Raw genomic sequence first — 57069 nt, 5'->3', positions numbered from 1 at the left:
TTCTATCCCAACAGCCGGAAAGCAAAAAAACAAAAAGAAGGAAGAAAGGAAAAAGAAATTTCTTTGGGGAGGTTTGCCAAAAATGCCGATTCATCCTGTTACTGACCCTTTCATTTGCTTTCTTTTCTTTTTAATCCATGCAATGATGAGCAGCATCACAGGAATTCCAACCTGAATGGATAGCATATAAAAAGCAGCCGATGTACTTAGAAAGTGAGATAATTCCTGCAAATTCGGCGCTGACCATACCCCTAATAAAATTAACAGAAAGCCTACGGGCAATATGATGGGCCGAAAATCAGAAAGCTTCAGTAACTGGGCAGTCCCAAGAACAAGTGCATAATAAAAGACCGTAATTTTAACAAATGTTCCAGCTACCCATATAGCCATTACAATCACTTCCAAATGGCCCAAAAAATCGGCAATACTAATATACCGAGCCGCTACCATAACAGGATAAGTTAAGGAAGCTGTCAATTTTCCAAATAACAAAAGGGACATAATATTCGTAAGCACCATATAAACCATTACACTCAAAACCGAAATCATCCCCCATTTCATCCCTTTATCACGATTGGTTAAATAGGGGAAGAAAAAAGAGACAAGGATAAATTCACTAAACCAGCTTTGCAGGACAACCGATCCTTTAAAGGATGGTCCTAAACCGTTTTCCAGCATCGGAAAAAAATTTTTGGTGTCTAAATCTTTAAACAGCATGATAAAAATACTTAAATAAAGGACTAACAAAACTGGGACAATCATTTCTGAGCATCTCCCAATCACTTCAAGGCCTCCATAAACTGCCATAGAGGAAACAAGAACCATTACGGCAAACACAACCACCATAGGGGTATGATGAAGGAAGGTGACCGATACAAACTCTCCATATTCACGGACAATAATGCCAGTAATATGAAAATAAAAAAACACGAAAACGACGCCAAGAATTTTTCCTGGAATTTTCCCTAAAATTTGTTCGCTGTATTCAAAGATCGTTTCATTCGGATAGAGCTTATGAAGTCGATAGGCAATAAATACAATTATAAAACCCACGAAAGAAGCCCAAATCGGCGATAACCACAAATCTTGTTTGGCTGTTTTGGCTGTTATCGCAGGGACAAGTAGTAAACCGGTTGCCAAAATGGTCGGATTCATCATAAATGCCATTTGTAAGGCCGATATCTTGCCTCGTTCAAGCATGTCCTCTTCAACTCCTATTCCGTACCCTTAAGTGGATCAGGTTTCTGTCCTTCTTGCTGTCGATTTGTATTAGAATATCCCGTCAATCGAGGGCGCTTTCTAAGGGACCACCACGGTGCTCTAATCAATACATCTTTCATCTCTTCTCCCTTCATGGGTGCCAACGAAGACAGATATGGAACACCAAAAGAACGTACAGTGTTTAAATGAACAATAATGGTAAGAATGCCAAGCATAATCCCTAGTAACCCTAATGTCCCCGCCGCCACCATCATTGGGAAGCGGAGCATTCTAATAGCGGTGGATGCGTTGTAACGGGGGATGGCAAAGGAAGCAATTCCTGTAATGGCTACCACCATGACCATTGGTGCCGATACTAGCCCCGAAGAGACCGCAGCCTGGCCAATGACCAATGCCCCAACAATACTGACTGCAGAACCGACTTGTTTGGGCAGCCGGATTCCCGCCTCCCTAATCGCTTCAAAAGTAAGCTCCATAATAATCGCTTCAATAAGCGCTGGAAACGGAACTTGCTCTCTTGACTGAGCCACGCTTAACAATAGGGTAGTTGGAAGCATCTCTTGATGATAGGTAAGAATCGCCACATAGCTAGAAGGAAGCAGCAAGGCGATTAATATAAAAATATAACGTAACCAGCGAATGAGCGTTCCGATCATGAAACGTTGATAATAATCCTCCGAAGCCTGAAACAAAGAATAAAGTGTGGTTGGTGCTATTAGCACAAAAGGTGTTCCATCAACGATGATGACCACACGACCTTCCAGCAAACTTGATGCCGCAACATCGGGCCGTTCTGTATTTAAAATTTGCGGGAACGGGGAAAAAGGATAATCCTCGATGAACTCCTCGATATAGCCGCTTTCCAATACACCGTCAATATCAATTCGGCTCAGCCTGTTATGGACTTCATCAAGCAGATGATGGTCAACGATCCCCTCGATATACATATAAACAATTTGAGTTTGGCTATAACGCCCCACGGTTAATGATTTCATTTTTAAATCAGGGCTCTTTATTTTCCTTCGTAAGAGCGTAATATTAACACTTAAGGTTTCCGTAAAACCATCCCTCGGACCGCGAACGACGGATTCAGCCACCGGTTCTTCAATGGCGCGTTTTTCCCATTTCGCCAGCCCTAAGGTGATGCCATGTGTCTGCTGATCAATGAGAATAACCGGATTCCCTGAAGAAATTTCCTGAATGGCTTGTTTGATGGTATTTACAGGATTCACCTTCGAAACGGACAGCTTTTGCTCAAGAATTGCTTGAATGTCTGTGAGTCTTGCTGTATCCTGCTGCATAAGCGGCGAAAGCACGTTTTTATCTAGTTCTTCAATATTCGCTAAACCTTCCGTATAAATAAGAAAAGCTTTGGTTTCATTGCCAATTAAAAATCGACGGAAAATAACATCAGGACAGTCAGAGAAAGTAGATTTTAAAACGGTTTCATTTTCAAATACATCACTTGAAAGTGCTTCCAGTTCCTTATTTTGCTCCTCTTCACTTTCCTGTTGATTATGTCTTATCCATTCTTCCTTTTGGGATTTAAGTGTTTTTATTTTTCGACGAAAAGCCATCATGAATTCCTCTTTAATGTATATGTGGGATAAAGTATTCGCTTATTTTAGTATGCATTCTAATGGTTTTAATATCCAAAAAAAGAATATTTTTTCACCCTGCAGGAACATTAGGGGCAATTCCTAGAACTGGATACAATAACTTATGTTTCTTTTCCAAACGCCTAAAACAGCCAAATCTAAACGTTTAATTAGCTTGGATAGTCTCCAAATCCTCTCATTATTAAAAAAATGGCGTATACGACAACTGGAGGCTAATATAGCCGTCAGAAATACCACAGATTATAACAACATGGTTTTTACACGGGATGACTGTACTCCTATTCGTTTAGCATATCCTAATGAGAAACTTGACATTGTGATTAAAAAATACAATCTTCACAGAATAACCATCCATGGGTTACGTCATACACATGCATCATTATTATTCGAAGCTGGGGCGAGTAAAAGGAGGTTCAGGAAAGGTTAGGACATGAAGATATAAAAATGACGATGAACATCTACACACACGTCACAAACACTCTAAAAGAGCAAACAGCGAAAAAGTTCCAGAGGTACCTTGAGTTTTGATTTGCGGTCAAAAAATATTTTCGCGGTCAAAATGTGGTCAAAAGCAATTTTCGAACAAAAAAAGACCCCCAACCAAAATGGTTGAGAGCCTTCGAAACGTTGATAATTAACGTTTTGAGAACTGAGGCGCACGACGAGCACCTTTAAGACCGTATTTCTTACGTTCTTTCATACGTGGATCACGAGTTAATAATCCAGCGCGCTTTAATGTTGGACGGAATTCAGGGTCAGCTTGTAATAATGCACGAGCAACACCATGACGGATTGCTCCAGCTTGACCAGTGTATCCACCGCCGCTTACGTTTACAAGAACATCGTAGCTTCCAACAGTTTCAGTAGCTACTAATGGTTGTCTTACAACAACACGTAAAGCTTCAAATGGGATATAATCTTCGATTTCACGACCATTAACAATAATTTTACCTGTGCCTGGTACTAAACGCACACGTGCGACAGAACTCTTACGGCGACCTGTACCGATATATTGAACTTGTGCCAAGTTAATTCCCTCCCTCTTTATTAACCGCGAAGTTCGTAAACTTCAGGTTGTTGTGCTTGGTGCGGATGTTCGCTGCCAGCATATACATGTAATTTTTTAAACATTTGACGGCCAAGAGAATTCTTTGGAAGCATACCTTTAACAGCAAGCTCGATCATTTTCTCAGCATAGTTAGTACGCATTTCTAGAGCTGTTCTTTGCTTTAAACCACCTGGGTGATTAGTGTGACGGTAGTAAATCTTGTCAGTTAATTTCTTACCAGTAAGTTCTACTTTAGAAGCGTTAAGAATGATTACATTATCACCAGTGTCAACATGTGGTGTAAAAGTTGGTTTGTTTTTACCACGTAAAATTGATGCTACTTCAGAAGCAAGACGTCCAAGAGTTTTGCCCTCAGCATCAATTACGTACCATTTACGCTCGATAGTGTTGGCATTTGCCATAAACGTTGTACGCATGAGTTTCCCTCCTAATTTAAATCCATAAAAGATTATTGTTTTCGCACTTTTAAAGTAATTAGAATTCGATTCTGTTCCGGGAATGAACATCTAATACCCTTGTGCGGTTAAGTTTGTATTCATATATTTTCAATCACGATGAAGACTTTCCGGGGCTTTATCGTGGGATTAAAAACACGCACATATAATATAATAAGTTCTACTGGCCGATATGTCAAGAAAATGTTACACCAGGTAAAGTTGTTTAGATTATTTTATTCATAAAATACTTCCCAAAGATATAAACCGTGGCCAGGAGCTGTTTTTCCAGAGTACTTCCGGTCCCTATGCGCTAAAATAATCGGGATATCCTCTGGGCTGCGTTCACCTGATCCGACCTCTAATAAAGTTCCCACCAAAATACGAACCATATTGTATAAAAAGCCATTTCCCACAAAGCGGATCGTCAATAATTCATTTTCGCGGGTAAAATCAATCGTTTCAATTGTTCGAACTTTATCTACCACTTCTGTTTTTGCGGCACAAAAACTAGTAAAGTCATGAGTACCTAGGAAAAATTTACTTGCTTCCTCCATCGCATTCAAATCTAAAGGGAATGGATATTGATAAGCAAATTTCCGCCGAAAGGGATCCCACTTTGAAGATAAATGAAGTACATAGCGGTATTCCTTGCCTTTCGCATCAAATCGCGCATGAAAAGACTCCTCCACCGATACAACTGAAAGAACAGACAAATCCTCAGGAAGCAGTGAATTCAACGCTTTTTCCCATTTTTCTTCAGGAATTTGAAGTGGGGAATCAAAATGAATCACTTGTCCTTTTGCATGGACACCCGCATCCGTTCGACCAGAAGCGAAGACCTTCACTTCTTTGCCTTTATGCATTTTTGTTAAAACAGATTCTAATACAGATTGCACGGTCCGCTTATTCGGCTGAACCTGATAACCCGAAAATCCAGAACCATCATAGGAAATGATACATTTATACCTTGGCATCTTCTCGCTCCATTATGAACGTAATAAAAATAACAGAATCGTTAAAAGGACTAAAAGGACCAACTGAAGGGAATCTGTTTTTTTCCAGGATAACTCCCGGTACTTTGTCCTACCCTCTCCACCACGATAGCCTCTTGCCTCCATCGCGATGGCCAATTCCTCTGCCCGTTTAAAGGAACTAACAAACAAAGGGATCAACAGTGGAATGACGGCCTTGATGCGTTCCTTAAACGGTCCGCTGGCAAATTCCACACCTCTGGCAATTTGCGCTTTCATAATTTTATCTGTTTCCTGCATGAGTGTTGGAATAAAACGCAATGAAATCGACATCATTAACGCCATCTCATGGACAGGAAAACGCACCTTTTTTAAAGGATGCAACAACGTTTCCAGTCCGTCCGTGATTTCAATGGGAGTGGTAGTCAACGTCAACAACGACGTCATGAGAATTAAGAAAAAGAATCGTAAGGCAATAAATATCCCTTGTCTGACCCCTTCCTCATAAATCTTAACCGGTCCCAGCTCATATAAAAGAGCGCCTTCTTTTGTAAATAATAGTTGGAGAACTAATGTAAATAGGACGAGCCAGATAACCGGCTTAAGTCCCCCATAAAGAAAGCGTACCGGAACACGAGACATTCCAAGCATGAAAAAAGTATAAATACCAATAAGTGCATAGGTGACCACATTGTTTGCTAGAAAAATAATACAGACAAAAAGAAAGATAACCATTAATTTGGAACGCGGATCCATCTTATGAATCATCGAATCGGCAGGTACATAGCGACCAAAAATCATTTTTTCCATCATAAGCGGACACCTCTACTTAAAACCTTTGAGACTGCAGTAGACAGCTCGTCGATGGTTAAATAAATTTTTTCAAATTTAATGTCTAATTTATCCTCAAGTTTTAGTTGAAATCGGACGACTTCGGGAACATCAAGTCCCATTTCAACAAGTTCGACGGGTGCTGAGAAGATCTCCTCCGGTGTCCCTTTCTTGACGACTTTCCCTTGCTGCATAATGACAATTTGGTCTGCATATCTGGCTGCATCCTCCATACTATGCGTTACCAGAATGGTAGACAGTCTTCTTTCTTGGTGAAGGGAGTAAAACATATCCATAACCTCTTTACGGCCTCTAGGATCTAACCCTGCAGTTGGCTCGTCCAGAACAATGACATCGGGCTCCATGGCAAGTACACCAGCGATGGCAACACGCCGCATTTGTCCCCCAGAAAGATCAAAGGGTGACTTTTCAAGAATTTCTTCCTCTAACCCAACTTGCTTTAACGCAATCCGTGCCCGTTCCTTAGCATCAGTTTCAGAAACACCGAAATTCATCGGGCCAAAAATAATGTCCTTTTCCACCGTTTCTTCAAACAATTGATGTTCAGGGAATTGAAAAACGATTCCCACCCTTTGACGTATCTTCTTTAAATTTTTATTTTTTTGTAAGGCTTTAATTTCATGTTCACCAATCGATACTGACCCTTTTGTTGGTTGCAGGAGCGCATTTAAATGCTGCAGGACGGTTGACTTCCCTGAACCGGTATGGCCAATTATAGCCATGTACACTCCCGTTGGAATATCAATTGAAACGTCTTCAATGGCCAATCGTTCAAAAGGTGTATTTGCTTGATAACGATAATCTACGTGCTTGAGCGAGATGTCCATAACTCTGTCACCAACTCTTCTTCCGATAAATAGTGCCTCGATAGTTGAATACCCTTGTCCCGAAATGCTTTACCTATTTTTACTGAAAACGGAATATCCAAGCCTAATTGAACTAATTGTTCATCCATGGAAAAAATCTCTTCAGGTGTTCCCTCTCGAAAGACTTCACCTTTGTTCATCACAATAATACGATCAGCTTTGGCTGCCTCTTCTAAATCATGAGTAATCGAGATCACCGTTAAGGACTTCTCTTCTTTTAATAATCGAACAGTCTCCAATACTTCTTCCCGTCCCCTTGGATCAAGCATGGATGTTGCCTCATCCAAAATGATAATCGACGGTCGTAAAGCAAGTACACCAGCTATCGCTACACGTTGTTTTTGGCCGCCAGATAGATGGTGGGGCTCTTGATGTAGAAACTTATCCATCTTAACCCTCTTTAACGAATCCTCGACTCTTTTCACCATTTCGTCTCTAGGAATTCCGTTATTTTCTAAACCAAAAGCCACATCATCCTGAACAGTGGTCCCAACAAATTGGTTGTCAGGATTTTGAAACACCATCCCGATTCTTTTGCGGATATCCCAAATTGATTCTTCATCAAGCTTAATGCCGCAAACATGAATTTGACCTGATTGAGGAAATTGCAGGCCATTTAGAAGTTTTGCCATCGTCGATTTACCTGACCCATTATGTCCAACGATTGCTAGCCATTCTCCCTCATAAATATCAAACGAGACATTATTCAGCGCATAGCGTTCTTGTATGTCGTATTGGAACGATATTCCATTAAGGGATACAATTGAATTTTTCATTAGGATATTCCCCCTCTCAGCTAAACTATTCTCTGCTCTAAATTCTTTACATATAAAAAAAAGCCTGCACCTCGTCCCTAGGCAGCAATGACAGGGCTGCAAATAAGGAATTTCAATAAAGAAATGGGAGGAGGTGCATGAGCTAGACGAGTCGTAATTCAATTCACACATCCTAAGGATGCGGCAGAATAAAAGTCTTATGAAATCAGTCAATGAAATGGATGACTATATAAATTCAGGGAAAAACTTTTTAGTTCTCCAACAAGTTGGAGTTACGCTCATCATAACACTCTTTTGGGCTTGGGTCTTACAAGATATAGAATTCAATTACAGAAAAAGGGCAAAGAACAAGTTTGTTACAAAACTGTCCAGCGCCCTTGTTGTCTGTTAATAGCTATTAAACTAACTCGATAATAACCATTGGTGCACCGTCACCGCGGCGTGGTCCAAGTTTCATAATACGAGTATATCCACCTTGACGCTCAGTATAACGTGGAGCGATATCAGTGAAAAGTTTTTGTACTGCACTTGTATTGTTTTCAGCATCAGCAACTTCGTTACGTACATATGAAGCAGCTTGACGACGAGCATGTAAATCACCGCGTTTACCTAAAGTGATCATTTTTTCAACAGTCACACGAATTTCTTTCGCACGAGTTTCTGTTGTTTCAATGCGCTCGTTGATAATTAAATCTGTAGTTAAATCACGTAGCATAGCTTTACGCTGTGCACTTGTGCGTCCTAACTTTCTGTATGCCATGAAGGGTTCCCTCCTTTGTTGAAGTCATAAGTCGGATTAATAGCCTAACAATTGACTAGTCGTCTTTGCGTAAGCCTAATCCAAGCTCTTCTAGTTTTGCCTTCACTTCTTCAAGTGACTTGCGGCCTAAATTACGAACTTTCATCATATCTTCTTCAGTCTTATTAGCTAATTCCTGAACAGTATTGATACCAGCACGTTTTAAGCAGTTATAAGAACGAACAGAAAGATCGAGTTCTTCAATAGTCATTTCTAGAACTTTTTCCTTTTGATCTTCTTCTTTTTCTATCATAATTTCAGCATTTTGAGCTTCATCAGTTAATCCAACGAAAATATTCAAATGCTCAGTCAAAATTTTCGAACCAAGAGCAATTGCTTCTTTAGGTCCAGTGCTTCCATCCGTCCAAACATCAATGGTCAATTTATCAAAATTAGACATTTGACCTACACGCGTATTTTCCACATGGAACATTACACGTGAAACAGGTGTAAAGATCGAGTCAATAGGAATAACACCGATTGGCTGGTCTTCTCTTTTGTTTTGAACAGCTGGTGTATAACCACGTCCACGTTTAGCTGTTAAACGCATGCGAAGATGACCATTTGACGCTAAGGTTGCAATATGAAGATCTGGATTTAACACTTCAACATCACTATCGTGTGTGATATTGCCGGCTAATACAGGTCCCTCACCTTGTACATCAAATTCAAGCGTCTTCTCTTCATCAGAGTAGATTTTTAAAGCTAATTTTTTAATGTTTAGGATGATGGATGTTACATCCTCCACGACGCCTTCAATTGTTGAGAACTCATGAAGTACCCCATCGATTTGAATCGATGTAACCGCGGCACCTGGGAGTGAAGATAATAGGATACGACGTAAGGAGTTACCCAAAGTGGTACCATATCCACGCTCAAGTGGCTCTACGATAAATTTGCCGTACTTGGCATCGTCGTTGATCTCAATCGTTTCGATTTTTGGTTTTTCTATTTCGATCATCAAATAACCCTCCTTCAAAACGTCGAAACTTCAAATTAGCGTATAGACTAATGTAAAGTCCCCATGTATACGTTCCCGTTTTGTGCACAACAACTGGAATAAATCTTCTGTAAGAGTGCAAAAAATTAATATCATATCCCATTATAGACATATGATACAAAATCTATACAGAAAAATTAAACACGACGACGTTTTGGTGGACGGCATCCATTATGAGGAACAGGTGTAACGTCTTTGATTGCAGTTACTTCAAGACCAGCAGCTTGAAGAGCACGGATTGCAGCTTCACGTCCTGCACCAGGCCCTTTAACAGTAACTTCAAGAGTTTTCATACCATTTTCAATAGAAGTCTTAGCTGCTGTTTCAGCCGCCATTTGTGCAGCAAATGGTGTAGATTTACGAGAACCTCTAAATCCAAGCGCACCAGCACTTGACCATGAAATTGCATTACCATGTACATCTGTAATAGTTACGATCGTATTGTTAAAAGTTGAACGAATATGAGCAATACCCGATTCAATATTCTTTTTAACACGACGTTTACGTGTATTTGTTTTACGTGCCATTTAAATTACCTCCTTTGCCGATTACTTCTTCTTGTTCGCTACAGTCTTACGAGGACCTTTGCGAGTACGAGCGTTGTTTTTCGTATTTTGTCCACGAACTGGTAAACCACGACGATGACGTAATCCGCGGTAACAGCCGATTTCCATTAAACGCTTAATGTTAAGAGAAATTTCACGGCGAAGGTCACCTTCAACTTTTAACTTGTCGATGATGTCACGGATTTTGTTTAATTCGTCTTCTGTTAAATCACGTACACGTGTATCTTCAGAAACACCAGCGTCTGCTAATACTTTTTGTGCAGTATTTTTACCAATTCCATAAATGTAAGTTAAAGAGATAACTACACGTTTTTCACGTGGAATATCTACACCAGCAATACGTGCCATATTATAGCGCACCTCCTTCAAAATTAACCTTGTTTTTGTTTATGTTTAGGGTTTTCACAGATAACCATAACTTTTCCGCGTCTACGGATAACTTTACACTTTTCGCAGATCGGTTTAACAGATGGTCTTACTTTCATTATTATCCTAACCTCCTTAGTAGTACGGAGTGCAAGCATTATTTAAAGCGGTAAGTAATTCTTCCGCGTGTTAAGTCATATGGAGAAAGCTCAACAGTCACTTTGTCACCCGGAAGGATCCGAATGAAATGCATTCGTATTTTACCAGAAACATGCGCTAGCACGGTATGACCATTTTCTAATTCTACCTTAAACATTGCATTCGGCAATGTTTCAATGACTTTACCTTCAATTTCAATTACATCATCTTTGGCCATCGATCTCGTCTCCCTTCTCAATTCAAAAATTGTGAATAAAATACAACTCTTCTTATTCGTACTCAAATAGCAACCTTATAATATTAACATATTGTTTTGCTTCTGTCCGCAAGTAAATTCTACATATTTAGGAATTACTAATTCCACATGTAAGTCTTGCCCAACTCTCGGTCCTACATACTCCGTACAATAGAAAAGCGATTTGCTTCCACATACTTTTGAATCTTAGTGAAGAGATGGTCGAGAGTCGCTCGTACAGATTTACCTATGGTCATTAATGTAATTCCCCAAGTAAACGCTCGATATCAGCGAATACCTTATTAATATCCTGCTGACCATCAATTGTACGAAGATAACCTTTAGTTTCATAAAAAGTTAATAATGGTTCTTGTTGTTTGATATTTACGTCTAAACGATTTTGAACGGTTTCTGCATTATCATCTGCTCTTTGGTACAGTTCTCCGCCACATTTGTCGCAGACACCCTCTTTTGCAGGAGGATTAAAGATAAGATGATAAGTAGATCCACATTCTTTACAAATTCGACGTCCAGTCAAACGTTCCATTAGTAATTCTTTATCAACATTAATATTAATTACATAGTTAATTTTTTTATTTAAATCAACTAATAGATTTTCCAACGCATCTGCTTGAGGTACAGTTCTAGGAAAGCCATCTAAAAGGAATCCCTTTTGACAATCTTCCTTGCTTAATCGCTCACGAACAATGCCAATTGTTACTTCATCAGGAACAAGTTCGCCTTTATCCATGAATGACTTCGCTTGTAAACCTAGTTCTGTTCCTTCTTTCATCGCTGCACGGAACATATCTCCAGTAGAGATATGAGGGATGCCGTATTGCTCTACGATTCTTTCAGCTTGAGTACCTTTACCGGCACCCGGAAGCCCCATTAATACTAAATTCACACGTGTTCCCCCCTCGTGCTTTTTAATGGGTTTTAGGGCGCATTGGCCCCTAAAACCTTTATTTAATAAAACCTTTATAATGACGTTTAACTAATTGTGCTTCAAGTTGTTTCATCGTATCAAGCGCAACACCGACAACGATAAGCAAACTAGTTCCACCAATTTGAGCAGATTGCGGAAGATTAGCTATTTTAATAAATAACATAGGTAATACTGCAATAACTGCTAGGAAGATTGCACCAACAAAAGTTAAACGGTATAAGACACGCGTTAAGTATTCTTGCGTACTCTTTCCTGGACGAATTCCAGGAATATAGCCGCTTTGCTTTTGCAAGTTCTCCGCTGCTTGTTCAGGGTTAACTTGAATAAAGGCATAGAAATAAGTAAACGCGATAATTAAGGCCGCATATAACGTCATCCCGATTGGATGAGAATAGTCAAAAACTTTAGTAATCCAAAGTGTTACATCATTAGTTGGGAAAAACGAAGCAACTGTTCTTGGCGTTACAATAAAAGAAACGGCAAAGATTACCGGTATTACACCCGCAGCATTAACTTTTAATGGCATGTGGGTAGATTGTCCTCCAACAGGATTACGTCCTGCAACTACGCGTTTTGCATATTGAATAGGTATCTTACGATTTGCTTGTTGGATAAAGATAACACCAACGACGATAGCAATAATAGCAAGTGCTATTAGAATTACAGTCACAATTCGCAAGAATAATGCTTCCCCAGCATTCTCAAACTGCTGAACATAAATTTGATTAATAGTAGAAGGCATTCCAGCAACGATTCCAGCGAAGATGATAATAGAAATTCCATTACCAACACCTTTTTCGGTGATCTGCTCTCCTAACCACATTAAAAATGATGTACCAGCTGTTAAGACAACTGCAATTAAAAGATAAGTGCCAATTCCAGGATTTTCAATCAACTGACCACCAGCTAAGTTATTAAAACCATAGGACATACCTAACGCTTGGATAAATCCAAGAACAATAGTAAAATAACGGGTAATTTGAGCAATTTTACGACGCCCAGATTCACCTTGCTTAGACCATTCTGTGAATTTCGGCACTACATCCATTTGTAGCAGCTGGATAATAATCGAAGCAGTAATGTACGGCATAATACCCATTGCAAAGATGGAGAATTGTTTTAATGCTCCACCGCCAAAAGTATTTAAAATACCGAAAACACTAAGTTTATCTTGATTAGCAAGCACATCAGCATTTACATTGGGTACTGGGATAAATGTACCTAATCGAAATACGACTAACATTAAAAGGGTGAATATGATCTTACGTCTTATCTCACCCACGCGCATAAAATTGGAGATTGTCTGGAACATTAGATCACCTCAGTGTTTCCACCAGCAGCTTCGATCGCTTCCTTAGCAGCAGAGGAGAATTTGTGAGCTTTAACAGTCAACTTTTTCTCTATTGTCCCTTTTGCAAGAACCTTAATTCCTGCTTTTTCGCTACTTACAACACCTGTTTCGATAAGAAGTTCTGGAGTAACTTCTGTACCTTCAACAAAGCGGTTTAAAGCATCAAGATTTACAATTGCATATTCCTTACGGTTGATGTTTGTAAATCCGCGTTTTGGTAAACGACGGTATAAAGGTGTTTGACCACCTTCAAAACCTAAACGTACACCGCCGCCAGAACGAGCATTTTGACCTTTGTGACCTTTACCGGCAGTTTTACCTTGACCAGATCCGATACCTCGACCTAAACGCTTGCGTTCTTTACGAGAACCTTCAGCAGGTTTTAATTCATGAAGTTTCATATTGGCACCTCCTTATGAAAGAAAACAATCAATTATTGTTCTTTAACTGTAACAAGGTGAGCAACTTTGGTAATCATACCGCGAATAGCAGCGTTATCTGGATGCTCAACTGTTTGATTTAATTTACGTAATCCAAGAGCTTTAACTGTTTCGCGTTGATCGCCAGGACGGCCAATCAAGCTGCGAGTGAGGGTAACTGATAGTTTATTCGCCATTTTATTTCCCCCCGTATCCTAACAGTTCTTCTACTGATTTACCACGTAGTTTAGCTACGTCTTCAGCACGTTTTAATTGTTTTAAACCGTCAATTGTAGCACGTACCATGTTAATAGGAGTGTTAGTTCCTAATGATTTAGAAAGGATATCAGCAACTCCGCCTAATTCAAGTACGGCACGAACTGGTCCACCAGCGATAACTCCTGTACCTTCAGAAGCAGGTTTTAGAAGGATTTCACCAGCACCAAAGCGTCCAATTACTTGGTGAGGAATTGTAGTTCCGACCATTGGTACTTCGACTAAGTTTTTCTTTGCATCTTCGATGGCTTTACGAATAGCATCAGGTACTTCTTGAGCTTTACCAGTACCGAAACCAACGTGACCGTTTTTATCGCCTACAACAACAAGGGCTGTGAAGCGGAAACGACGTCCACCTTTAACAACTTTCGCAACACGGTTAACCGTGACTACGCGTTCTTCTAGTTCAAGTTTGTTTGGATCAATACGACGCATCTTTTTGTGTCCCTCCTTTGTCTTTTAGAATTGTAAGCCGTTTTCACGGGCAGCATCAGCTAATGCTTGAATACGTCCATGGTATAGGTATCCGCCACGGTCAAAGACAATAGAAGTGATACCTTTTTCTACCGCACGTTTAGCGACTAATTCTCCGACCTTTTGTGCAGCTTCAACGTTATTAGTAGAATCTAAACCAAAGTCTTTATCTAAAGTAGAAGCACTTGCTAAAGTTACTCCGTTAATATCATCAATTACTTGAGCATAAATATGTTTGTTAGAACGAAACACATTTAGACGTGGACGAGCAGAAGTACCGCTAAGTTTCGCACGGACACGAGCATGTCTTTTCTTGCGAGTAGCGTTTTTATCTTGCTTCGTAATCATTTACGTCACTCCTTTCGTTTACCTATGCGGCATTACTTACCAGTTTTACCTTCTTTACGACGAACGAATTCACCTTCGTAACGAATTCCTTTACCTTTATACGGCTCAGGAGGACGAACTCCGCGAATATTCGCTGCTAATGCACCAACACGTTCTTTATCAGTACCTTTGATAACGATCTTTGTGTTAGCAGGTACTTCGATTTCAAGTCCCTCTTCAGCTTCGATCTCAACTGGATGAGAGTATCCAACGTTTAATACAAGTTTGTTACCCTGCTTTTGAGCACGATATCCAACCCCGATTAACTCTAGGCCTCTAGTGAAGCCAGTAGATACACCTTCAACCATGTTCGCAAGCACGGCACGAGTTGTTCCATGTAATGCGCGGTGTTCTTTCGCATCAGAAGGACGTGTGATAGTTACAAGATTCTCTTCCACAGTGATAGTGATATCAGAGTGGAATGTACGAGTAAGTTCACCTTTAGGTCCTTTAACTGTAACAGTGTTGTTATTTAAAGTAACAGTTACTCCTGCTGGAATAACAATTGGTTTTTTTCCTACGCGAGACATTTAGTGCACCTCCATTCATTCAAAAGCTCAATTACCAAACGTAAGCTAGAACTTCTCCGCCGATTTGTTTTGCACGAGCTTCTTTATCTGTAATAACACCTTGTGATGTTGATACTAATGCGATACCAAGACCGTTAAGAACGCGTGGTACCTCAGTTGATTTTGCGTAAACTCTAAGTCCAGGCTTGCTTATGCGCTTAAGACCAGTAATAACACGTTCGTTACTAGCACCGTATTTTAAGAAGATACGGATGATACCTTGTTTGTTGTCTTCGATAAATTCGACGTCACGTACGAAACCTTCGCGCTTTAAAATTTCAGCAATTTCTTTTTTCATATTAGAAGCAGGCACTTCTAACTTTTCGTGACGCACCATATTCGCATTACGAATGCGAGTAAGCATATCAGCAATTGGATCTGTCATGACCATTATTTTTACCTCCTTCCCAGACTTGGGTTTTACCAGCTAGCTTTTTTGACACCAGGAATTTGTCCTTTGTATGCTAATTCACGGAAACAAATACGGCAAAGCTTAAATTTACGATATACAGAGTGTGGACGACCACAACGTTCGCAGCGTGTATACTCTTGTACTTTGAATTTAGGCGTGCGTTGTTGTTTCGCAATCATTGACTTTTTAGCCACGTTTTCGCCTCCCTTATTTAAGGATTACTTTTGGAATGGCATTCCAAATTGAGTTAAAAGTTCACGAGATTCTTCATCAGTTTTTGCAGTCGTTACGATAACGATATCCATACCACGAACTTTGCTTACTTTATCGTAATCAATTTCAGGGAAGATTAATTGTTCTTTAATACCTAATGTGTAGTTACCACGACCGTCGAATGCTTTTTTAGAAATACCACGGAAGTCACGTACACGAGGTAATGAAACGGAAACTAATTTATCCAAGAATTCGTACATGCGTTCACCGCGAAGAGTAACCTTAGCACCGATCGGCATACCTTCACGAAGACGGAAGCCAGCGATAGATTTTTTCGCACGTGTAACGACAGGCTTTTGACCTGTTATTGTTGCTAGTTCTTCAACCGCGTTATCGAGTGCTTTTGCGTTTGCAACTGCGTCACCAACGCCCATATTCACAACGATTTTGTCAAGTTTAGGAACTTCCATAACTGATTTATAGTTGAACTTGCTCATTAGAGCAGGTGTAACTTCTTTTACAAATTTTTCTTTTAGGCGGTTCACTTATTGTACCTCCCTTCTAAATTTTAAACTATTTATCTAATACTTCACCGGATTTTGCTACGCGTACTTTCTTGCCATCAACCGTTGTGGAACCTACACGAGTTGGGTTACCAGTTTTAGGATCGATAGGCATAACGTTTGATACATGAATAGGAGCCTCAAAGCTGATAATTCCGCCTTGTGGATTCACTTGAGAAGGTTTAGAGTGTTTTTTCACAATGTTAATACCTTCAACTAGTACACGGCTATCTTTAGGATAAGCAGCTAGGATCACACCTGTTTTGCCTTTATCCTTGCCAGAGATGACTTTTACTTTATCACCTTTTTTTACATGCATCTGTGCGCACCTCCTTAAAGGCAATTGATTTTAAAATTATAATACTTCTGGAGCAAGAGAAACAATTTTCATAAAGTTGTTGTCGCGAAGTTCGCGGGCAACTGGTCCGAAGATACGAGTTCCGCGTGGGCTCTTATCATCTTTGATAATTACACATGCGTTTTCATCAAAACGAATGTAAGAACCGTCTGGACGACGAGCACCGCTCTTTGTACGAACAATAACTGCTTTAACAACGTCACCTTTTTTGACAACGCCACCTGGTGTTGCTTGTTTTACTGTGCAGACGATAACATCACCAATACCAGCAAATTTGCGACCTGAACCACCAAGAACTTTAATCGTAAGAACCTCACGAGCACCAGAGTTGTCAGCAACTTTTAAACGTGATTCTTGTTGAATCATGTGTGTAACCTCCCTTCGGAATGAAGCTTAATCCGAACAATTAAATAATAACTGCTTTTTCTACAACTTCAACTAAACGGAAACGCTTAGTAGCTGAAAGCGGACGAGTTTCCATGATACGAACTACATCGCCGATTTTTGCTTCGTTTTGCTCATCATGAGCTTTATACTTTTTAGAATACTTAACGCGTTTACCATATAAAGAATGCTTTTTGTGTGTTTCTACAAGAACTGTAATTGTTTTGTCCATCTTGTCAGAAACAACGCGTCCTGTGTAAACTTTACGTTGGTTACGTTCACTCATTCTGTGAACCTCCCTTCAATAATCACTTGTTAACGCTGATTTCTCTTTCACGAACAACTGTTTTCATACGAGCGATCGCTTTGCGTACTTCACGAATGCGAGCTGTGTTTTCAAGTTGTCCTGTCGCCAATTGAAAGCGAAGGTTGAAAAGTTCTTCTTTTAAAGATTTTACTTTTTGTTCAATTTCAGCAGTGGTAAGGTCACGAAGTTCATTAGCTTTCATTTGATTCACCACCAATTTCTTCTCGTTTTACAAACTTACATTTTACAGGAAGTTTGTGCATTGCAAGTCGAAGTGCTTCACGAGCGATTTCTTCAGAAACGCCAGCGATTTCGAACATGATTTTTCCTGGCTTAACAACAGCTACCCAACCTTCAGGAGCCCCTTTACCGGAACCCATCCGTACTTCTAGAGGTTTAGCAGTGTAAGGCTTGTGAGGGAAAATTTTAATCCAAACTTTACCGCCACGTTTCATGTAACGTGTCATCGCAATACGTGCTGCTTCGATTTGGCGGTTCGTAATCCATGAAGCTTCTAGAGCTTGTAGGCCGAATTCACCGAATGTCACTTCTGTACCACCTTTTGCGTTACCACGCATGTTACCACGGTGTTGACGGCGATATTTTACGCGTTTTGGCAATAACATATTATTTGCCTCCTTCCACAGATTTCTTCTTAGTAGGAAGGACTTCTCCCTTATAGATCCATACTTTTACGCCAAGCTTACCATAAGTAGTATCGGCTTCAGCAGTAGCATAGTCGATATCAGCGCGAAGTGTATGAAGTGGAACAGTTCCTTCGCTGTAATGTTCAGCACGAGCGATATCTGCACCGCCAAGACGACCAGATACTTGTGTTTTGATACCTTTTGAACCAGCGCGCATAGCACGTTGAATAGCTTGCTTTTGTGCACGACGGAAAGATACACGGTTTTCTAATTGACGAGCAATATTTTCAGCAACTAATTTCGCATCAACGTCAGCTCTCTTGATTTCAAGAATGTTGATGTGAACTCGCTTGCCAGTTAATTGATTTAATGCTTTACGAAGTGCTTCTACTTCCGTACCGCCTTTACCAATAACCATACCAGGCTTAGCTGTATGCACTGTTACGTTTACACGGTTTGCAGCACGTTCGATTTCTACTTTAGAAACAGAAGCATCTTTTAAACGCTTCGTGATGTATTCACGAATTTTAAGGTCTTCGTGTAAAAGAGTAGCGAAGTCTTTGCCTGCGTACCATTTAGATTCCCAATCACGGATGATTCCAATACGCAAACCGACAGGATTTACTTTTTGACCCACAGCTTATCCCTCCTTCTTTTCTGATAATACGATTGTGATGTGGCTTGTGCGTTTGTTGATCTGGCTTGCACGGCCCATTGCGCGAGGACGGAAACGTTTTAAGGTTGGTCCTTCGTCAACAAATGCTTGTGCAACAACTAGATTGTTTACGTCCATTTCATAGTTGTGCTCAGCGTTTGCCATAGCTGATTTTAATACTTTTTCCACGATTGGAGAAGCAGCCTTAGGTGTGAGATTTAAAATCGCCACAGCTTCACCAATTTGCTTTCCTCGAATTAAATCTACGACTAAACGTGCTTTACGAGGAGCAATACGAACTGTTCTTGCAACAGCTTTAGCTTGCATTTGGATGCCCTCCTCTCTTAACGTCTTGTTTTCTTGTCATCATTACCATGGCCCTTGTAAGCACGAGTTGGAGCGAACTCTCCAAGCTTGTGTCCTACCATGTCTTCAGTAACATATACAGGCACATGTTTGCGACCATCATATACTGCGATAGTGTGGCCAATAAATTGTGGGAAGATTGTAGAACGACGTGACCAAGTTTTAATAACTTGTTTGCTTTCAGTCTCGTTCAACTTTTCTACCTTAACCATTAAATGATCATCAACAAATGGTCCTTTTTTTAAGCTGCGACCCATGAAGGAACCTCCCTTCGTGACTGTTCTACGGTTCTTTCTTTGAACCGTAGGAAAATCACGTTATTTTTTACGACGACGTACGATGAACTTATCTGATTTGTTTTTCTTTTTACGAGTTTTGAATCCAAGAGTTGGTTTACCCCATGGAGACATTGGTGATTTACGTCCAATTGGTGAACGTCCTTCACCACCACCGTGTGGGTGATCGTTAGGGTTCATAACAGATCCACGTACAGTTGGGCGCTTGCCTAACCAACGATTACGTCCTGCTTTACCAATGTTAATAAGTTCATGTTGTTCGTTACCTACTTGACCGATTGTTGCACGGCATTCAGCAAGAATCATACGAACTTCACCAGAATTTAAACGTACTAGTACGTATTTACCTTCTTTACCAAGTACTTGAGCGCTAGTTCCAGCAGAACGAACTAACTGGCCGCCTTTTCCTGGTTTTAATTCGATGTTGTGTACCACTGTACCAACAGGAATGTTTGCTAATGGAAGAGCGTTACCCACTTTAATATCTGCCTCAGGGCCAGACATAACTTCCATGCCAACTACTAGGTTTTTAGGAGCTAAGATATAACGCTTTTCTCCATCCACGTAATTGATTAATGCGATATTTGCAGAACGGTTTGGATCATACTCGATTGTAGCAACGCGTCCTGGAATGCCATCTTTGTTACGTTTAAAATCAATTAAACGATATTGACGCTTATGGCCGCCACCTTGATGACGAACAGTTAACTTACCTTGGTTATTACGGCCGCCTTTTCTTGTTAATGGAGCAAGTAAAGACTTTTCTGGAGTACTAGTTGTGATTTCTGCGAAATCAGAAGTAGTCATTCCACGACGACCATTGGAGGTAGGTTTGTACTTTTTAATCGCCATTTTATTTCCCTCCTCTTCTTGATAGGTTCTTATGCTTCAAAGAATTCGATTTCTTTGCTATCAGCAGTTAATTTTACAATTGCTTTACGACGTTTGTTTGTGTAACCACCGAATTTTCCCATACGCTTGAATTTACCTTTGTAGTTCATGATGTTTACTTTTTCAACATCAACGCTAAAGATTTCTTCGATTGCATCTTTAACTTGAGTTTTGTTAGCTTTAACATCAACTTCAAAAGTATATTTTTTCTCAGCCATTAGGTCAGTAGTACGTTCAGTGATAACGGGGCGCTTAATGATATCGCGTGCATCCATTATGCAAGCACCTCCTCTACTTTTTCAACCGCTGCTTTAGTCATGATCAATTTGTCATGATTAACAACATCTAATACGTTAATTCCGTCAGCAGTTACAACTGTAACACCAGGAATGTTGCGTGCAGATAATGCTACATTTTCATCAAGATCCGCAGTAACGATTAACGCTTTTTTCTCAACAGATAGACCATTTAAAACAGTCTTGAATTCTTTTGTTTTCGGAGCATCGAAAGTTAAAAGATCTAGCACTAAGATGTTCTCTTCTAGTACTTTAGAAGAAAGTGCAGATTTAATCGCTAAACGACGAACCTTTTTAGGTAATTTATAGCTGTAGCTGCGTGGTGTTGGACCAAATACAGTACCACCTCCGCGCCATTGTGGAGAACGGATAGACCCTTGACGAGCGCGTCCAGTTCCTTTTTGACGCCATGGCTTACGACCACCGCCGCGTACTTCAGAACGAATTTTAGTTTTATGAGTTCCTTGACGTAATGAAGCTCTTTGCATAACAATTGCTTCGAATAATACGTGTTGGTTAGGCTCAATACCAAATACAGAATCATTAAGTTCAATATCACCAACTTGTGATCCAGCTTGGTTTAATAATGCTACTTTAGGCATTCCTTTGTTCCTCCTTTCTAAAAGGGTGACTATGCTTTAATTGCACCTTTAATTTTTAATAAAGCTTTTTTAGCGCCTGGTACGTTACCTTTGATTAAAAGTAAGTTACGCTCTGTATCTACCTTAATAATTTCAAGGTTTTGTACTGTAATTTGTTCTCCACCCATACGTCCTGGTAATAATTTACCTTTGAAAACGCGGTTTGGAGCAACAGGTCCCATTGAACCTGGACGACGGTGATAACGTGAACCGTGAGCCATTGGGCCGCGTGATTGTCCGTGGCGTTTAATTACACCTTGGAAACCTTTACCCTTTGAGATTCCTGTTACATCTACGATATCTCCAGCAGCGAAAATATCAACTTTGACTTCTTGACCAACTTCATAGCTTGCTAAGTCATCTCCGCGGAATTCGCGAACGAAGCGCTTAGGAGCAGTATTAGCTTTTGCAACATGGCCTTTTTCTGGTTTGTTAGCTAACTTTTCACGTTTGTCTTCAAAACCAACTTGAACTGCAACATAACCGTCGCTATCAACTGATTTCTTTTGAAGAACTACGTTTGGAGCTACCTCAACTACAGTTACAGGAATTAAGTTGCCATTACTAGCAAATACTTGAGTCATACCAATCTTTCTTCCTAAGATTCCTTTGGTCATTTAAGTCACACCTCCTAATTTATTTATCATTTATTTTGATTAAAGTTTAATTTCGATATCAACACCAGATGGTAAATCTAAACGCATCAATGCATCAACTGTTTGTGGAGTTGGGTTAACGATGTCGATTAGACGCTTATGTGTCCGTTGTTCGAATTGCTCACGAGAATCTTTGTACTTATGAACCGCACGAAGAATTGTGTAAACAGTTTTTTCAGTTGGTAACGGAATTGGACCAGAAACTGCCGCACCTGAACGTTTTGCTGTTTCAACGATTTTTTCTGCTGATTGATCAAGGATTCTGTGATCATACGCTTTTAAACGGATACGAATTTTTTGTTTTGCCATTATTTTCCCTCCTTTATTCGCCTATTTTCAAAATAGACATTCTCAGTGAAAATTTCCCTCACACACTCGCCATGGCAAAGCGGCCGGGTGTGTCAGCAACCTTTCACATCATCGCAGTCAAAGACCAACATTGTCTATTATACATAAAACATAAAGCAAACGCAACACCTATCACGAATATTTTTCTTTATGTTTCTGTTTTGAACACTTTTCCTATTATAGCGGCAGATATACACTTTTTCAACAGTTATTATCAATCTCCAGAAATATCCTAAATATAAAAGTTGAAGTTTCATTTAACAGTTTCTTTAGCATCCGAATTCTGGTGGTAGAGATTTTTGAAAGTTCAATATTTATATAGAAGAAACTTGGTTAAATTAAATTCGTTCGATGGAATTTGGTGTTTATCAGGGACGCTTCTCACTGATTAAACTATTATTTTTGATTATAAGGACTCTTATTACGGACATCCACTTCGTTCAAAAGGTAAAATTGTCCGTAAGAACCCTTATTACGGACACTTACTTCGTTCTCAAAGGCGAAATTGTCCGTAAGGACTCTTATTACGGACACTTACTTCGCCCTCAAAGGTGAATTTGTCCGTAAGAACCCTTTTTACGGACACTTGCATCGTTCACAAGAGTTAAATTGTCCGTAAGACCCCTAATTATGGTCAATTTCATGTTTTAATGAAAGATTTTGTCTTCAGCAACCAGCATTATGGCACAACACTTAACCTGATTCTACGAACTGGTGGATCCAAAAAAACTGGAATATCTACATAACTCTCAGATCCAAACAGAAAGAATACAACTACAATTTTAATAGAAACAAAAAAAAGCAGATGGATCGTCATCCATCTGCTTTTTATATGTTTGGTCATTATCCACTCAGCACCAAAGGAGCTGCAGTTTCAAATTACTCAGTGATTGTAGTGATTGAACCTGAACCTACTGTACGTCCACCTTCACGAATTGAGAACTTAGTTCCTTCTTCGATAGCGATTGGAGCGATAAGTTCAACAGTCATTTCGATGTGGTCACCAGGCATTACCATTTCAGTGCCTTCTGGAAGCATACAGATACCAGTGATGTCAGAAGTACGGAAATAGAATTGCGGACGGTAGTTAGAGAAGAATGGAGTATGACGTCCACCTTCTTCTTTTGATAAAACGTAAACTTGCGCTTTGAACTTTGTGTGTGGAGTGATTGACTTTGGTTTAGCCAATACTTGACCACGTTCGATATCTTCACGTGCTACACCACGAAGAAGGGCACCGATGTTGTCACCAGCTTCAGCGAAATCAAGAAGCTTACGGAACATTTCTACACCTGTTACAGTAGTAGATTTTGGCTCTTCAGTGAAACCTACGATTTCAACTACGTCCCCAACTTTAACTACTCCACGCTCAACACGTCCAGTAGCAACTGTTCCACGACCAGTGATTGAGAATACATCCTCAACAGGCATCATGAAAGGTTTGTCAGTGTCACGAGTTGGTGTTGGAATCCACTCATCAACTGCAGACATAAGTTCATTGATTTTTTCTTCCCATGCAGCTTCGCCTTCTAATGCTTTAAGAGCAGAACCTTTGATAACTGGAGTGTCATCACCAGGGAAGTCGTATTCTGATAATAGATCGCGAATTTCCATTTCTACTAATTCAAGAAGCTCTTCATCGTCAACCATGTCACACTTGTTCATGAAAACAACAAGGTATGGTACACCTACTTGACGAGAAAGAAGGATGTGTTCACGAGTTTGTGGCATTGGGCCGTCAGTTGCAGAAACAACTAGGATACCGCCGTCCATTTGCGCAGCACCAGTGATCATGTTTTTAACATAGTCAGCGTGTCCTGGGCAGTCTACGTGTGCATAGTGACGAGCATCTGTTTCATATTCTACGTGTGCAGTAGAGATTGTGATACCACGTTCTTTTTCTTCTGGTGCACCATCGATTTGATCGTATGCACGTGCTTCTGCTTTACCTGTTTTTGCAAGTACAGAAGTGATTGCAGCTGTTAAAGTTGTTTTACCATGGTCAACGTGTCCGATTGTACCAATGTTAACGTGTGGCTTTGAACGGTCGAATTTAGCTTTACCCATTAGGAAATCCTCCTCTAAATTATAAAAGTTTAATTTTAGTTTTGTATGTAAGCCGTGATTAAGGTTGTCCAAACCACGGCTTCCACTGCTTACAATAGTAGTTATACTTTATCAAAAGATGAAAATCAATTATTCACCTTTATTTTTTTTGATGATTTCTTCTGAAACTGATTTTGGTACTTCTTCATAGTGATCAAAGTGCATAGAGAATACTCCACGACCTTGTGTACTTGAACGAAGTGCTGTTGCGTACCCAAACATTTCAGAAAGTGGAACCGAAGAGCGAACTACTTGCGCATTACCACGAGCTTCCATTCCCTCAACTCGACCACGACGAGCAGTGATTTGACCCATGATATCTCCTAAATATTCTTCAGGGATAACAACTTCCACTCTCATCATTGGTTCAAGAATGACAGGCTTACACTTAGAGGCAGCATTTTTAAGTGCCATTGAAGCAGCAATTTTAAACGCCATCTCTGAGGAGTCAACATCATGGTATGAACCATCAAATAATCTTGCTTTAATATCAACTAAAGGATAACCAGCAAGTACTCCACGGTCTAATGCATCTTCAAGACCAGCTTGGACTGCAGGGATGTATTCACGAGGAACTACACCACCGACGATACCGTTAACGAATTCGAATCCTTTACCTTCATCATTAGGTGAGAACTCAATCCATACATGTCCGTATTGACCACGACCACCAGATTGACGTGCGAATTTCCCTTCAACTTGTGCAGATTCACGGAAAGTCTCACGATAAGCAACCTGAGGCGCACCAACATTAGCTTCTACCTTAAACTCGCGACGCATACGGTCAACAAGAATATCAAGGTGAAGTTCACCCATACCAGCAATGATTACTTGTCCAGTTTCCTGGTCAGTATGTGCACGGAATGTTGGATCTTCTTCTTGAAGTTTTTGTAAGGCAGTTGTCATTTTGTCTTGGTCAGCTTTAGATTTTGGTTCTACTGAAAGTTGAATTACTGGCTCAGGGAATACCATTGACTCAAGAATAACGAGATTTTTCTCATCACATAGAGTATCACCAGTAGTTGTATCTTTCAGACCTACAGCAGCAGCAATGTCACCGGCATAAACCTTAGAGATTTCTTGACGGCTGTTTGCATGCATTTGCAGGATACGTCCTACACGTTCACGCTTGCCTTTCGTAGAGTTTTGGACATATGATCCAGACTCTAGAGTACCAGAGTAAACACGGAAGAACGTTAATTTACCAACATAAGGGTCAGTCATAACTTTAAAAGCAAGAGCAGAGAATGGCTCTTCATCGCTAGAATGACGTTCAACGATATCTTCATCATCATCAACAGCATGACCTTTAATTGCAGGTACATCTAATGGTGATGGAAGGTAATCGATAACCGCATCTAACATTAACTGAACACCTTTGTTTTTGAATGCTGATCCACAGATTACTGGATAGAATTCAACATTAACGGTACCTTTACGAATCGCTGCTTTAAGCTCTTCTTTAGTGATTTCTTCTCCACCAAGGTATTTTTCCATTAACTCTTCATCTAACTCAGCAACTGCTTCTACTAACTTTTCACGGTATTCTTCAGCTTGAGCTTTATATTCTTCAGGAATTTCACGTACTTCAATATCAGTACCCAAGTCATTACTGTAGAATACTGCATTCATTTCCACTAGGTCAATGATTGCTTCAAACTGATCTTCAGCACCGATTGGTAACTGAATTGGATGTGCATTCGCTTGTAGACGGTCATGGATTGTTCCTACAGAATATAAGAAGTCAGCTCCAATTTTGTCCATCTTGTTTACGAATACAACACGTGGTACACCATAAGTTGTTGCTTGGCGCCAAACTGTTTCAGTTTGAGGCTCAACACCAGATTGTGCATCAAGTACTGCTACAGCACCATCAAGTACACGAAGGGAACGTTCTACTTCAACTGTGAAGTCTACGTGTCCTGGTGTATCAATGATGTTTACACGATGGCCGTGCCATTGTGCAGTTGTGGCTGCGGAAGTGATTGTAATTCCGCGTTCTTGTTCTTGTTCCATCCAGTCCATCTGAGAAGCACCTTCATGTGTTTCACCGATCTTATGAATACGACCAGTGTAATAAAGGACACGCTCAGTGGTAGTCGTTTTACCGGCATCGATGTGAGCCATGATACCGATATTACGAGTGTTTGCTAAGGAGAACTCTCTTGCCATTGGGTCTTTCTCCTTCCTAGTTTGAAAGTTTTTATATTGAAGGTTAGATTACCAACGATAGTGAGCAAACGCTTTGTTTGCTTCAGCCATTTTGTGTGTATCTTCACGCTTTTTAACAGATGCACCAGTGTTGTTAGCAGCATCCATGATTTCGTTAGCTAAACGCTCTTCCATTGTTTTCTCTCCACGGTTACGTGAATAGTTCACTAACCAACGAAGACCAAGAGTTGAACGGCGGTCAGGGCGCACCTCAACTGGTACTTGGTAGTTAGCACCACCTACACGGCGTGCTCTTACTTCAAGTACAGGCATGATGTTTTTAAGTGCTGCTTCGAAAACTTCCATTGGCTCTTTGCCAGAACGTTCACGAATTAAATCAAACGCAGAATAAAGAATTGCTTGTGATTTACCTCTTTTACCGTCAACCATCATTTTGTTGATTAAACGAGTAACTAATTTTGAATTGTAAAGTGGATCTGGTAACACGTCTCTCTTTGCTACAGGACCTTTACGTGGCATATTTGTTCCTCCTTTCAAAGAAGCTTCTATTTAAGTTGTTTTTATTTCTTAGCTGCTTTTGGTCTCTTAGTACCGTATTTAGAACGACCTTGCATACGGTTGTTTACACCAGCAGTATCAAGCGCTCCACGTACGATGTGATAACGTACCCCTGGTAAGTCTTTTACACGTCCTCCACGAATAAGAACAACACTGTGCTCTTGAAGATTGTGTCCAATACCAGGAATGTATGCAGTCACCTCAATACCATTTGTCAAACGTACACGAGCATATTTACGTAACGCTGAGTTTGGTTTCTTTGGTGTCATTGTACCAACACGAGTACATACACCGCGTTTTTGTGGTGAAGATACATTGGTTTGTGATTTTTTAAAGCTGTTATAACCTTTGTTAAGTGCTGGTGATTTAGACTTTTCCTCTTTAGATTGACGAGGTTTACGCACTAATTGGTTAATAGTAGGCATTTATGTTTCCTCCCTTCATTATTTGTAAGCCCACACATCCAGGTGGTTCATTTTTTTGCAAAAACAAAGTTTTTGCAGACTTTCTATCTACAAAAACAGCTTTTAGCGGATAATTGCAACAGTTGAAGCACCAACTTCAATCCCACATGCCTTCCCGAGTTTTTTCATCGAGTCTACATAAAGGATAGGAACATTTATTTCAAGAGCTTCCTCTACTACCTTCGCTGTCAACTTAGGTTCAGCGTCGCTAGCAACGATTAACTCTCTCACATTACCTTCTTTAAGTGCTTTTACTGTTTGTTTTGTTCCTATAACGAACTTTTGTGCCTGTAATACTTTTTCATAAGACATAGTTCATATCCTCCAAAGTATCAGGTGAATAGGAGCACCTTTGATATAGTAACATCTTAATAAACGAATGTCAACACGACTTTTAATATTTTCTTAAAATAAGGAATCTGCTAGTTAGCAGATCCCTTATTTTCATTAATCAATTGTTACTGTTTCTTCGGAAGTTGTATCGCGAAGGACAGGCTCTGCTTTGCGGTAACGCTGCATTCCTGTTCCAGCTGGTACAAGCTTACCAATAATAACATTTTCTTTTAAGCCGAGTAATTCATCGCGCTTGCCTTTAATTGCAGCATCTGTAAGAACTCTTGTCGTTTCTTGGAATGATGCAGCAGACAGGAATGAATCAGTTTCAAGCGACGCCTTGGTAATACCAAGTAAGACTGGACGTCCTGTTGCAGGCATTTTTCCTGCTAACAATGCCTTTTCGTTTGCATCTGTAAACTGGTGAATATCTAGTAGTGTACCTGGAAGTACATCTGTTTCACCTGCATCACCGACACGTACTTTACGTAACATTTGACGAACCATTACTTCAACGTGCTTATCGCCAATTTCTACCCCTTGCATACGATAAACTTTTTGAACTTCACGTAATAAGTACTCTTGGACTGAAGTTACGTCTTTGACTCGAATTAATTCTTTCGGATCAATAGAACCTTCCGTTAACTCTTCTCCACGAGCTACATTATCATTAATAGCCACTTTCAAGCGGGCAGTATATGGCGCATTATATGTTCTAGATTCAACTTCACCTTGAACAACGATTTCATGCTGGCGATCACGGCCCTCGTTAATACCGACGACAACACCATCAATTTCAGAAATAACCGCTTGACCTTTAGGGTTACGGGCTTCAAAAATTTCCTGGATACGTGGTAAACCTTGTGTAATATCGTCTCCCGCAACCCCACCAGTGTGGAAAGTACGCATCGTTAACTGTGTACCTGGCTCACCGATAGATTGGGCAGCAATGATACCAACTGCTTCACCCACTTCAACCTCTTGACCAGTTGCCAGATTTCGGCCATAGCATTTTTTACAAACACCATGACGAGTATTACAGGTAAACGCAGAACGGATTTTCACCGTATCTATGCCTGCATTAACAATTGTTTCTGATAAATCTTCCGTAATTAAGCCATTTTCTGGTACGAGAACTTCGCCTGTTTCAGGATGTTTGATTGCCTTACGTGCATAACGCCCGATCAGACGTTCATCTAATCCTTCAATGATTTCAGTGCCGTCTTTTAAGGCACTAATTGTAAAGCCGCGGTCGGTGCCACAGTCGTCTTCACGAACAATAACATCCTGTGCAACGTCTACAAGTCGACGTGTTAAGTAACCAGAGTCAGCTGTCTTAAGCGCTGTATCCGCAAGACCTTTACGAGCACCGTGTGTCGAGATAAAGTATTCTAATACTGTTAACCCTTCACGGAAACTTGATTTAATTGGTAACTCGATGATACGTCCAGCCGGGTTGGCCATCAGACCACGCATACCAGCAAGCTGCGTAAAGTTAGAGGCGTTACCACGGGCTCCGGAATCACTCATCATGAAGATTGGATTCGCTTTATTCAACGATTTCATCAGTTTCCCTTGAATGGTATCTTTCGCAGCACTCCAAATCGCAATTACACGGTCGTAACGCTCATCTTCCGTAATAAGACCACGTCTGAATTGCTTCATAACGCTATCTACCTTACTTTGTGCGTCATGAAGAATTTCTTGTTTCTCAGGAAGTACGACAATGTCAGCTACACCAACTGTAAGACCTGCTTTTGTTGAATGTTTAAAGCCTAGGTCCTTCATGCGGTCAAGCATTTTTGACGTTTCCGTAATCTTGAAACGTTTGAATACTTCAGCAATGACATTTCCAAGGATTTTCTTTTTAAACGGATCAATCAATGGCATCGACTGAATTTTCGCCTTCACGTCTTCGCCTTTTTCTACGAAATATTTAACAGGCGTTTCAACCTCTAAATTCTGTCTGGTTGGTTCATTAATGTATGGGAATGATTTTGGCAGAATTTCGTTGAAAATAAGTTTACCAACCGTTGTGATTAATAACTTATTATTTTGTTCTGCTGTGAATGTTTCATTTCCTAATGAACCTGCATGAACTGCAACACGAGTATGCAAATGAACATAGCCGTTTTGATAGGCAAGAATCGCTTCACTTGTATCTTTAAAAATCATACCCTCGCCGATTGCGCCTTCTCTTTCCAAAGTTAAGTAATAGTTACCTAAAACCATGTCCTGGGAAGGAGTAACAACTGGCTTACCATCTTTAGGGTTTAAGATATTTTGTGCTGCAAGCATTAATAGTCTTGCTTCTGCTTGAGCTTCAGATGAAAGCGGTACGTGAACAGCCATTTGGTCACCATCAAAATCCGCATTGTATGCTGTACATACAAGTGGATGTAGACGGATTGCCCGGCCTTCAACTAGAGTTGGTTCAAAAGCCTGAATCCCTAGTCTATGCAGTGTAGGGGCACGGTTTAATAATACTGGATGCTCTTTAATGACATCTTCGAGTACATCCCAAACATCTGGTGAAACTCTTTCTATTTTGCGTTTAGCCGATTTAATATTATGTGCTAATCCTTTTTCAACCAATTCCTTCATAATGAAAGGCTTAAATAGCTCTAGCGCCATTTCTTTCGGAAGTCCGCATTGATACATCTTCAAGTTTGGTCCTACAACGATAACCGAACGTCCTGAATAGTCAACACGCTTTCCAAGTAAGTTTTGACGGAAACGACCTTGCTTTCCTTTTAACATATGAGAAAGTGATTTCAACGGACGGTTACCTGGTCCTGTAACAGGACGTCCACGGCGACCGTTGTCAATCAAGGCATCGACAGCTTCTTGAAGCATCCGTTTTTCATTCTGCACAATAATGCTTGGTGCACCTAAATCTAATAAACGCTTTAAGCGGTTATTACGGTTAATAACACGACGATAAAGATCATTTAAGTCTGATGTTGCAAATCTTCCACCATCCAATTGAACCATTGGACGAAGTTCCGGAGGGATAACAGGAAGAACATCAAGAATCATCCAAGATGGTTCATTTCCAGATCCACGGAATGCTTCTAACACTTCAAGACGTTTGATCGCACGAGTACGACGCTGACCTTGCGCGCTTTTTAATTCTTCTTTTAAACCGTCTACTTCTTTGTCTAAATCGATATCGAAAAGAAGTTTTTTAATAGCTTCTGCACCCATGGCAGCTTGGAATTTGTTTCCGTACTTTTCACGATATGCACGATATTCTTTTTCAGATAGTAGCTGTTTCTTATCAAGAGCTGTGTCTCCTGATTCCGTCACTACGTAAGAAGCAAAGTAGATGATCTCCTCTAAAGCTCTTGGAGACATGTCTAAAACAAGTCCCATTCGGCTTGGGATCCCTTTAAAGTACCATATATGTGAAACTGGCGCAGCAAGCTCAATATGCCCCATACGTTCACGACGAACTTTAGCTCGTGTAACTTCCACACCACATCGGTCACAAACCACACCTTTATAACGGACACGCTTATACTTTCCGCAATGACATTCCCAATCCTTCGTTGGACCGAAAATTCGTTCACAGAATAAGCCATCCTTTTCAGGCTTTAATGTACGATAGTTAATCGTTTCTGGTTTTTTGACTTCTCCGAAGGACCATGAACGGATTTTATCCGGTGAAGCAAGACCAATCTTCATAAACTCAAAATTATTAACATCCAGCAAGGGGCCTACCTCCCTTTTGATATCTCCAGGTTTTACCCTATTGCGTACAAAAGCGGGAGCGCAGGGTGCGCTCCAACTCAAATATATTTACTCTTTTGAACCGACTTTTTCTGATTCAAATGCTTGTTCAGGAACAATGTTTAACGTGTCGACTTGTTGTAACTCATCATCATCTTCCGTATCGCGCATTTCTATTTCTTCTTCGTCACCTGAAAGAATTTTTACATCCATCCCAAGACTCTGAAGTTCTTTAATTAATACTTTAAATGATTCTGGAACACCTGGCTCCGGAACGTTTTCACCTTTAACGATGGCTTCATACGTTTTTACACGACCAACAACGTCATCTGATTTAACAGTAAGGATTTCTTGAAGTGTGTATGCTGCACCGTATGCTTCAAGTGCCCAAACCTCCATCTCACCAAAACGCTGTCCACCGAATTGAGCTTTACCGCCCAGTGGCTGCTGCGTTACTAATGAGTATGGTCCAGTTGAACGGGCATGGAGTTTATCATCAACCATGTGTGCAAGTTTAATCATATACATGACACCTACAGACACACGGTTATCAAATGGTTCCCCGGAACGGCCGTCATAAAGGACAGTTTTCGCATCACGAGCCATACCAGCTTCTTCAATCGTTCCCCAAACATCTTCCTCACGCGCTCCGTCAAATACTGGAGAAGCAACATGAATGCCTAGGTAGCGGGCTGCCATTCCAAGATGAAGTTCCAGCACCTGTCCAATATTCATCCGTGATGGTACCCCTAGTGGATTTAACATGATATCGACTGGTGTGCCATCTGGTAAATACGGCATATCTTCTTCCGGTAAAATCCGTGAGATAACCCCTTTGTTACCGTGACGTCCCGCCATTTTATCTCCTTCAGAAATCTTACGTTTCTGAACGATGTAGACGCGGACAAGTTGATTAACTCCTGGTGGAAGTTCATCACCATCTTCACGATTAAAGACTTTAACATCGAGGACAATCCCGCCGCCGCCATGTGGCACTCGAAGAGACGTATCACGGACTTCACGTGCTTTTTCACCAAAGATCGCATGTAAAAGACGTTCTTCCGCCGTTAATTCTGTAACTCCTTTAGGTGTTACTTTACCAACTAACAAGTCGCCATCTTTGACTTCAGCACCGGTACGAATGATTCCACGCTCATCCAAGTTACGAAGAGCATCTTCCCCAACGTTTGGAATATCACGGGTAATCTCTTCAGGTCCGAGCTTTGTATCACGGGATTCTGACTCATATTCTTCAATATGAATGGATGTGTATACATCGTCTTTAACAAGACGTTGATTCATAATAATCGCATCTTCATAGTTATAGCCGTCCCATGTCATGAAAGCTACAAGGACGTTACGGCCTAAGGCTAATTCTCCTAATTCCATTGATGGACCATCAGCAAGAATTTCCCCTTTTGTCACGCGGTTACCTACGGCAACAATTGGACGTTGGTTATAACATGTTCCTTGGTTGGAACGGATGAATTTTAACATACGGTATTTATCAAGGTTTCCTTTAACCTCTTGACCATCAACCACATTAATGCGACGTACCCATACCTCACGCGCTTCCACGTGTTCAACAATACCTTCGTGCTTACAGATAACCGCTGCACCTGAGTCTTTACCAGATACATATTCCATACCTGTTCCCACACGCGGTGCTTCTGGCTGCATAAGCGGTACGGCTTGACGCTGCATGTTCGCACCCATTAGGGCACGGTTGGAGTCATCATTTTCAAGGAACGGGATACACGCTGTTGCCGCAGATACAACCTGCTTCGGTGATACATCCATATAGTCAATGCGTTCACGTTTGACAACCGTGTTTTCACCACGGAAACGAGCAACAACTTCATCATCTAAGAAGGAACCATCGTCATCTAAGCGAGAGTTCGCTTGGGCAACTACATAGTTATCTTCTTCGTCAGCAGTTAAGTAATCAATACGGGCAGTTACTTTACCAGTATCCGGGTCAACCCGACGATAAGGTGTTTCGATAAAGCCAAATCGATTGACTTTCGCATATGATGAAAGCGAGTTGATCAAACCAATGTTTGGTCCTTCAGGTGTTTCAATTGGACACATCCGGCCATAGTGGGAATAGTGAACGTCACGAACTTCCATCCCTGCACGTTCACGCGTTAAACCACCAGGTCCTAATGCAGAAAGACGACGCTTGTGTGTTAATTCAGCAAGCGGGTTGGTTTGGTCCATGAACTGTGATAATTGCGAGCTTCCAAAGAACTCTTTAATTGAAGCAATGACTGGACGAATATTAATCAATTGCTGCGGTGTGATCGTTGCAGTGTCTTGGATGGACATTCTTTCACGAACCACACGCTCCATACGGGATAACCCAATACGGAATTGATTCTGAAGCAATTCACCAACAGAACGAAGACGTCTGTTACCTAAGTGGTCGATATCATCCGTATCGCCTACTCCATGCAATAAATTAAAGAAGTAGCTAATCGATGCAATGATGTCAGCCGGTGTAATATTCTTAATTGGCTCAGCCACATAGGCATTACTTAAAACATTAATTACTTTTTCACTTTCATCACCAGGAGCATAAATTTTAATGTCCTGAAGGGTGATTTCTTCATCTACTACGCCACCGTAAGGATTAAAGCCTTTGAAATTAATATTCTTTTCAAGAGCAGGTATAATTCTATCAAGGTTTCTCCTATCGAGAATAGTTCCTTTTTCGGCAATAATTTCCCCTGTTTCAGGATCCGCAAGGGATTCTGCTAATCGTTGGTTGAACAAACGATTTTTAATATGAAGCTTTTTATTAATTTTATAGCGGCCTACATTTGCAAGATCATAGCGCTTTGGATCAAAGAAACGTGACACCAATAAGCTCTTTGCGTTTTCAACGGTAGGCGGTTCACCTGGACGTAGACGCTCATAAATTTCTAAAAGGGCCTTTTCGACACCTTCCGTATTGTCTTTCTCAAGTGTATTACGGATGTATTCGTTATCCCCAATCAATTCAATGATTTCTTGATCAGAGCCGAAACCAAGCGCACGCAAAAGAACCGTAACGGGCAGTTTCCGAGTACGATCTATTCTCACATAAACGACATCTTTAGCGTCTGTTTCATATTCTAGCCAAGCGCCGCGGTTCGGAATGACGGTAGCTGAGAAGCCCCTCTTTCCATTTTTATCGAACTTTCCACTATAGTAAACACTCGGAGAGCGTACTAATTGTGAAACAATAACACGTTCTGCCCCGTTAATGACGAACGTACCTGTTTCAGTCATTAATGGGAAATCACCCATAAATACATCTTGATCTTTTACTTCGCCTGTTTCTTTGTTTACAAGACGTACTTTTACACGCAATGGAGCAGAATATGTAACGTCCCGTTCTTTTGATTCCTCTACTGAATACTTTGGATCGCCAAGACTGTAATCAATAAATTCTAGTGATAGGTTACCAGTAAAGTCCTCGATTGGTGAAATATCCTGGAACATTTCACGCAAACCCTCATCAAGAAACCATTGATAGGAAGAGGTTTGGATTTCAATAAGATTTGGTAATTCTAAAACTTCACTGATTCGTGCGTAACTTCTTCGTTGGCGGTGTCGTCCATACTGAACTAGTTGACCTGTCAACTGATTCACCCCTCAAATCAAGCGTTATTATTAAAATCTATAAACGTTTATGGAGCAGAAATTTACTTCCTTTCCAGTAAACAAAAAGAAAAAGGGTTTTTAACTAAAAACCACATTTTCACATTTTGACTATTATTTTGTCATCATTTCCTTAATATCCCTTTTTTATACAAGATATCCAAGTATTTATAGGAATAATTCGGAAATTATTATGATGGCATTTTATAATGCTATCATAGTGACATTTTCAAGTCAACTTTTTTTAGCCTTTATGACAAAATAACCTTTGGATTTGTCAATAGTTTCGACGTGGTTAAATAAATTATTTAATTTTTCAATAGCGGATGGAGCACCTTGTTTCTTTTGAATGACAACCCAGAGCTCCCCTTCTGAAGCAAGATGCTCGAAACTTTGTTCAAAAATATCATGAACAGTTTTCTTCCCTGCTCTAATCGGCGGATTTGTTAAAATGGCGGCAAATGTGTTTTCTTTCACATTCAACAACCGATCGCTCTCATATATTTTAACATTTTGAATCCGATTAATTTCTGCATTTTCCTTTGCCAATTCAATAGCCCTTCCATTAACATCAACCATATGTATCATACGATCATGATAATATTTCGCAAGCGATAGACCGATTGGACCATAGCCGCAGCCTACGTCCAGGAGTAATCCTTCTGCATTTGGCATTTCAAAAGACTCAATTAATAAACGTGAGCCGAAATCTACTTCTCTTTTTGAAAACACACCATTATCCGTTTTAAAACGAAAAGTGTTATTTTTCAAGGTGTAGTCCCAAAATTTCGGGTCGCTCTCGACCTTTTGTGTTCGAGAATAGTAGTGTTCAGACAACTGACTCACCTCCGAGGAATTTTAATAATTGAAGATAACCGAGGAAAGGAAACTTAAAATTCTATTAAGTCAAAAAAAGCCCGCTTATACAGCGAGCTCGTTTTTTTGATTATTACTTAACTTCAACGTTTGCTCCAACTTCAGCAAGTTTAGCTTTAACTTCTTCAGCTTCTTCTTTAGAAACGCCTTCTTTAACAGCCTTTGGAGTGTTGTCAACAAGATCTTTTGCTTCTTTAAGTCCAAGACCAGTGATTTCACGAACAACTTTGATAACCTTGATTTTTTGATCGCCAGCGCTAGCTAGGATTACATCAAATTCAGTTTGCTCTTCAACAGCAGCAGCACCAGCTCCGCCTACCATTGCTACAGGAGCAGCAGCAGTTACGCCGAATTCTTCTTCGATTGCTTTTACTAGATCGTTAAGTTCTAAAACAGTCATAGATTTAACTGCTTCAATGATTTGTTCTTTAGTCATGATTAATTTCCTCCTTAGTTTTCGTTCAAATTTATTAGTGTGACGATAAGATTAACTTACGCGCCTTGTTCTTCTTTTTGTTCTGCAACTGCTTTTGTAACAAGAGCAAGATTGCGGATTGGAGCTTGTAGTACGCTGAGTAACATAGATAGTAAACCTTCGCGTGATGGTAGGTCTGCAAGAGCTTTAACTTCTTCAGCTGTTGCAACGTTCCCTTCAATTACACCTGCTTTAAGTTCAAGTGCTTCATGCTTTTTCGCAAAGTCGTTCAAGATTTTAGCTGGTGCTACTACATCTTCAGTACTGAACGCGATTGCGTTTGGACCTGTTAATGCAGCGTTTAATCCAGCAAGACCAGTTGCTTCAGCAGCACGGCGTGTCATTGAGTTTTTGTAAACTTTGAATTCCACACCAGCTTCACGAAGCTGTTTACGAAGTTCAGTTACTTCTGCAACTGAAAGACCACGGTAATCAACAACAACTGTTGATACACTGTTCTTTAATTTATCAGCAATTTCGCTAACGATTTGTTGCTTTAATTCGATTGCACTGCTCATCTTTACACCTCCTGTAGAATATCTACATTTATACCAGGCAAATTAAAGCCTCCACATCGATCGTTGACATGGAGGCAGCATAATAGTTGATCACTCAGCTATTTATATCGCATTACCTCGGCAGGGAATTAAGCGCACTTGGCGCACCTGCTGTCTACAGTACAAATGTTATTATTTTAAACAACAAAATAGATTATATAAAATCTAATTTAGATTGTCAATTGGTAAAATTTATTTAACTGCTACTGATGAAGGATCAACTTTAACACCAGGTCCCATTGTTGAAGCAACTGTTACGTTCTTCATGTAAGTACCTTTTGCTGCAGAAGGCTTCACTTTTAGCATAGTTTCAAAAATAGTGTTGAAGTTTTCAACAAGCTTTTCGTTTTCGAAAGAAGCTTTACCGATTGGCACGTGGATGTTACCAGACTTGTCAACGCGGTATTCAACTTTACCTGCTTTAATTTCATTGATCGCACGTGTTACATCAAATGTAACTGTACCTGTTTTAGGATTTGGCATTAAGCCTTTAGGTCCTAATACACGACCAAGTTTACCAACTTCACCCATCATGTCAGGAGTTGCAACGATTACATCAAATTCAAACCAACCTTGTTGGATTTTGTTGATGTACTCAGCATCGCCTACATAATCAGCGCCAGCTGCTTCTGCTTCTTTTACTTTTTCCCCTTTAGCGAAAACTAGAACGCGTTGCGTTTTACCAGTTCCGTTTGGAAGCACTACTGCGCCACGGATTTGTTGGTCAGCTTTCTTAGGGTCAACGCCTAAACGAAATGCCACTTCTACAGTTGCATCAAATTTAGCGAAGTTTGTTTGTTTTGCAAGATCAATCGCTTCAGCAATTGGATATGCCTTTAAGCTATCTACAAGCTTTGAAGCTTCTAAATACTTCTTACCTTTTTTAGCCATTTTTATTTCCTCCTAGAATGTGGTTTTAGCGAATAATTCTCCCACGGCAAAAAGCGGAGGCGCCTTGCACAGGGGCGACAGGCATAAGACGAGCCGGCTTGAAGATTGTTTTTTAATCTTCAGGTCGGATTGGCTTATGACCCCGAGCCCCTAGGCGCCGCAGCTAGCCCACGAAAAAGGTTGCGAGTGTTTTAAAACGTCGCAACCCTTTCATTTTACAAAAAACAATCAGTTACATGGATTAGTCTTCGATGACGATACCCATGCTGCGTGCAGTACCTTCGACCATGCGCATTGCTGCTTCAACGCTAGCTGCGTTAAGGTCAGGCATTTTCTGTTCCGCAATCTCGCGTACTGTGTTACGCTTAACTGTTGCTACTTTATTACGGTTAGGTTCACCAGAACCTGACTGGATTCCAGCTGCTACTTTCAAAAGAACGGCAGCAGGAGGAGTTTTCGTAATAAATGTAAATGAACGGTCTTCAAATACCGTGATTTCAACAGGAATGATCAAACCAGCTTGATCTGCTGTACGAGCGTTAAATTCTTTACAGAATCCCATGATGTTAACACCGGCTTGACCTAGTGCAGGACCAACTGGTGGCGCTGGGTTTGCTTTTCCAGCAGGAATTTGTAATTTAACGACTTTAATTACTTTTTTAGCCACGAGACACACCTCCTTAAAGTCCGTGATGTGGTAATAGGGTTTTAGGAACCCTCCCACTCAGGCATCTGTCTTTATCTATTAATCATAAAGAACTTGACATAAGTCTAGTCTCACAATGGAGACATACTGACCTATGAAATATTACCACTTTTTAAAAATGATTTCAAGTTTTTTTACATTAAAGTTTTTCAATCTGTGTAAAATCAAGCTCTACAGGGGTGTCGCGACCGAACATATTAACAAGAACTTTCAGCTTCGCCTTGTCTTTATCCATCTCTTCCACAGAGCCAGTAAAGTTCGCAAATGGACCTTCTTTGACGCGAACGGTTTCGCCAATTTCATAATTGATATCGACGCGAGTTTCCGTCACACCCATCCGTTTTAGAATAACGACAACCTCTTCCGGTAGTAATGGAGTCGGTTTAGAACCTGATCCTGATGAACCAACAAATCCTGTTACACCAGGAGTATTTCGTACCACATACCAAGAATCATCCGTCATCACAATTTCAACTAATACATAACCAGGGAACACTTTGCGCTTGACAACTTTTTTCTTGCCGTTTTTAATCTCTGTTTCTTCTTCTTCAGGGACAACCACACGGAAAATCTTATCTTGCATTCCCATCGATTCGACCCGTTTTTCTAAATTTGCTTTTACTTTATTTTCATAACCTGAGTAAGTATGTAATACATACCAATTTTTTTCCATTTAAGAGGACTAGTACGTCCGTCCCTCCCTATTAATTAGTCATAGACTACTTTTTAAACAAATAAAAAACCCGTAATACGGGCTTTTAGATAAAAATTCCTTTATTAATCACCATTATACCATGAAAGTTGATTTATTATTCAAGAATTAAGCGAATCAATTTTGAAATCCCTAAATCAAGAACAGCAAAGAACGCTGCGAAAAAAACAACGGTTGATAGGACAGTAAGTGTTGAGCGAGTTAGTTCTCCGCGTTTTGGCCAGCTAACTTTTCTCATCTCACGGATTATATCACTGAAGAACTTCGTTATGCGCTGCATGTTAAGTAACCCCCAAAATTAAGAACTATAAGAATATATGATGACTATTTTGTTTCTCGATGAATGGTATGGGTCGTGCAAGTTTTACAGAATTTTTTTAATTCTAATCTCTCTGTTTGTGACTGGTTGCTGATTGTCGAATAATTACGAGAACCGCATTCAGCACAGGAAAGGATTACCTTTTTACTCATATTCGACACCCTTACCCAAGTTTCTATTATATCCTTAAAAATGTAACATGTGCCCTAATTATTGTCAACAACCTTTGAAAACGGTTTAAATATATGCCATAAAAGTCTGTGTCAAAGTGAAAATTCGCGAAGTTCAAGATAGCGTTCTAGCTTTCTTTTCACTCGCTGCAGAGCATTATCAATTGATTTCACATGGCGGTTAAGCTCCTCCGAAATTTCTTGATAGGATTGACCATCTAAGTAGAGAGCCAAGACCTTTCTTTCTAAGTCGCTTAATAATTCAGTCATTTTAAATTCGATGTGGTCAAATTCTTCTTGATTAATAATTAGTTCCTCTGGATCAAGAACCTTGGTCCCTGACAAAACATCCATCAATGTTCGGTCGGATTCCTCATCATAAATCGGCTTGTCCAAAGAAACATAAGAATTTAACGGGATATGCTTTTGCCGTGTAGCGGTTTTAATGGCTGTAATAATCTGACGGGTAATGCAAAGCTCGGCAAATGCCTTAAAAGAGGTAAGCTTGTCCTCCCGAAAGTCACGAATGGCTTTGTACAATCCAATCATACCCTCTTGAACAATATCCTCCTTATCAGCACCAATTAAAAAATAGGACCTTGCTTTTGCACGTACAAAATTACGATACTTGTGGATTAAATAATCCAATGCCTCAGTATCTCCGTGGTGCACCAAATCAACAATTTCTTCGTCTTCCCTTATAAGGAACTGCTGGTTGACCTTTGTTACGAAGTCCGTACTCAAAGTAGATCGCCTCCACCGAACAAGCATAGTTAGTAATAGTATACCTGACAATGTTTTCAGTGTCCATGCTCACTTTTGGCCTCTGCGCCACTTTTCGAAAATTTCTGCCATTTCATCACTCATGTTTATTTTTGAGACAGGTTTTCTTTCTTGAATCTTCTTCACTTTCTGTTCGATGCCTCTTTCGATGGAAGACATCTCAATAAGCAGCTCCCGAGCGGATTTCCTTAAGGCACCTTGTCCAAAGATTGCCCATTGCTCCGTATAATCGGATGTTGCTACATGAATTTGCGTTCTCCGATTACTTAGGCTGATTGCCATTTTTTCAATCCGCTCATCTGCCGTTTCATTTTCTTTTGTAAAGATAACCTCTACTTGATGGTTTTTATATTTCTTCTCTGTTCCTTGCACATAATAGGCATCAAATACAACAATCACACGATATCCGGAATAGGCTTGATATTCCGCCATTCTTTCTACAAGACGATCTCTTGCTGCTGGTAAATCCCGGTCCTTTAAGTCCCTTAGCTCCGGCCAGGCTCCAATAATGTTATATCCATCGACAAGCAGGATATCCATATGCTACCTCTCAAGCGGGTGTCGTTTTCGATATACCTCATACATGAGTAACGATGCAGCAACAGAGGCATTTAACGAAGTCACTTTCCCAATCATCGGCAAATGAATGAGGAAATCACATTTATCGCGGATTAATCGTCCCATTCCTTTTCCCTCACTGCCAATGACTAATCCCAGCGGCATCGTCCCATCTAACCTGCGGTAGTCATCTTTCCCTTTTGCATCCGTTCCAGCGATCCAAATACCCCGTTCCTTTAATTCATCAATTGTTCTCGCCATATTAGTTACGCGTACAACCGGGATATATTCAATCGCACCTGTTGAGGCTTTAGCTACGGTTGCCGTTAAACCGACTGCTCGTCGCTTCGGTATAATGATACCATGTGCTCCGACGGAATCCGCCGTCCTCATGATTGACCCAAGATTATGAGGGTCTTCAATTTCATCGAGCAATAAAAAGAAAGGTGATTCGTTTTTCTTTTCTGCTGCAGCAAACAAATCATCGATTTCCGCATATTGATAAGCGGCTACATAGGCCAGAACTCCCTGGTGATTTTCACTGGAGATTTGATCGATTTTTTTCTTGGGAACAAATTGAACAATTACATTTGCTTCTTTGGCTAACTGAGTAATTTGCTGCATTTGGCCACGTTGTGAACCTTCAGCAATTAAGATCTTATTAATATCCCTTTCTGATTTCAGCGCTTCAATGACTGGATTTTTGCCAACAATATATTCTTGTTCCATCCTAGCGTTCCTCCTTTCTCTCATCCACATATTTAAATGCTGTATGAATCAATTCTTCTAATCGCTCTATTTTACCTGTTAAATATAAATAGCCCATTAATGCCTCGAACGCTGTACTGTAGTGATAGGTTTGAACATCTGTATTTTTAGGCACAGAACCTGACTTTGCATTTCGACCGCGCATAATCACCGCTAATTCTTCTTCATCCAGCAGCTGATGATCCATCATTTGAAAAAGAATTTTGCACTGTGCCTTCGCCGAAACGTAAGTAGTACCCGTCCGGTGTAAATGGTTGGGTCTTACCTTCCCACTGTATAGGAGGTGGCGCCTTACATACGTTTCATAAATAGCGTCACCCATATAGGCCAGTGCAAGACTATTCAATTGTTTAGCATCGACTGTATTTTCATATTCAAGCATGAATTAGCCTCTTTTCCACCTTGTACCTTGCGGGGTATCTTCTAAAATAATATTCATTTCCTTGAGTTGATCTCTGATTTGGTCAGACAATTGGAAATTGCGATCTTTCCGAGCCTGAATTCGCTTTTCAATCAATGCATCAATTTCTTCGTCTAACATTTCTTCTTTTTCAATGGTCAGCCCTAAAACATGGAATAAGTCTTCAAACTGTTTGGTAAAGGCATCGATTACAGCTACAGCAGTATTTTTTTCTAACAGATAATAATTAGCCAGCTTCGAAAGGTCAAATAAAACAGAAATAGCTTTTGCTGTGTTAAAATCATCATCCATAGCCTCAATAAACTGTTCTTTTGATGCTGAAATTTTATCTAGCCATTCTTGATTATTATCTGTTAAATCCGTACTCGCTTCTTTACGATGTTTTAAGTTTTGATAGGAAGTAGTTAAACGTTCAAATGCTGCCCTCGTACTTTCCAGTAATTCCTCGTTGTAATTAATTGGATTGCGATAATGAACCGATAACATGAAAAATCGTAACACTTGTGGATCATGCATCTTGATTATGTCATGAACTAAAACAAAGTTTCCTAGCGACTTTGACATTTTTTCATTGTCGATATTGATATAGCCATTATGCATCCAGTAACGAGAGAATAATTTCCCTGACAGTGCTTCTGACTGAGCAATTTCATTTTCATGATGTGGGAAAGTTAAATCCTGTCCACCCGCATGAATATCAATCGTTTCACCTAAATACTTTTTGGCCATTGCCGAGCACTCAATATGCCATCCTGGACGGCCAAGTCCCCATGGGCTTTCCCAGAAGATTTCCCCTTCCTTTGCCGCTTTCCAAAGGGCAAAGTCTAAGTCATCTTGTTTCCTATCACCGACTTCAATTCTTGCACCTACCTGCAAATCATCAATTGATTGATGTGATAACTTTCCATAATCATCGAATTTTCTTGTCCGAAAATAAACATCTCCGGCCGATTCATAAGCGAAGCCTTTGTCGATTAACTGGCTAATGAAATCGATAATAATATCCATGTTTTCCATTACCCGCGGATGAACATCCGCCTTTTGGCAGCCTAAGGCTGTAACATCTTCATAATAGGCATTGATAAATCTGTCAGCAATTGTTGGTACTTCTTCTCCTAGTTGATTGGCAGCTCGTATTAATTTGTCATCAACATCGGTAAAATTGGAAACATACTTAACATCATAGCCGCGATATTCTAAATAGCGTCGGACTGTATCAAAAACGATAGCCGGTCGGGCATTACCGATATGAATATAATTATAGACAGTCGGACCGCAAACATACATTTTTACCTTTCCCTCTTCGAGCGGTACGAAGGCTTCTTTTTTACGAGTAAGTGTATTATAAAGTTGAATGGCCATTGATTTTTATCCTTTCTCCTTTTAATTCTTCGAGTTCATACATTAACCGATCCAAGTCGGTTTGCATTTCTCTTAAGCGGTCGGCAACAGGGTCTGGTAAGTCACAATGGTTTAAATCTCTTGTGATTCTTCTTCCATCTTGGATAACCACTCGGCCTGGAATTCCTACTACTGTTGAGTTAGGAGGAACTTCTTTCAAGACAACTGAACCACCGCCAATTTTGGAGTTTTCTCCAACGGTGATTGAACCGAGCACCTTAGCCCCAGTAGCAATTAGGACATTATCCTTGATTGTCGGATGCCTTTTCCCTTTTTCTTTCCCCGTTCCACCAAGTGTTACCCCTTGATATATAGTTACATTATCCCCAATTTCACACGTTTCCCCAATTACAACACCCATGCCATGGTCAATAAAAAATCTTCTGCCTATTTTTGCCCCAGGATGGATTTCAATACCTGTGAAAAATCGGCTTACTTGTGAAACAAACCTGGCTAGAAAAAATAATTTCCGATTAAAGAGTGCATGCGCGAGTCGATGTGACCAAATGGCATGCAAGCCTGAATAGGTTAAGATGACTTCTAAATAACTTCTGGCAGCAGGATCTTGCTCAAAAACAACCTCTACATCCTCCCTCAACTTCTTGAACATTACCATTCTCCCCCTTTTTATAAAGCATAAGCGTCTTTTTTGAGAACTAAAAAACGCCTCTGTCATTACGACAGAGGCGCCTAACGCGCGGTTCCACTCTGATTAGACCGAAAAGCTTACATGGTAACTTCAGCTTACATTTTGGTCTCACTCTACCTGTTAACGGATAGGTTCCGCCCATTTCTACTCGAAGTTGACTTTTTTCGAAACAGGGCTCAGAGGTGCATTTCAAAAAACGAGAGGCTTTAACCACTTTCAGCCGGTGATGGTTTTCTCTTTCAAGCATCCTTTTTTTACTTATCCTCTTCAACACTTTAGTAACTATCTAATTGTTTACTCTACTATATTACATTTCTTCCTCATTGTTAACTAATAATTTTATTAATTCGCGATTGAACTTTATTTTTCCCTAAAAGTTCAATAGCCTGTGGCAGGTCTGGGCCATGGGTTTGCCCTGTTACAGCTGAGCGAATTGGCATAAATAGGTTTTTTCCTTTTTGACCTGTCGACTTTTGGACTGCTTTCATGGCAGCCTTTATTCCATCAGCCTTGAAATTTTCTAACTGGTCAAGTTCATGAGAAAATGCCTTTAATACTTCTGGAACCGTTTCTCCTGTTAGAATTTCCTTCGCATCCTCTTCATAGTCCACTTCATCTTTAAAGAACATTTCGGATAATTCTACGATTTCAGCACCATAGCTCATTTTTTCCAGTAAAAGTTCTACTAGTCCTTGAACCCATTGATGCTGCTCATCAGTCAGGCTTTCACTTAAGCGGCCGGCTTTTATTAAGTGTGGCAAAGTTAGCCCCACCGCACGGTTAATATCAATCTTTTTCGTATATTGGTTGTTCATCCACAGCAGTTTCTGCTTATCAAATAAAGCTGGCGATTTAGATAAACGATGTGCATCAAATATTTCAATAAACTCGTTCTTAGAGTATATCTCTTCTTCTCCTGCTGGTGACCAGCCGAGGAGAGTAATAAAGTTAAATAATGCTTCTGGCAAATAGCCTAATTCTTCATATTGCTCAATGAACTGGATGATGGATTCATCCCGCTTACTTAACTTTTTACGGCTTTCATTGACAATCAACGTCATATGGCCAAAAATCGGCGGTTCCCAGCCTAACGCTTCATAGACCATTAGTTGTTTTGGTGTGTTAGAAATATGATCATCGCCACGAAGCACATGAGAGATTTTCATTAAATAATCATCAATCGTTACCGCAAAGTTATAGGTTGGCGTGCCATCCTTTTTAATGATGACCCAATCGCCCATCCCTTCGGACTCAAACGAAACGCTTCCCTTTACCATATCATCAAACGTGTAGGTTTTTCCTTCCGGTACGATGATACGAATGCTTGGCTCACGGCCTTCACTTTCTAAATGCCGGCGTTGTTCATCTGTTAAATGGCGGCATTTCCCCGAATAATGCGGCGTTTCGCCCCTTTCAGTCTGAGCCTCCCGCTCCGCTTCAATTTCAGCCTCAGTACAATAACACTTATAGGCATGGCCCTCCGCTAATAATTGATTATAGTAGGTTTTATAAATATCATTTCGTTCAGACTGACGATATGGACCGTATTCACCGCCGACGTCGACACTTTCATCCCAATCCATACCAAGCCATTTTAAATATTTTAACTGGCTTTCCTCTCCGCCTGCAATATTCCGCTTTTTATCAGTATCTTCAATACGAATAATAAATTTCCCGCCTTGATTACGTGCAAATAAGTAATTAAATAATGCCGTACGGGCGTTTCCAATATGTAAATGTCCCGTTGGACTTGGAGCATATCTTACACGAACTTCGTTTGACATATCAATGCCTCCATAGTTAATAATTAATGGTTTCAACTGAATATTCTATCACTGTCTAGGATTTCAGGTAAAGACTATTCATGAACCTTTCTCAACAAAACAACTGCTTGGGAGGCAATACCCTCTCCTCTGCCAGTGAATCCCAGCTTCTCCGTGGTGGTTGCCTTTACATTGATTTGTTCAGGTGTCGCCTCTAATAATTCAGCAATTCTCACGCGCATTTGCTCAATATAAGGTGCCATTTTCGGCTTTTGAGCAATAATCGTACAATCAGCATTAACCAGCTCATACCCCTTATCTTTCACCAATTGCCACACATGTTCCATTAACTTCGCGGAATCAGCATCTTTAAAATTAGGATCTGTATCCGGAAAGTGTTTACCAATATCCCCTTCCCCAATTGCTCCAAGGCAGGCATCAGAAACCGTATGTAATAAAACATCTGCATCTGAATGACCCAGCAAACCTAATTCATAAGGAATGGTGATACCTCCTATAATCAATGGACGCCCTTCGGTTAGTTGATGGACATCAAATCCTTGACCAATACGAAACATTATGAAAAACTCCTTTTATTCAATATCGCTTCAGCAAAATATAAATCTTCTGGTGTGGTTAATTTGATATTATCGTAGTCGCCTTCGACCACCATAACTGGATAGCCGAGCCTCTCCACTAAACTAGCATCATCTGTTCCTAGGAAGTGATCCTTTTCTGCCCTATCATAGGCTTCCGTCAGAAGCGAAATGCGAAAAGCCTGTGGGGTTTGAACAGCCCACAAGCTTGAACGTTCGACAGTTTCAACTACCACACCATCTTGTACCCTCTTGATAGTGTCCTTTACCGGTACCCCTAAAATGGCCGCCCCTGTTTCCTCAGCCATTTTTGTTAAACGGTAAATATGTTCTTTACTGATAAACGGTCGTGCCGCATCATGTACAAGAATAATCCCGTCTGTTTCCACTGTATTCAGCGCATTATAAATGCTATCCTGACGTTCCTTTCCACCGGGCACTAAGTGGATTGCTTTGGCAAGATTATACTTTGTGAATAAGGCCTTAAATTCCCATTCATCTTGTGGGTGGATCGCTACAATAATTTTACTGCAGGCTTCATCCTGTTCAAACACCCTTATTGTATGGATTAGTACAGGTACACCGTTAACCTCTAATAAAAGCTTATTTTTTCCTGCTCCCATTCTTTTTCCCTGACCAGCTGCCGGGAGAATGACTTGGTAAGTCATATAAAAACCCCACTCTATTCAATCTAGCTCCACAAGATTATGCTTAGGAGCGAAGCCGCGCCGGAACAAGCTGTGCTTGTTCCGAAGGTGCTTCCGCTTTTTCATCTATAATGCTTTTTCTAATAGTTTTGGTTTGGCAAATATCATTCTTCCTGCCGATGTTTGGAGAACACTTGTGACGAGAACCTCAATTCGTTTCCCGATATATTCTCTTCCTTCCTCGACAACGATCATAGTTCCGTCATCTAAGTAAGCAACGCCCTGATGATATTCTTTCCCGTCCTTAATCACTTGCACTGTTAATTCCTCCCCTGGAAGAACGACAGGTTTGACGGCGTTCGCTAAATCATTGATGTTTAGCACAGAAACATTCTGCAATTCACAAACTTTATTCAAATTAAAATCATTGGTGACCAAGATACCATTTGTGATTTTTGCTAATTTGACAAGTTTTGAATCCACTTCACTAATTTCCTCAAAATCACCTTCATAGATTTCAACCTTAATAGCAAGTTCCTTTTGAATTCGATTTAAAATATCCAAACCTCTCCGACCACGATTCCGTTTTAAAACATCAGATGAATCAGCAATATGCTGTAACTCCTCGAGGACAAACTGTGGAATGACAATCGTACCTTCTAAAAATCCAGTCTGACAAATATCAGCAATGCGTCCATCAATAATCACACTGGTATCTAATATTTTCAACGGATGATTCGCTTCTTTTTCACTCTCGTCGTCACTGGTTTTTTTCTTATTACTGCGGTTCCCAAAAAGACCTAGCAGTTCATCCCTTTTCTTAAAACCTACCTGGAATCCAAGATAGCCAAATAAAATGGTCAGCAAGATTGGCACTACGGCGTTTAAAATCGGGACTTGAATCGCATTAAGGGCAAAACCGATTAAAAAGGCCACCAACAACCCAAATATAAGACCCACACTACCAAAAAGGACATCAGTAACAGGTACTTTTACTAAAGAATCTTCAGCCCATTTAATAAAATTAAAGACATGATCTACTGCCCAAAAGGTAATAAGATAAAAAATGATAGCACCTAAAACAGCAGTGATATACGAGTTGTTAATTAAGGGAATGTCATTAATATGAAGTAAATTGAACAATTCCGGTAATAACAATATACCAAGCGTACCACCCATAATGAGGAAGCAAGCCTGCACAATACGTTTTAACATTCCTTCACCTCCTCTACTCATTATAAACATATTCATAAAAATGAAACCTTAATTTACTGATTATTTTTTCCCATAAATGTTCTTTTTAAATGATTGTTGCTGTGAATTATCATGGGTAGATGATTTCTCCCCATAGGGTAGCATTGGAATATTTCTGTGTCAAACAATTGGATTTTTTTTACTATTTTAAATTAGAGATGACGGTCAGTGTATAACCGCTCTTTAATTAATTTAAAGCCTTCCTTAATCTTTTTGGCACGAACTTCCCCAATCCCTTCGACATCATCGAGCTCTTCGACAGATGCTGAGATGATTTTGGCGAGTTCACCAAAACTGCTAATTAAATTTTCAATAATGATAGATGGAAGTCTGGGAATTTTATTAAGAATGCGGTAACCGCGCGGATTTTTATTCTCATCAAGATGAACATAACCAAGATACCCCATTAGTTTTAATAACACCATATCCTCTATCGTTCCATTCGTAGTCATTGCCTGCATCCGGTTGAGCACGTCTCTGGCCTTGACGTCTCTATCAAAGGCATAATCTTTGATAATGAGCATCGTCTCCACTTCCAAATCGGTTAAGATTTCATTCAGTTGTAAACGAATGAGACGGCCTTCAGTCCCTAATTCATGTAAATAGGTTAGCAGCTCGTTTTTGATCTTTAGGACCATTTCAAACCGATGGAGAACTAGTAAAAAGTCGTTATAGGTTACGGACTCTTCGAACTCCAGAATACTCAGATTGGTAATACTTTGTTCTAGGACAGTCTTATACTTTTCAAGCGTCTGAATGGCTTGATTGGCCTTTGTTAAAATAACCGCAATATCTTTTAAGGCATAACGGAAATTCCCTTGATACAGGGTAATAACATTTCTCCTTTGGGAGATCGCGATGACTAGTGCTTTTGTTTGTTTTGCTGTTCTTTCAGCGGTGCGGTGCCGCATTCCTGTTTCTGTAGAGGGGATATCTGAGTCAGGGGCTAGCTGGGCATTAGCAAACAAAATTTTATTCCCTAATTCATTAAGGATAATAGCGCCGTCCATTTTGGCCAATTCATATAAAAAGCTTGGCGAAAACGGACAATTAATTTCAAACCCACCATCAACGATACTTTTTACTTTTTCGTTAAAACCTATGACAATAAGGCCTCCTGTGTTGGCACGAAGTACATTGTCGATGCCCTCACGAATGGGTGTACCAGGTGCAAGGAACTGTAATACTTCACTTACTGTATGCTCTCCTAACTTTTTACTTTCCATCTGCTACCCTCCCAACGCTGCTTTTAATGCTTCACTTACATTCGAAACACCAATAAGTTCGACTCCCGTCGGTCCTTTCCAGCCGCCAAGATTATTAGCAGGTAGAATGACGCGCTCAAAACCAAGTTTGGCAGCTTCTTGGACACGCTGCTCAATCCTTGACACCCTTCTTACTTCACCGGTTAACCCGACTTCCCCAATGATACAATCAGTCGGTCTTGTCGGCTTATCTCTGAAACTTGAAGCAATACTGACAGCAACGGCTAAATCAATCGCTGGCTCATCCAATTTCACGCCACCAGCCACTTTTAGATAGGCATCCTGGTTCTGAAGGAGCATCCCGACCCGCTTTTCTAAAACTGCCATCAAAAGTGGCACACGGTTATGATCAATACCTGTGGCCATTCTTCGTGGGTTTCCAAAACTGGTTGGGGAAATTAAGGCTTGAATTTCCACAAGGACCGGTCTTGTCCCTTCCATCGATGCCACTACCGTGGAGCCTGCTGCACCCCGCGAACGCTCCTCTAAGAATATTTCAGAAGGATTGGCTACCTCTTCAAGGCCCAATTCTTTCATCTCAAAAATTCCCATTTCATTGGTCGAACCAAATCGATTTTTAACGGCTCTCAGGATTCGATAGGTATGGTGTCTTTCTCCTTCAAAATAAAGGACGGTATCCACCATATGTTCTAACAGCCTTGGACCCGCAATGGACCCTTCTTTTGTTACGTGTCCAACAATAAAGATCGCAATCCCTTTGGTCTTCCCAATTCTCATTAATTCCGAGGTACACTCACGAACCTGTGAGACACTCCCTGGCGCGCTTGTTACATCTGGGTGAAAGACCGTTTGGATCGAATCGATGATGACAAAGCTTGGACTCGTACCATCGATGGTCCGGTTAATTTCCTCAAGATTTGTTTCAGAGTATACGAGGAGATTTTCAGAAGAGATACCTAATCGCTCTGCACGAAGTTTGGTTTGCCGCAACGATTCTTCACCCGATATGTATAAAACCTGATTTCCTTTATTCGCGAGTTGCGATGAAACTTGTAAGAGAAGCGTTGACTTCCCAATTCCTGGGTCTCCACCAATTAACACTAATGAGCCCTTAACCACACCGCCGCCAAGGACACGGTTTAATTCGTTTAAATCAGTAAGAATCCGTGGTTCATTTTCCATTTCAATGGAATTAATTGGCATTGGTTTCGCTAGAAGCCCTGTTCCACTTTGAGAATGAGCAAAGGCCCCTCTTCTCGTGGCACCAGTTACTTCAACTTCCTCAACCATCTTATTCCATTCACCGCAGCCAGGACATTTTCCCATCCACTTTGGTGATTCATATCCGCATTCCTGACACATAAACTTAGTCTTTCGTTTTGCCATAATCTTCGATCCTCTCTTGCCACATAAGAAAGGCACAAGCACCATATAGCGGAATACGCCGGGTGCTAGAGCCAAAATTTGCTAACTATTTAAAGGTTACCACACCTATTTTACTTTTTCATTTCAAAAAATCGATAGAAAAAGAGGTACACGAATATACTTTATTTACGTGTACCTCTCCATAGGTATTTCTACCAAGTTCTATTTTACTAAACTTGTTTTCTCAGCCATTCGAACAATAAATTCTCCATTATCAACATCAATGATTGCATGCTGTCCTGTTAATAAGGTTCCCTTTAATAGTTCTTCAGAAAGTCTGTCTTCAATATGCTTTTGAATCGCACGGCGTAATGGTCGTGCTCCATACTCAGGGTCATAGCCTTCCTGAGAAATTTTCTCCTTTGCTGCAGCGGTTAGTTCTAAAGATATATTTTGTTCTTTTAAGCGTTTCACTAACTGCTCTGATAACAAAGTAACAATTTCTTCAAGATGCTTTCTCTCTAACGCATGGAAAACAATAATTTCATCGATACGGTTCAAAAATTCAGGACGGAAGGCTTTCTTTAATTCGCCCATCACTTTCCCCTTCATATCTTTATAATCCTGCTCACCATCCTGAATATTAAAGCCCACATACTTGTTGCGTTTTAGTGCTTCAGCACCAACATTGGACGTCATAATCAGAACTGTATTACGGAAGTCAACCGTTCTACCTTTGGAATCAGTTAACCGTCCATCTTCAAGGACTTGCAGAAGGATATTAAATACATCCGGATGTGCCTTTTCAATTTCATCTAGTAATACAACTGAATATGGCTTTCTGCGAACCTTTTCTGTTAATTGGCCGCCTTCCTCATAGCCGACATATCCTGGTGGTGAACCAACCAGACGCGAGGTCGAGTGTTTCTCCATGTACTCAGACATATCAATCCGAATCATCGCATCCTCATCACCAAACATAGCCTCTGCAAGGGCTCGTGCTAATTCAGTTTTTCCTACACCTGTAGGTCCAAGGAAGACGAAGGAACCAATTGGTCGTTTTGGATCCTTTAACCCTGCTCGGGCACGACGGACAGCCTTAGAAACGGCTTTAACCGCCTCTTCCTGGCCTATCACACGAGAATGAAGAACTTCCTCTAAATTAAGGAGCTTTGTCATCTCAGTTTGGGCAAGCTTGGAAACAGGAACTCCGGTCCAGCTGGAAACAACACTTGCGATATCTTCCACGGTTACTTCATTATTTTCTTTCCCTTGTTTTTCCTTCCAATTCTTCTTCGTTTCCTCCAGTTGTTCACGTAAACGCTGTTCAGTATCCCTTAAGGAAGCAGCTTTTTCAAATTCTTGACTCTGAACAGCAGAATCTTTTTCCTTGCGAACTTCTTCCAGTTTCACTTCTAATTCTTTCAAATTAGGCGGAGTGGTAAAGGAGCGGAGACGTACCTTAGAACCTGCTTCATCGATTAAATCAATTGCCTTATCTGGCAGGAAACGGTCAGAGATATAGCGGTCTGATAGTTTGACAGCTGCTTGAATCGCTTCATCAGTAATCGATACACGGTGATGTGCCTCGTAACGGTCGCGTAGTCCTTCTAAGATCTGAATCGATTCTTCCATGGTTGGCTCATCGACACGAATTGGCTGGAAGCGACGTTCTAGCGCTGCATCTTTTTCGATATATTTACGATATTCATCGAGTGTCGTCGCTCCAATACATTGGAGTTCTCCGCGCGCAAGTGACGGCTTTAAGATATTAGAAGCATCAATCGCTCCCTCAGCGCCGCCTGCGCCAATTAAGGTATGCAACTCATCAATGAAAAGAATAATATTGCCTGCTTGGCGAATTTCATCCATTACTTTTTTCAAACGGTCTTCAAATTCGCCTCGATATTTCGTACCGGCGACGACTGTTCCCATATCGAGAGTCATCACTCGTTTATCACGAAGAATTTCCGGCACTTCGTTATTAACAATTTGTTGGGCCAGACCCTCTGCAATTGCTGTTTTACCTACACCAGGCTCACCGATTAATACAGGGTTATTTTTTGTCCGACGGCTTAATACTTCAATGACACGTTGAATTTCCTTCCCGCGTCCAATCACAGGGTCAAGGCTTCCTTCACGGGCAATAGAGGTTAGATCCCGGGCAAGACTATCAAGCGTTGGGGTGTTCGCACTAGCAGATGCCCCGCCTTGATGCCCACCAGACTCATTGCTTCCTAATAGTTGAAGCACTTGCTGCCTCGCCTTATTTAAACTTACCCCAAGATTGTTAAGTACTCGTGCGGCAACCCCTTCCCCTTCACGGATTAAGCCAAGGAGAATATGCTCGGTCCCAACATAGGAATGTCCTAATTTACGGGCCTCATCCATCGATAGTTCAATGACTTTTTTAGCCCTTGGAGTATAGTGGATGGTTTGAGAAGCTTCCTGTCCTTTGCCAATTAAGTTTTCTACTTCTTTTTGGATTTTTTCAGAACCTAAGCCAAGGCCATAAAGTGCCTTTGCTGCAATTCCTTCTCCTTCACGAGTTAATCCTAATAAAATGTGCTCTGTTCCAATATTGTTATGTCCAAGACGAATCGCTTCCTCTTGTGCTAATGCTAGAACTTTCTGCGCTCTTTCAGTAAAACGGCCGAACATCATATTCTCTTCCTCCTCACCTATTTTTCTTGCTCCATTTTTATTCGTTCCCTAATTAATGCTGCCCGTCGGATATCTCTTTCATGTGGTCTTAATGAACCCCCAGCATATTGCTGTAAGAAACCTGGCTGGGTCAAGATCATTAATTCATTCAATATCGTCTTAGGCATATTTTCAATATAACCCATATCTATTCCAAGCCGAACATCAGATAAACACCTTGCTGCTTCTTTCGTTTCAATAATTCGGCTATTAGATAACACACCTAGTGATCGGAACACCCTGTCTTCTAATTGTATGTTTGAAGTTTTCCGTAATGCTTCACGTGCTGACCTTTCTTGTGAAATTAACTGGCTAACAACCCCCTTAAGATCACGGCAAATATCTTCTTCCGATTTTCCAAGGGTTATTTGATTAGAAATTTGAAAGATATTTCCTAATGCTTCGCTGCCTTCACCGTAAATTCCTCTAACAACTAGACCTAATTGATTAATTGCAGGAATAATTCGATTAATTTGCTGCGTTAAAATCAACCCTGGCAAGTGCATCATGACAGAAGCACGGAGACCTGTTCCAACATTAGTAGGGCAGCTGGTTAAATAACCGTGTTTTTCATCAAATGCGTATTGAATATTACTCTCAAGCCAATCATCAATTTCATTTGCAGCGTCTAAGGCTTCAGATAATTGCAAACCAGGAAACAAACATTGAATACGGATATGATCCTCTTCATTAATCATAATACTAACTTCTTCATTTTCGGTTAATAGAACAGCCCCATAGGGTGAGTCCTCTGCAAGATTTGGGCTGATTAAATGTTTTTCCACTAATACCCTTTTTTGCAGGGGCTGAAGTTCATCAATTTTCAGTAACTCCAGTTGGCCAAACTTTTGAATAGAGGACTGATTAATGATTTCCTCCGTTTTTTCAATGATCATTTTTGCTTCTTCATGTGAAAAAAGCGTTGGAAATTTATAAGCATCAAAGTTACGAGCCAAACGAATTCGGGAACTGAGGACAATATCTGAATCAGGTCCTTCCGAACTCATCCAGGAGCTGACAGCTTGATTTAAAAACCGTTCAAGCGACACGTTATTCCCCTCCCTCGTGGCTAGTTGCTAATTTTCTCTCTAAATGACGTATCTCATCACGAATCTCAGCTGCCTTTTCAAATTCTTCATTGGCAATTGACTCTTTTAGAGTACTCTTTAATTCATCAATTTGTTTTCGAAGATGGATGCCTCCACCAATTCTCTTTGGTATTTTCCCATTATGTGTCCAGTTTCCGCTGTGAAGTCTCTTTAACACGGGGTTCAGTTGTTCTTTAAAAGCTTCATAGCAATGAGAACAACCGAAGCGGCCGACTTTTAAAAACTGCGGAAATGTCATCGAGCAAGTGTCGCATTGAAGGATTTCCTCCTGATGAAATGGACTTTGACTAGGCTTTTGAAAGGTAGGGTCTATATTTAATAATCCTGCTAATAAATTATTAAAAGCGAATCCAGATTCCCCATTAAAAATAAACATTTCTCCTTTTTCCTGAGCACACTTTTCACAAAGATGAACTTCCGTTTTTTCACCATTAATGATTTTTGTAAAATGGAGGGCTGCAGGTCTTTGGTTGCATTCCTGGCAAATCATACTTTCACCTCTCAAGCGAAAAAATTTATTTATATTTTAAAGATGTTAACATAGCCTTTAGCATTCTTGCTCTTAATTCATCTCGGTATGGAAGATCAATATAAAGAACGGAACGATCAATAACACTTAACATAATTTTCGCTTCCCGCTGTGAGACAATTTCTTCTTGAACAAGTCTGAAAATGACATCTTCAGCACTTGTTTGACTAATTCTGCTTTGAATAAGTGCAAGCGATTGATCAATTAAATGGGCAAGGTCATGGGATTGGACCTTCATGATCCGTATATATCCACCACCGCCGCGTTTACTTTCAACAATATATCCTCTTTCAATGGTGAAACGGGTATTAATTACATAATTTATTTGTGATGGAACGCATTGGAATTTATCAGCGACTTCACTTCGTTTAATTTCAACAAGGTCTTTTTCACTTAATTCCAATACTTGTTTGAGATATTTTTCAATAATATCAGAGATGTTTCTCATCTTCCCACCCCCATTCTCTGACTTTGACTATATTTGACTAAATTATACTGAATTTTTTATGTAGATGCAACGATTCACTACTAATGATTTTCTCCAAATCTCGCCATTGTGAAACCTAGGAAAAGTTAAAAATGTATTGCTGTGTTGGGGAGTAGTTGATTAAGAACAAAAAAAGACAACGTATTTGGGTTGACTGTGATTTGCCGGCCACCTATATTGTGTAATGAATAGAGGGTCCTAAAGAATTTTTCTTGGTAGCGGTGAATTTTACGGCTGGTTGGCATCGGTGGAGGCCTCTTTACTCTTGTTTGTACATTTAAAACCATCTTTTGTTTCTGTTTAAGGTCTTTGTACCTTGTACGAGCATTATAGATCCTCTTTTGTTACCGCTAAAGGCTTCTTTTCTCATCTTCGGGCATTAAAGAGCCTCTTTTGTTACCGTTCAGGAACTTTTTCCTCTTCTTCGGGCATTAAAGGGCCTCTTTTGTTACCGTTCAGGGACTTTCTCCTCATCTTCGGGCATTAAAGAGCCTCTTTTGTTACCGTTCAGGGACTTTTTCCTCCTCTTCAGGCATTAAAGAGCCTCTTTTGTTACCGTTCAGGAACTTTCTCCTCTTCTTCGGGCACAAATGGCCCCCTCAATAAGATTTTATATGAGCACCTTTATATAATAATCAAAGATCGATCATTATCTATCTAAATACAAAAAGGACAACCTTTTCAGGTTGTCCTTAAATGT

At 40.4% G+C, this 57069-nt stretch carries 69 protein-coding genes and 2 other annotated features (1 of these 71 only partly in view); all 69 genes read right to left on the bottom strand.

Features of this window, described 5'->3' with window-relative positions; all coding sequences use genetic code 11:
* Nucleotides 1–94 carry the 5' portion of a Ger(x)C family spore germination protein gene (locus ACJ004_RS25850; RefSeq protein WP_410895983.1) on the bottom strand. 1118 nt of this gene lie to the left of the window's left edge, so the window shows 94 of its 1212 coding nt (coding positions 1–94); the start codon lies at nucleotides 92–94; the stop codon falls past the left edge of the window.
* Nucleotides 91–1200 (bottom strand): GerAB/ArcD/ProY family transporter, encoded by a 1110-nt coding sequence (locus ACJ004_RS25845; RefSeq protein WP_410895982.1) that lies wholly within the window; start codon nucleotides 1198–1200, stop codon nucleotides 91–93. The genes ACJ004_RS25850 and ACJ004_RS25845 overlap by 4 nt, the downstream gene beginning before the upstream one ends.
* Before the next feature lie 14 nt (nucleotides 1201–1214).
* Nucleotides 1215–2798, bottom strand: coding sequence for a spore germination protein (locus tag ACJ004_RS25840; protein ID WP_410895981.1), 1584 nt, complete (start codon nucleotides 2796–2798; stop codon nucleotides 1215–1217).
* A gap of 676 nt (nucleotides 2799–3474) precedes the next feature.
* A complete protein-coding gene (gene rpsI, locus ACJ004_RS25835; protein ID WP_026565721.1) occupies nucleotides 3475–3867 on the bottom strand; it encodes a 30S ribosomal protein S9 in 393 nt (130 codons plus the stop codon).
* A 20-nt stretch (nucleotides 3868–3887) separates the two neighbouring features.
* The gene (rplM, locus tag ACJ004_RS25830; protein WP_218350803.1) at nucleotides 3888–4325 is read right to left on the bottom strand and encodes a 50S ribosomal protein L13; all 438 of its coding nucleotides are present in this window, start codon (nucleotides 4323–4325) and stop codon (nucleotides 3888–3890) included.
* 254 nt (nucleotides 4326–4579) lie between these two features.
* Nucleotides 4580–5320, bottom strand: coding sequence for a tRNA pseudouridine(38-40) synthase TruA (gene truA, locus ACJ004_RS25825; RefSeq protein WP_410895980.1), 741 nt, complete (start codon nucleotides 5318–5320; stop codon nucleotides 4580–4582).
* 12 nt (nucleotides 5321–5332) lie between these two features.
* Nucleotides 5333–6130 (bottom strand): energy-coupling factor transporter transmembrane component T family protein, encoded by a 798-nt coding sequence (locus ACJ004_RS25820; RefSeq protein WP_410895979.1) that lies wholly within the window; start codon nucleotides 6128–6130, stop codon nucleotides 5333–5335.
* Nucleotides 6127–6996: an energy-coupling factor ABC transporter ATP-binding protein gene (locus tag ACJ004_RS25815; RefSeq protein WP_410895978.1), complete on the bottom strand. Its 870-nt coding sequence runs from the start codon at nucleotides 6994–6996 to the stop codon at nucleotides 6127–6129. The genes ACJ004_RS25820 and ACJ004_RS25815 overlap by 4 nt, the downstream gene beginning before the upstream one ends.
* Nucleotides 6972–7811 (bottom strand): energy-coupling factor ABC transporter ATP-binding protein, encoded by an 840-nt coding sequence (locus ACJ004_RS25810; protein ID WP_410895977.1) that lies wholly within the window; start codon nucleotides 7809–7811, stop codon nucleotides 6972–6974. The genes ACJ004_RS25815 and ACJ004_RS25810 overlap by 25 nt, the downstream gene beginning before the upstream one ends.
* A 397-nt stretch (nucleotides 7812–8208) precedes the next feature.
* Nucleotides 8209–8571, bottom strand: a complete 363-nt coding sequence (rplQ, locus tag ACJ004_RS25805) for a 50S ribosomal protein L17 (RefSeq protein WP_410895976.1) — start codon at nucleotides 8569–8571, stop codon at nucleotides 8209–8211.
* Between the two features lie 55 nt (nucleotides 8572–8626).
* Nucleotides 8627–9571 (bottom strand): DNA-directed RNA polymerase subunit alpha, encoded by a 945-nt coding sequence (locus tag ACJ004_RS25800; RefSeq protein ID WP_335699408.1) that lies wholly within the window; start codon nucleotides 9569–9571, stop codon nucleotides 8627–8629.
* Nucleotides 9572–9747: 176 nt separating this feature from the next.
* The gene (gene rpsK / locus ACJ004_RS25795; RefSeq protein WP_007085266.1) at nucleotides 9748–10137 is read right to left on the bottom strand and encodes a 30S ribosomal protein S11; all 390 of its coding nucleotides are present in this window, start codon (nucleotides 10135–10137) and stop codon (nucleotides 9748–9750) included.
* Between the two features lie 21 nt (nucleotides 10138–10158).
* The gene (gene rpsM, locus ACJ004_RS25790; RefSeq protein ID WP_090767670.1) at nucleotides 10159–10524 is read right to left on the bottom strand and encodes a 30S ribosomal protein S13; all 366 of its coding nucleotides are present in this window, start codon (nucleotides 10522–10524) and stop codon (nucleotides 10159–10161) included.
* Nucleotides 10525–10547: 23 nt separating this feature from the next.
* Nucleotides 10548–10661, bottom strand: a complete 114-nt coding sequence (gene rpmJ, locus ACJ004_RS25785) for a 50S ribosomal protein L36 (RefSeq protein WP_000868344.1) — start codon at nucleotides 10659–10661, stop codon at nucleotides 10548–10550.
* Nucleotides 10662–10699: 38 nt separating this feature from the next.
* On the bottom strand, nucleotides 10700–10918 hold the full coding sequence (infA, locus tag ACJ004_RS25780; RefSeq protein ID WP_007085268.1) for a translation initiation factor IF-1: 219 nt from the start codon (nucleotides 10916–10918) through the stop codon (nucleotides 10700–10702).
* 274 nt (nucleotides 10919–11192) lie between these two features.
* On the bottom strand, nucleotides 11193–11843 hold the full coding sequence (locus ACJ004_RS25775; protein ID WP_410895975.1) for an adenylate kinase: 651 nt from the start codon (nucleotides 11841–11843) through the stop codon (nucleotides 11193–11195).
* 58 nt (nucleotides 11844–11901) lie between these two features.
* Nucleotides 11902–13197: a preprotein translocase subunit SecY gene (gene secY, locus ACJ004_RS25770; protein ID WP_410895974.1), complete on the bottom strand. Its 1296-nt coding sequence runs from the start codon at nucleotides 13195–13197 to the stop codon at nucleotides 11902–11904.
* The gene (gene rplO / locus ACJ004_RS25765; RefSeq protein ID WP_410895973.1) at nucleotides 13197–13637 is read right to left on the bottom strand and encodes a 50S ribosomal protein L15; all 441 of its coding nucleotides are present in this window, start codon (nucleotides 13635–13637) and stop codon (nucleotides 13197–13199) included. The genes secY and rplO overlap by 1 nt, the downstream gene beginning before the upstream one ends.
* A 32-nt stretch (nucleotides 13638–13669) precedes the next feature.
* Nucleotides 13670–13852, bottom strand: coding sequence for a 50S ribosomal protein L30 (rpmD, locus tag ACJ004_RS25760; protein ID WP_026565539.1), 183 nt, complete (start codon nucleotides 13850–13852; stop codon nucleotides 13670–13672).
* A 1-nt stretch (nucleotide 13853) separates the two neighbouring features.
* Nucleotides 13854–14366 (bottom strand): 30S ribosomal protein S5, encoded by a 513-nt coding sequence (gene rpsE / locus ACJ004_RS25755; RefSeq protein ID WP_026565538.1) that lies wholly within the window; start codon nucleotides 14364–14366, stop codon nucleotides 13854–13856.
* Between the two features lie 24 nt (nucleotides 14367–14390).
* Nucleotides 14391–14753: a 50S ribosomal protein L18 gene (gene rplR / locus ACJ004_RS25750; protein WP_410895972.1), complete on the bottom strand. Its 363-nt coding sequence runs from the start codon at nucleotides 14751–14753 to the stop codon at nucleotides 14391–14393.
* Nucleotides 14754–14785: 32 nt separating this feature from the next.
* Nucleotides 14786–15322 carry a 50S ribosomal protein L6 gene (gene rplF, locus ACJ004_RS25745; protein WP_410895971.1) on the bottom strand — a complete coding sequence of 179 codons (537 nt, stop codon included), beginning with the start codon at nucleotides 15320–15322 and terminating at the stop codon, nucleotides 14786–14788.
* A 31-nt stretch (nucleotides 15323–15353) separates the two neighbouring features.
* Nucleotides 15354–15752 carry a 30S ribosomal protein S8 gene (gene rpsH, locus ACJ004_RS25740; RefSeq protein WP_218350793.1) on the bottom strand — a complete coding sequence of 133 codons (399 nt, stop codon included), beginning with the start codon at nucleotides 15750–15752 and terminating at the stop codon, nucleotides 15354–15356.
* Nucleotides 15753–15781: 29 nt separating this feature from the next.
* A complete protein-coding gene (rpsN, locus tag ACJ004_RS25735) occupies nucleotides 15782–15967 on the bottom strand; it encodes a 30S ribosomal protein S14 (protein WP_007085277.1) in 186 nt (61 codons plus the stop codon).
* Between the two features lie 24 nt (nucleotides 15968–15991).
* Complete coding sequence (rplE, locus tag ACJ004_RS25730; RefSeq protein ID WP_410895970.1) at nucleotides 15992–16531, bottom strand: 50S ribosomal protein L5; 540 nt, start codon at nucleotides 16529–16531, stop codon at nucleotides 15992–15994.
* Between the two features lie 28 nt (nucleotides 16532–16559).
* Nucleotides 16560–16868 (bottom strand): 50S ribosomal protein L24, encoded by a 309-nt coding sequence (rplX, locus tag ACJ004_RS25725; protein ID WP_410895969.1) that lies wholly within the window; start codon nucleotides 16866–16868, stop codon nucleotides 16560–16562.
* A gap of 36 nt (nucleotides 16869–16904) precedes the next feature.
* The gene (gene rplN / locus ACJ004_RS25720; RefSeq protein ID WP_026565532.1) at nucleotides 16905–17273 is read right to left on the bottom strand and encodes a 50S ribosomal protein L14; all 369 of its coding nucleotides are present in this window, start codon (nucleotides 17271–17273) and stop codon (nucleotides 16905–16907) included.
* 40 nt (nucleotides 17274–17313) lie between these two features.
* Complete coding sequence (gene rpsQ / locus ACJ004_RS25715) at nucleotides 17314–17577, bottom strand: 30S ribosomal protein S17 (RefSeq protein ID WP_410895968.1); 264 nt, start codon at nucleotides 17575–17577, stop codon at nucleotides 17314–17316.
* A 22-nt stretch (nucleotides 17578–17599) separates the two neighbouring features.
* Nucleotides 17600–17800: a 50S ribosomal protein L29 gene (gene rpmC, locus ACJ004_RS25710; protein WP_007085282.1), complete on the bottom strand. Its 201-nt coding sequence runs from the start codon at nucleotides 17798–17800 to the stop codon at nucleotides 17600–17602.
* Entirely contained in the window at nucleotides 17790–18224 is a 435-nt protein-coding gene (rplP, locus tag ACJ004_RS25705) for a 50S ribosomal protein L16 (protein WP_026565529.1), read from the bottom strand. Before rplP ends, rpmC begins: the two co-directional genes overlap by 11 nt.
* A gap of 1 nt (nucleotide 18225) precedes the next feature.
* Nucleotides 18226–18882: a 30S ribosomal protein S3 gene (gene rpsC, locus ACJ004_RS25700; protein ID WP_026565528.1), complete on the bottom strand. Its 657-nt coding sequence runs from the start codon at nucleotides 18880–18882 to the stop codon at nucleotides 18226–18228.
* 3 nt (nucleotides 18883–18885) lie between these two features.
* Complete coding sequence (gene rplV / locus ACJ004_RS25695) at nucleotides 18886–19227, bottom strand: 50S ribosomal protein L22 (RefSeq protein ID WP_026565527.1); 342 nt, start codon at nucleotides 19225–19227, stop codon at nucleotides 18886–18888.
* Between the two features lie 17 nt (nucleotides 19228–19244).
* On the bottom strand, nucleotides 19245–19523 hold the full coding sequence (gene rpsS, locus ACJ004_RS25690; RefSeq protein WP_026565526.1) for a 30S ribosomal protein S19: 279 nt from the start codon (nucleotides 19521–19523) through the stop codon (nucleotides 19245–19247).
* Nucleotides 19524–19583: 60 nt separating this feature from the next.
* Entirely contained in the window at nucleotides 19584–20414 is an 831-nt protein-coding gene (rplB, locus tag ACJ004_RS25685; RefSeq protein ID WP_410895967.1) for a 50S ribosomal protein L2, read from the bottom strand.
* A 29-nt stretch (nucleotides 20415–20443) separates the two neighbouring features.
* The gene (gene rplW / locus ACJ004_RS25680; RefSeq protein ID WP_410895966.1) at nucleotides 20444–20728 is read right to left on the bottom strand and encodes a 50S ribosomal protein L23; all 285 of its coding nucleotides are present in this window, start codon (nucleotides 20726–20728) and stop codon (nucleotides 20444–20446) included.
* Entirely contained in the window at nucleotides 20728–21351 is a 624-nt protein-coding gene (rplD, locus tag ACJ004_RS25675; RefSeq protein WP_410895965.1) for a 50S ribosomal protein L4, read from the bottom strand. Before rplD ends, rplW begins: the two co-directional genes overlap by 1 nt.
* A 29-nt stretch (nucleotides 21352–21380) precedes the next feature.
* On the bottom strand, nucleotides 21381–22007 hold the full coding sequence (rplC, locus tag ACJ004_RS25670) for a 50S ribosomal protein L3 (RefSeq protein ID WP_410895964.1): 627 nt from the start codon (nucleotides 22005–22007) through the stop codon (nucleotides 21381–21383).
* Nucleotides 22008–22046: 39 nt separating this feature from the next.
* Entirely contained in the window at nucleotides 22047–22355 is a 309-nt protein-coding gene (rpsJ, locus tag ACJ004_RS25665) for a 30S ribosomal protein S10 (RefSeq protein ID WP_026565521.1), read from the bottom strand.
* 918 nt (nucleotides 22356–23273) lie between these two features.
* Nucleotides 23274–24461, bottom strand: a complete 1188-nt coding sequence (tuf, locus tag ACJ004_RS25660; protein WP_410895963.1) for an elongation factor Tu — start codon at nucleotides 24459–24461, stop codon at nucleotides 23274–23276.
* Nucleotides 24462–24590: 129 nt separating this feature from the next.
* A complete protein-coding gene (fusA, locus tag ACJ004_RS25655; RefSeq protein ID WP_410895962.1) occupies nucleotides 24591–26672 on the bottom strand; it encodes an elongation factor G in 2082 nt (693 codons plus the stop codon).
* A gap of 48 nt (nucleotides 26673–26720) precedes the next feature.
* A complete protein-coding gene (gene rpsG, locus ACJ004_RS25650) occupies nucleotides 26721–27191 on the bottom strand; it encodes a 30S ribosomal protein S7 (protein WP_410895961.1) in 471 nt (156 codons plus the stop codon).
* A gap of 41 nt (nucleotides 27192–27232) precedes the next feature.
* Nucleotides 27233–27655: a 30S ribosomal protein S12 gene (rpsL, locus tag ACJ004_RS25645; RefSeq protein WP_026565517.1), complete on the bottom strand. Its 423-nt coding sequence runs from the start codon at nucleotides 27653–27655 to the stop codon at nucleotides 27233–27235.
* A 102-nt stretch (nucleotides 27656–27757) separates the two neighbouring features.
* Nucleotides 27758–28006: a 50S ribosomal protein L7ae-like protein gene (locus tag ACJ004_RS25640; RefSeq protein ID WP_410895960.1), complete on the bottom strand. Its 249-nt coding sequence runs from the start codon at nucleotides 28004–28006 to the stop codon at nucleotides 27758–27760.
* Nucleotides 28007–28141: 135 nt separating this feature from the next.
* Nucleotides 28142–31741 carry a DNA-directed RNA polymerase subunit beta' gene (gene rpoC / locus ACJ004_RS25635; RefSeq protein WP_410895959.1) on the bottom strand — a complete coding sequence of 1200 codons (3600 nt, stop codon included), beginning with the start codon at nucleotides 31739–31741 and terminating at the stop codon, nucleotides 28142–28144.
* A gap of 87 nt (nucleotides 31742–31828) precedes the next feature.
* Nucleotides 31829–35386 (bottom strand): DNA-directed RNA polymerase subunit beta, encoded by a 3558-nt coding sequence (gene rpoB, locus ACJ004_RS25630; RefSeq protein WP_410895958.1) that lies wholly within the window; start codon nucleotides 35384–35386, stop codon nucleotides 31829–31831.
* Nucleotides 35387–35638: 252 nt separating this feature from the next.
* Nucleotides 35639–36241 (bottom strand): class I SAM-dependent methyltransferase, encoded by a 603-nt coding sequence (locus tag ACJ004_RS25625; protein ID WP_410895957.1) that lies wholly within the window; start codon nucleotides 36239–36241, stop codon nucleotides 35639–35641.
* 112 nt (nucleotides 36242–36353) lie between these two features.
* Nucleotides 36354–36716 carry a 50S ribosomal protein L7/L12 gene (gene rplL, locus ACJ004_RS25620; protein WP_410895956.1) on the bottom strand — a complete coding sequence of 121 codons (363 nt, stop codon included), beginning with the start codon at nucleotides 36714–36716 and terminating at the stop codon, nucleotides 36354–36356.
* 56 nt (nucleotides 36717–36772) lie between these two features.
* Entirely contained in the window at nucleotides 36773–37273 is a 501-nt protein-coding gene (gene rplJ, locus ACJ004_RS25615; RefSeq protein WP_410895955.1) for a 50S ribosomal protein L10, read from the bottom strand.
* 33 nt (nucleotides 37274–37306) lie between these two features.
* Nucleotides 37307–37451, bottom strand: a sequence feature (ribosomal protein L10 leader region).
* 53 nt (nucleotides 37452–37504) lie between these two features.
* Nucleotides 37505–38203 carry a 50S ribosomal protein L1 gene (rplA, locus tag ACJ004_RS25610; protein ID WP_410895954.1) on the bottom strand — a complete coding sequence of 233 codons (699 nt, stop codon included), beginning with the start codon at nucleotides 38201–38203 and terminating at the stop codon, nucleotides 37505–37507.
* A gap of 241 nt (nucleotides 38204–38444) precedes the next feature.
* The gene (gene rplK / locus ACJ004_RS25605) at nucleotides 38445–38870 is read right to left on the bottom strand and encodes a 50S ribosomal protein L11 (protein ID WP_026565509.1); all 426 of its coding nucleotides are present in this window, start codon (nucleotides 38868–38870) and stop codon (nucleotides 38445–38447) included.
* Between the two features lie 178 nt (nucleotides 38871–39048).
* The gene (nusG, locus tag ACJ004_RS25600; protein ID WP_410895953.1) at nucleotides 39049–39582 is read right to left on the bottom strand and encodes a transcription termination/antitermination protein NusG; all 534 of its coding nucleotides are present in this window, start codon (nucleotides 39580–39582) and stop codon (nucleotides 39049–39051) included.
* Between the two features lie 136 nt (nucleotides 39583–39718).
* Nucleotides 39719–39901, bottom strand: a complete 183-nt coding sequence (gene secE / locus ACJ004_RS25595) for a preprotein translocase subunit SecE (protein ID WP_410895952.1) — start codon at nucleotides 39899–39901, stop codon at nucleotides 39719–39721.
* 44 nt (nucleotides 39902–39945) lie between these two features.
* A complete protein-coding gene (rpmG, locus tag ACJ004_RS25590) occupies nucleotides 39946–40092 on the bottom strand; it encodes a 50S ribosomal protein L33 (RefSeq protein WP_410895951.1) in 147 nt (48 codons plus the stop codon).
* A 111-nt stretch (nucleotides 40093–40203) separates the two neighbouring features.
* Nucleotides 40204–40854 carry an RNA polymerase sporulation sigma factor SigH gene (gene sigH / locus ACJ004_RS25585; RefSeq protein WP_410895950.1) on the bottom strand — a complete coding sequence of 217 codons (651 nt, stop codon included), beginning with the start codon at nucleotides 40852–40854 and terminating at the stop codon, nucleotides 40204–40206.
* A gap of 69 nt (nucleotides 40855–40923) precedes the next feature.
* Nucleotides 40924–41433, bottom strand: coding sequence for an NYN domain-containing protein (locus ACJ004_RS25580; RefSeq protein WP_410895949.1), 510 nt, complete (start codon nucleotides 41431–41433; stop codon nucleotides 40924–40926).
* A gap of 3 nt (nucleotides 41434–41436) precedes the next feature.
* On the bottom strand, nucleotides 41437–42180 hold the full coding sequence (gene rlmB / locus ACJ004_RS25575) for a 23S rRNA (guanosine(2251)-2'-O)-methyltransferase RlmB (protein ID WP_410895948.1): 744 nt from the start codon (nucleotides 42178–42180) through the stop codon (nucleotides 41437–41439).
* 1 nt (nucleotide 42181) lies between these two features.
* The gene (locus ACJ004_RS25570; RefSeq protein WP_410895947.1) at nucleotides 42182–42601 is read right to left on the bottom strand and encodes a Mini-ribonuclease 3; all 420 of its coding nucleotides are present in this window, start codon (nucleotides 42599–42601) and stop codon (nucleotides 42182–42184) included.
* Between the two features lie 3 nt (nucleotides 42602–42604).
* On the bottom strand, nucleotides 42605–44002 hold the full coding sequence (gene cysS / locus ACJ004_RS25565) for a cysteine--tRNA ligase (RefSeq protein WP_410895946.1): 1398 nt from the start codon (nucleotides 44000–44002) through the stop codon (nucleotides 42605–42607).
* Entirely contained in the window at nucleotides 43983–44651 is a 669-nt protein-coding gene (cysE, locus tag ACJ004_RS25560) for a serine O-acetyltransferase (protein WP_410895945.1), read from the bottom strand. The genes cysS and cysE overlap by 20 nt, the downstream gene beginning before the upstream one ends.
* A gap of 69 nt (nucleotides 44652–44720) precedes the next feature.
* Nucleotides 44721–44970: a binding site (T-box leader), on the bottom strand.
* Nucleotides 44971–45016: 46 nt separating this feature from the next.
* A complete protein-coding gene (gene gltX, locus ACJ004_RS25555) occupies nucleotides 45017–46474 on the bottom strand; it encodes a glutamate--tRNA ligase (protein WP_410895944.1) in 1458 nt (485 codons plus the stop codon).
* 74 nt (nucleotides 46475–46548) lie between these two features.
* Complete coding sequence (gene ispF / locus ACJ004_RS25550) at nucleotides 46549–47031, bottom strand: 2-C-methyl-D-erythritol 2,4-cyclodiphosphate synthase (RefSeq protein ID WP_410895943.1); 483 nt, start codon at nucleotides 47029–47031, stop codon at nucleotides 46549–46551.
* Nucleotides 47031–47717: a 2-C-methyl-D-erythritol 4-phosphate cytidylyltransferase gene (ispD, locus tag ACJ004_RS25545; RefSeq protein WP_410895942.1), complete on the bottom strand. Its 687-nt coding sequence runs from the start codon at nucleotides 47715–47717 to the stop codon at nucleotides 47031–47033. Before ispD ends, ispF begins: the two co-directional genes overlap by 1 nt.
* Nucleotides 47718–47822: 105 nt before the next feature.
* Nucleotides 47823–48911, bottom strand: a complete 1089-nt coding sequence (locus ACJ004_RS25540) for a PIN/TRAM domain-containing protein (protein WP_410895941.1) — start codon at nucleotides 48909–48911, stop codon at nucleotides 47823–47825.
* A 191-nt stretch (nucleotides 48912–49102) separates the two neighbouring features.
* Nucleotides 49103–50176 carry a DNA integrity scanning diadenylate cyclase DisA gene (disA, locus tag ACJ004_RS25535; protein WP_410895940.1) on the bottom strand — a complete coding sequence of 358 codons (1074 nt, stop codon included), beginning with the start codon at nucleotides 50174–50176 and terminating at the stop codon, nucleotides 49103–49105.
* A 3-nt stretch (nucleotides 50177–50179) separates the two neighbouring features.
* Complete coding sequence (gene radA, locus ACJ004_RS25530; RefSeq protein WP_410895939.1) at nucleotides 50180–51562, bottom strand: DNA repair protein RadA; 1383 nt, start codon at nucleotides 51560–51562, stop codon at nucleotides 50180–50182.
* Nucleotides 51563–51763: 201 nt separating this feature from the next.
* Nucleotides 51764–54205, bottom strand: coding sequence for an ATP-dependent protease ATP-binding subunit ClpC (gene clpC, locus ACJ004_RS25525; protein ID WP_410895938.1), 2442 nt, complete (start codon nucleotides 54203–54205; stop codon nucleotides 51764–51766).
* A 17-nt stretch (nucleotides 54206–54222) separates the two neighbouring features.
* Nucleotides 54223–55293: a protein-arginine kinase McsB gene (gene mcsB / locus ACJ004_RS25520; RefSeq protein ID WP_410895937.1), complete on the bottom strand. Its 1071-nt coding sequence runs from the start codon at nucleotides 55291–55293 to the stop codon at nucleotides 54223–54225.
* A gap of 1 nt (nucleotide 55294) precedes the next feature.
* Complete coding sequence (gene mcsA / locus ACJ004_RS25515; protein ID WP_410895936.1) at nucleotides 55295–55843, bottom strand: protein-arginine kinase activator protein McsA; 549 nt, start codon at nucleotides 55841–55843, stop codon at nucleotides 55295–55297.
* 25 nt (nucleotides 55844–55868) lie between these two features.
* On the bottom strand, nucleotides 55869–56330 hold the full coding sequence (locus tag ACJ004_RS25510; RefSeq protein WP_410895935.1) for a CtsR family transcriptional regulator: 462 nt from the start codon (nucleotides 56328–56330) through the stop codon (nucleotides 55869–55871).
* Between the last annotated feature and the right edge of the window lie 739 nt (nucleotides 56331–57069).

Source organism: Neobacillus sp. 204 (assembly GCF_046562815.1).
GTDB lineage: Bacteria > Bacillota > Bacilli > Bacillales > Cytobacillaceae > Neobacillus.
Note: the sequence above shows the minus strand (reverse complement) of the source record. Positions and strands in the feature narration are given on the sequence as shown.

Coding starts and splice junctions, on each gene's coding strand:
- ACJ004_RS25845 (WP_410895982.1), bottom strand. CDS start 1,200: ATGCTTGAACGAGGCAAGATATCGGCCTTACAAATGGCATTTATGATG.
- ACJ004_RS25840 (WP_410895981.1), bottom strand. CDS start 2,798: ATGGCTTTTCGTCGAAAAATAAAAACACTTAAATCCCAAAAGGAAGAA.
- rplM (WP_218350803.1), bottom strand. CDS start 4,325: ATGCGTACAACGTTTATGGCAAATGCCAACACTATCGAGCGTAAATGG.
- truA (WP_410895980.1), bottom strand. CDS start 5,320: ATGCCAAGGTATAAATGTATCATTTCCTATGATGGTTCTGGATTTTCG.
- ACJ004_RS25820 (WP_410895979.1), bottom strand. CDS start 6,130: ATGATGGAAAAAATGATTTTTGGTCGCTATGTACCTGCCGATTCGATG.
- ACJ004_RS25815 (WP_410895978.1), bottom strand. CDS start 6,996: ATGGACATCTCGCTCAAGCACGTAGATTATCGTTATCAAGCAAATACA.
- ACJ004_RS25810 (WP_410895977.1), bottom strand. CDS start 7,811: ATGAAAAATTCAATTGTATCCCTTAATGGAATATCGTTCCAATACGAC.
- rplQ (WP_410895976.1), bottom strand. CDS start 8,571: ATGGCATACAGAAAGTTAGGACGCACAAGTGCACAGCGTAAAGCTATG.
- ACJ004_RS25800 (WP_335699408.1), bottom strand. CDS start 9,571: ATGATCGAAATAGAAAAACCAAAAATCGAAACGATTGAGATCAACGAC.
- rpsK (WP_007085266.1), bottom strand. CDS start 10,137: ATGGCACGTAAAACAAATACACGTAAACGTCGTGTTAAAAAGAATATT.
- rpsM (WP_090767670.1), bottom strand. CDS start 10,524: ATGGCACGTATTGCTGGTGTAGATATTCCACGTGAAAAACGTGTAGTT.
- rpmJ (WP_000868344.1), bottom strand. CDS start 10,661: ATGAAAGTAAGACCATCTGTTAAACCGATCTGCGAAAAGTGTAAAGTT.
- infA (WP_007085268.1), bottom strand. CDS start 10,918: ATGGCCAAAGATGATGTAATTGAAATTGAAGGTAAAGTCATTGAAACA.
- secY (WP_410895974.1), bottom strand. CDS start 13,197: ATGTTCCAGACAATCTCCAATTTTATGCGCGTGGGTGAGATAAGACGT.
- rplO (WP_410895973.1), bottom strand. CDS start 13,637: ATGAAACTTCATGAATTAAAACCTGCTGAAGGTTCTCGTAAAGAACGC.
- rpmD (WP_026565539.1), bottom strand. CDS start 13,852: ATGGCGAATAAACTATCAGTTACCCTCACTCGCAGCTTGATTGGCCGT.
- rpsE (WP_026565538.1), bottom strand. CDS start 14,366: ATGCGTCGTATTGATCCAAACAAACTTGAACTAGAAGAACGCGTAGTC.
- rplR (WP_410895972.1), bottom strand. CDS start 14,753: ATGATTACGAAGCAAGATAAAAACGCTACTCGCAAGAAAAGACATGCT.
- rplF (WP_410895971.1), bottom strand. CDS start 15,322: ATGTCTCGCGTAGGAAAAAAACCAATTGTTATTCCAGCAGGAGTAACT.
- rpsH (WP_218350793.1), bottom strand. CDS start 15,752: ATGGTCATGACAGATCCAATTGCTGATATGCTTACTCGCATTCGTAAT.
- rplX (WP_410895969.1), bottom strand. CDS start 16,868: ATGCATGTAAAAAAAGGTGATAAAGTAAAAGTCATCTCTGGCAAGGAT.
- rplN (WP_026565532.1), bottom strand. CDS start 17,273: ATGATTCAACAAGAATCACGTTTAAAAGTTGCTGACAACTCTGGTGCT.
- rpsQ (WP_410895968.1), bottom strand. CDS start 17,577: ATGAGTGAACGTAACCAACGTAAAGTTTACACAGGACGCGTTGTTTCT.
- rpmC (WP_007085282.1), bottom strand. CDS start 17,800: ATGAAAGCTAATGAACTTCGTGACCTTACCACTGCTGAAATTGAACAA.
- rplP (WP_026565529.1), bottom strand. CDS start 18,224: ATGTTATTGCCAAAACGCGTAAAATATCGCCGTCAACACCGTGGTAAC.
- rplV (WP_026565527.1), bottom strand. CDS start 19,227: ATGCAAGCTAAAGCTGTTGCAAGAACAGTTCGTATTGCTCCTCGTAAA.
- rpsS (WP_026565526.1), bottom strand. CDS start 19,523: ATGGGTCGCAGCTTAAAAAAAGGACCATTTGTTGATGATCATTTAATG.
- rplB (WP_410895967.1), bottom strand. CDS start 20,414: ATGGCGATTAAAAAGTACAAACCTACCTCCAATGGTCGTCGTGGAATG.
- rplW (WP_410895966.1), bottom strand. CDS start 20,728: ATGGATGCACGCGATATCATTAAGCGCCCCGTTATCACTGAACGTACT.
- rplD (WP_410895965.1), bottom strand. CDS start 21,351: ATGCCTAAAGTAGCATTATTAAACCAAGCTGGATCACAAGTTGGTGAT.
- rplC (WP_410895964.1), bottom strand. CDS start 22,007: ATGACCAAAGGAATCTTAGGAAGAAAGATTGGTATGACTCAAGTATTT.
- rpsJ (WP_026565521.1), bottom strand. CDS start 22,355: ATGGCAAAACAAAAAATTCGTATCCGTTTAAAAGCGTATGATCACAGA.
- tuf (WP_410895963.1), bottom strand. CDS start 24,461: ATGGGTAAAGCTAAATTCGACCGTTCAAAGCCACACGTTAACATTGGT.
- fusA (WP_410895962.1), bottom strand. CDS start 26,672: ATGGCAAGAGAGTTCTCCTTAGCAAACACTCGTAATATCGGTATCATG.
- rpsG (WP_410895961.1), bottom strand. CDS start 27,191: ATGCCACGTAAAGGTCCTGTAGCAAAGAGAGACGTGTTACCAGATCCA.
- rpsL (WP_026565517.1), bottom strand. CDS start 27,655: ATGCCTACTATTAACCAATTAGTGCGTAAACCTCGTCAATCTAAAGAG.
- ACJ004_RS25640 (WP_410895960.1), bottom strand. CDS start 28,006: ATGTCTTATGAAAAAGTATTACAGGCACAAAAGTTCGTTATAGGAACA.
- rplL (WP_410895956.1), bottom strand. CDS start 36,716: ATGACTAAAGAACAAATCATTGAAGCAGTTAAATCTATGACTGTTTTA.
- rplJ (WP_410895955.1), bottom strand. CDS start 37,273: ATGAGCAGTGCAATCGAATTAAAGCAACAAATCGTTAGCGAAATTGCT.
- rplA (WP_410895954.1), bottom strand. CDS start 38,203: ATGGCTAAAAAAGGTAAGAAGTATTTAGAAGCTTCAAAGCTTGTAGAT.
- nusG (WP_410895953.1), bottom strand. CDS start 39,582: ATGGAAAAAAATTGGTATGTATTACATACTTACTCAGGTTATGAAAAT.
- secE (WP_410895952.1), bottom strand. CDS start 39,901: ATGCAGCGCATAACGAAGTTCTTCAGTGATATAATCCGTGAGATGAGA.
- rpmG (WP_410895951.1), bottom strand. CDS start 40,092: ATGAGTAAAAAGGTAATCCTTTCCTGTGCTGAATGCGGTTCTCGTAAT.
- ACJ004_RS25580 (WP_410895949.1), bottom strand. CDS start 41,433: ATGGATATCCTGCTTGTCGATGGATATAACATTATTGGAGCCTGGCCG.
- rlmB (WP_410895948.1), bottom strand. CDS start 42,180: ATGGAACAAGAATATATTGTTGGCAAAAATCCAGTCATTGAAGCGCTG.
- ACJ004_RS25570 (WP_410895947.1), bottom strand. CDS start 42,601: ATGCTTGAATATGAAAATACAGTCGATGCTAAACAATTGAATAGTCTT.
- cysS (WP_410895946.1), bottom strand. CDS start 44,002: ATGGCCATTCAACTTTATAATACACTTACTCGTAAAAAAGAAGCCTTC.
- cysE (WP_410895945.1), bottom strand. CDS start 44,651: ATGTTCAAGAAGTTGAGGGAGGATGTAGAGGTTGTTTTTGAGCAAGAT.
- gltX (WP_410895944.1), bottom strand. CDS start 46,474: ATGTCAAACGAAGTTCGTGTAAGATATGCTCCAAGTCCAACGGGACAT.
- ispF (WP_410895943.1), bottom strand. CDS start 47,031: ATGTTTCGTATTGGTCAAGGATTTGATGTCCATCAACTAACCGAAGGG.
- ispD (WP_410895942.1), bottom strand. CDS start 47,717: ATGACTTACCAAGTCATTCTCCCGGCAGCTGGTCAGGGAAAAAGAATG.
- ACJ004_RS25540 (WP_410895941.1), bottom strand. CDS start 48,911: ATGTTAAAACGTATTGTGCAGGCTTGCTTCCTCATTATGGGTGGTACG.
- disA (WP_410895940.1), bottom strand. CDS start 50,176: ATGGAAAGTAAAAAGTTAGGAGAGCATACAGTAAGTGAAGTATTACAG.
- radA (WP_410895939.1), bottom strand. CDS start 51,562: ATGGCAAAACGAAAGACTAAGTTTATGTGTCAGGAATGCGGATATGAA.
- clpC (WP_410895938.1), bottom strand. CDS start 54,205: ATGATGTTCGGCCGTTTTACTGAAAGAGCGCAGAAAGTTCTAGCATTA.
- mcsA (WP_410895936.1), bottom strand. CDS start 55,843: ATGATTTGCCAGGAATGCAACCAAAGACCTGCAGCCCTCCATTTTACA.
- ACJ004_RS25510 (WP_410895935.1), bottom strand. CDS start 56,330: ATGAGAAACATCTCTGATATTATTGAAAAATATCTCAAACAAGTATTG.